The organism is Spirosoma oryzae (genome assembly GCF_003002825.1).
Classification (GTDB): Bacteria; Bacteroidota; Bacteroidia; order Cytophagales; family Spirosomataceae; genus Spirosoma; species Spirosoma oryzae.
In genome coordinates this window covers 1-57671 of record NZ_PVTE01000030.1, presented here as the reverse complement: position 1 = coordinate 57671, position 57671 = coordinate 1, and the positions used below count along the sequence as shown (strand labels likewise).

Here is a 57671-nt window from a genome sequence, read left to right as displayed (position 1 = left end):
AATCCATGCTCAGCATGGCCAGAATCTTGTCGAACTTAACATCCTGCGCACCGACTTTGCTGGCCAGTACGTCGAGTACTTCGCCTTCAATCCGGCGAACGTCCGTCTGCCGCTGACTCAATACCGCCAGAGCAGCTGGTACCGGGGTCTGGGCGAAGTTCAGTTCACCGAAGTCTTTCGTCCGTTGTTCAGGCGAACGGCTGGAGATGGGATCATCCTTGCCGTCGAGCGCCAGCGATGGGTATTTCGCATTCGAATACTTCGACAGACCGGCCGTGTAATCGTCGAGTTGCTTTTTCAGTTTGTATGCCTCTCCGTTGTGGTTGGGACCAACCATCATCTGCGCGACTTTCTCTTCTTCGCTCAGGTTCCGGATATTACCGGCTTCGTCGGTACCACCGCCCGCTTCGTTAACGATCCGTTCTTTCAGCGCATCCATCTGCGCGATTACATCGGCTGTTTGCTTACGAACTTCCTCAGCCTGTTTAACAATGGCGAGATCGGTAGCGCGGTTACCGGATTTCTCAACAGTAGCGCGGATGTTATCAACAGTTGACTGGTTGACTTTGCTGGCCGCAGCGGTTGACTGCTCCAGGCTGTTATTTAACAAGACGAACTTATCCAGAATGGCCGAGGTGACCTGAAGGGCCAACAGCGCGGTCAGTACCAGATACATCATCCCGATCATCTTCTGACGGGGTGTCTCTTTTGTGCCTGCCATGAATTGTAGCTAGGTTATACTATTTTGGAGTTGTGGAATTGTGCAGTTGCCGAGTTATAGAGACGCAGCGTTGTAAAGTTGCCATCCGGCAGCGCACGTAACGCGCCAGCAACTTTACAACCCTACGACTCCCTAACTTTCCAACTCATTTACATGGCTTGGCTACCGCGCATAGCCGTCAGCATGCTGCCGTAGACATTGTTCAGCGATGCCAGGTTACCCGTCAGTTTCGCCATTTCACCTTTGAATTGCTGCGCATCCCGGCTTGCATCGGCCATGTTCTCCATAGCACTCGTCATGCTACCGTAGAAGGCGTTCATCGCTTTCAGGTGCTTATTTGTATCCTGCAACTCCAGTTCGTATACCGCGTTCAGGGCACCCATATTTTTCGTAACACGCTGGAACTGGTCGCGGTAATCTTTAGCGTCGGTCGTGGCGTCGGCCATCGAGTTCATCGCCGTGATTGCTGTCCCGTACGACTTGTTCATCTCGCTGATCGAGCTAGATGCCGATTTCACATTACGGGCGTAATCATTGGTAGCCACTGTCGCGTCCGTCAAGTCAGACAGTTTCGATACCGTATCGTTCAGGCTGCGGAAACCCGTTCCTAAGCGCTCGAATACGTCGGGCGTAACTTTGGCCTGGGCCAGCATCTGATCCATGTTGCCAGTCAGACCGTTGGTTTGTGGGGCGGGCTTGCGGGCTTCACCTTTGTAGTCGTCGGCCAATTCGGGGTAAACACGCTCCCAGGCATAACCCGATGCGTCCGAAGCGACGGGAAACAGAAAGCTTTGCAAGGCGTACAAACCAAAGATCACAGCCTCTGTAATCAGACCGGCTGTCAGCAGCCAGCCTAACGACGAGATGTGCTGAATTTTGGCCATTGCTCCAAGTACCACAACGGCGGCACCGGCGCTATAAATAGTTGGTACTAAACGATCCCAGAAGAAATTGGTGGACTTTGCAGATGCCATGGTAACGGTTTATTGAGTTGTTTATCTTTTGTCTGATACTCAAACGCTGAACGACAGATGGTTCGTGTGCTATCTGCCGTTCAGCGCTATGTGCTTTTTCTGCTTATGCTTTCGTCTGCTTAGACGCCTTTTTGCTACTCTTGCTCGACCGGCTGCCACTTGCCCGGCCACCACGTGCCGATGCCGTACGGCCTTCAAGGTTATCCATTACGCAACGGAATCCGATATACGAGCGCTTCTGATCTTCGTACTCGTAGGAACGCGTACCCGTTTCCAGATAATACGCAATATCTTTCCAGGAACCACCCCGGACTACTTTGCGTGGCTCGTCGGCGTTTTGGTTGTCGGGGTTCATATCCCACACCACTGCATTCGAGTTATCAGCGTAGGCGTCACGGCACCATTCGGCGACGTTACCAGCCATGTTGTACAGGTTGTAATCGTTTGGGTTGTAGGCGTTTGCCGGTGCCGTGTACGGATAACCATCGGCGTCGAAGTTACCGCGCTGTGGTTTGAAATTGGCCAGGTAGCAACCTTTACCGTTGGCTACGTATGGGTTACCCCAAGGGTATTTAGCACCGTTTTTACCGCCACGGGCGGCCCACTCCCACTCTGCTTCCGAGGGAAGCCGGAAACGGGGCGAACTGAATTGGCCTTCTTTCGCCTGATGATCGTTCAGCAGGTTGGTGCGCCACTGACTGAAGTGCTGCGCTGCTTTCCAGCTCACACCCACTACCGGGTACGTGTCAAAGGCAGGGTGCGAGAAGTAGTATTCCAGCATCGGATCGCCGTTGTGGTACGTAAAGTCGTTTTTCCATACCGTTGTATCCGGATAATACTTGGCCATGATTTCCTCCTCGCCTAACGTCGACACGGAGTCAGCCAACAATGCATTCACATATTGCCGGTACTTATGATTCGATATTTCTGCGTCGTCCATATAGAACGAACTGATCGTTACCTGACGGTTCATGTTGATCTGGGTCGCAGCCACATCTTCGTCGGCCTGCCCCATAATGAACGATCCCGATGGGACCAGTACCATGCCGTAGGGCGTATTCTGGCGATAGCCTTTACGTGCAGTAGCTGTTATCTCACCATTGGTGACGCCTACTTCGCCCCCTTTGCCACCCTTGCCGCCAAACTTTGATTTGACGAAGCCACAACTCTGCATAACCAGAATCACGGCCACTACCATCACCCCCCGGGTTGCGTTGACTGTAAAGCTGCTGTACTTGTTCATTTATCGGTTATCTTTTACCTTGCTGTGCGAGACCAGTCTAAAAACGAAAATCCGTTTGGTTATTGTATGCTGCCGTACGAATGCCCATTATTTCTTTAATGTGGCTTAAGTAAATTGTAAGTGACGCCACTACGACACTGACAGCCCGGTCATCCTCAAAAATACGTCGCTAACGGCATTCTGCCTAACAACAATATTGCCAAACTGTTGGGATACTCCGCTACTACGCCTGTACAATCCTGTTATATAATGGATTAATACCGGAAACGGGGCGTTCGTACGATCGGCTTTTTACGAGCGTCCGGCGCTGGCAGTGCATACCCCAGAATGAGTTCATGCGATGTCAGACTCCGGGCTTGCGTACTTACCAGTACCAAATCCAGTGAATAGCCAAATCGAGCCCGACCGAAGTTGATCCCCCCAGTAAACAGAGCGGACTCCTGGAGCCGGTACCCTACCCCCGCCCAGAACCGATTCGCGTATGTACCGACGACGTTCAGCGTAGCCTGTGAGTCACGGATACCGCCCAGGGTACTGTACTGAATCAGAATAGATGGCTGAATATCGATATCGTAGCCAACGCCCAGCCGGTAACCCGCCGTCAGGTAAGCATTCGGGTTTAAAGGCAGCGTAGACGTAGCCGTACCAAGGGTATACTCTGCCCGATTGAGGTGGTTCATACTTACCCCTACCCAGTAATCGGTCGTGTTATAATACACACCGGCAGCAAAGTCAGGACGCGCCTGCGTTACACGGCCGGACGGCACAAGTGGATCGGGTACTTCCGGTCGAAACAGGCCGAAGTCAAATCCTTTATTAAACAACCCGGCCTGGATACCCAGTGCCAGTGTTCCACTTTTCAAGGGCAAACGGTACGCATACGACGCCTGTACCGACTGGTTGATGTTCGGACCAGCTTTGTCATTCAATACATAAATACCGATTCCGCTCTTGATTCCGGCCAGGGGCATGTTGAATGACAGCACCTGTGAATTTTGAACGGCCTCATCATTACTCCCGATTGATTGATAACCGAGGTACTGCGTACGCTGTGTCAGTTGAATCCGTGATACGCCTTCCGACCCAGCTGCGGCCGGGTTGTAGTATAGCGGATTGTACATGTACATACTCAACTGCGGTTCCTGCTGCGCCAGCGTCGGGCCGGCCCCGGCGAGTAGTAACAGAAAAGTAAGGCGGTAAACTGTGCGAATCATAGACTGTTCAGGCAAATCAGGTCAGGCGGGGCCGGCACTCGACCGAAACCCTTAGTAATCAGAATACTCAGTTACGACTTCGGTTGTTGCGCGCTAAAGACCGTTGCAGTATACAAATAAACGCCCGGGACACCACTTTATTGAGCCAAAAACAACGGCAGACGGACAGAAAATGAGTTACTGAACCCATATCCTATCCGTCTGCCGGCTAAACATAGTGTAAGCGGTTATCAGCCGTTTACTTTCTTGATGTACAGCTCCAGCGCGCCGGTCATCGACGGCGCATTGGGTAGTGGTGCTTCTATATCGAGGTGCAGACCGGCGTCGACGATGGCTTTCGCCGTCGTGGGGCCGAAGGCGGCCAGACGTGTACCGTTTTGTTCGAAGTTAGGGAAGTTGGCCAACAGCGACGCAATACCGGATGGGCTGAAAAACGCGATGATGTCGAACTGATGAATATCGATATCCGACAGATCGGTAGCGACGGTTTCGTAGATAACTGCTTCGGTGAAATGCAGCCCGCTGGTATCCATGAATTCGGGAATATCGTTTCGCCGGATATTGGAGCACGGGAACAGAAACTTCTCGTTCTTGTGCTTTTTGATCAGATCGAACAACTCAGCGGCCGTTTTGGTACCGGTGAATATTTTCCGTTTCCGGATGACGATGTACTTCTGTAGGTAGTTGGCTGTCTGCTCCGAGATGCAGAAATACTTCATGTCGGCTGGCACTTCAACCCGCCCTTCCTGGCACAGGCGGAAAAAGTGATCGATGGCATTACGGCTGGTGAAAATAACGGCCGTATGATCCAGAATATTAACTTTTTGCTTGCGAAAGTCCTTATACGAGATGCCCTGTATCTGAATAAACGGGCGGAATTCGACCTGAATATTGTATTTAGAGGCTAGATCAAAGTAAGGAGACTTTTCGTCTGCAGGTCGCGATTGAGATACTAGCAACCGGTTAACTTTCGTCTCTCGATTTTGGGTTTGTGCGGTATTGGTCTCGTTCATTGAGTCTGGTACGCTCGGTTCGTCAAATGGCTGTCTTCGCGCCGTCGGAGCAAGTCCTTTACGTTTGTCATGACAGCGCGATTACTGCTGCCGGCTCATCAGAGAATGAAGCGCAATCCGATGATGAGCGGTATCAGTTCGACGATGCAAAGGTACGAAAATAAATAAAGATTCTTGATAGACTCACTCGCCCGGATCACCACATAGAGCAAGGCTACCCGTGCTGTATAAAAGCCGATTAGGGGAAACAGCAGCGCGTTTTCCGACCAAACCGTTTGATCAATATTATAGGATATGACCAGCAGTACCAGCGTCATCGACGTGAAGAACAGCAGCGACGACTGAAGTATCTTAAAGAAATGGACATTAGCGATTTCGTGGAGTTTGTACAGCCCACTAATCACGTCAATCAAGGCATATTTACCGATCAGCGCCCCGAATGCCAGCACCGTCAGTACTACGTATTCTGTGCCGACACCGCCCCACTGCGTCAGGTTAGGCAATAACAAGCGGGCCGAAAAAACGTCGACACGGTGGCTCTGGGCGAGCATAATCAGGTAGCTCGTGAGCAAACTCAGCCCCAGCGTAAACAGCAGATTCACACTGCTTAGTGGCCTGCCGATCAGAAATGACTCCTCCTGCGCCCGAACGGACAGCAGATCACGCGGGCTGAAAAACCGTTCGAACGCCCGGTTGTGAAACGAAAACAGAAACGCGAAGAACGCCAGTATGATCAGTAGGCCTACACCCAGCAGGTTGGTGTAGACCGATACAGGTCGGGGCCGCACACTGAGATTGTCGTCGCGCAGTACGATGGTTTTCTGCGCAGCCGAACGCGGATAGGCAATGTACAGCTGCTTACCCGCAACACCCGGTGACCCGTATACGGTTAGAAAAATTTCGGGACGGCGGTAGGCTCGGAACAGACTGTCGATGTCGAGTATCAGCCATGTACCAGCTCGTAAATTACGCCGAAGTGCGGCATTGATGAAGAGGTAGCCATCGTCTTTCGTAGTCAGCAACAGCTTGTAATGCCGGTTACTTTCCAAATCGACATAAGCACTGAGTGCCGTTTGCGTGGCATGGAGTTCAGGAATGTAAGGAACGTACGCCTGCGTAGCGGCATCGAACACCTGAAAATCGTCCTGAAACGAGTGAACCGGATAATATTGTCCGCCCGGTCCGATCCCTTCGTTGCGGGGCTGGGCAGTGGTAGAATGAGTGAATGAAAGAATGAGTGAATGCGTGAATAGGACAAAAAGCAAAAGATCGAATCGCCGAAAAATGGCCCGTTCTTTTGCGTTGTGTCGTAATCGCTCATTCACCCATTCACTCATTCACGCATTAATTTTTGCCTAGTGCCTTCAGCATCGTGTCGCCGATGAGAGCGGGGGATTCAACAACGTGAATACCGCACTCGCGCATGATGGCCATTTTAGCCGCGGCAGTATCGTCAGCGCCACCGACAATTGCACCGGCGTGGCCCATCCGACGACCTTTCGGCGCTGTCTGCCCGGCGATAAAGCCAACGACCGGCTTGCGGTTACCGTCGGCTTTGATCCAGCGGGCGGCTTCGGCTTCCATGCCCCCACCGATTTCGCCGATCATGACGATGGCTTCGGTTTCCGGATCGTTCATCAGCAGTTCAACGGCCTGTTTGGTCGTCGTACCGATGATTGGGTCACCCCCGATACCGATAGCGGTGCTTTGGCCCAGACCTGCTTTCGTCAGCTGATCGACCGCTTCGTAGGTCAGCGTACCTGACTTGGAAACGATACCAATCGTACCTTTCTTGAAAATGAAGCCGGGCATGATACCCACCTTGCATTCTTCAGCGGTCATTACGCCGGGGCAGTTCGGGCCGATCAGTTTTACGTCTTTATTGATGTCAGACAGGTAGTGCTTCACCGCAACCATGTCTGCGGTTGGAATACCTTCCGTAATGCAGATAATGACTTTGATGCCTGCATCAGCGGCTTCCATGATGGCGTCGGCGGCAAACGCGGGTGGAACAAAAATGATCGACGTATCCGCACTCGCTTCTTCAACGGCCTGACGGACCGTGTTGAAAACAGGGCGATCGAGGTGGGTTTGGCCACCTTTACCGGGCGTTACGCCACCAACCACGTTGGTACCGTATTCGATCATCTGCTGGGCGTGAAAGCTGCCTTCCGAACCAGTGAAACCCTGGACGATTACTTTGGAGTCTTTGTTAACTAAAACACTCATGACTGGTTATTAAATCGTTGGCGATGCAGTTAGGGCCGGCGACATACCCTGTCATAATCCTGCGTAGCCAGCCAGAAAATAAGCATGGCGACGATTCCTGACAGCGTAGTCGTCTCCGAAAAAGTTGGGCAAAAGTAGCCGAATCTTGCTAAATTTCGTGATGATTTTTTCGCACATCCTCTCCAGTTCGATACTGGCTGGTACTGGCTTCGGCGTGTTCTGGCGCTTTTTTCAGCAGGTACCCTTCTTCAATCGGCTGCTGTGGGGATTCTTCTTCCTGACAGTTTCGCTGGGGGCTGTCATCGGCGTCTTTCATTACACGGGCTCGGAATCACTCGAACCGCTGCATCGCTCGATGCGCATACTGGCAGATAGTCTGGGCATTTTCTGCGCCGTCGTCGCTACCTGGGGGCTACTCAACCGGATCACCTATAGTCAGCGCGGTTTTCTGCTGACGGTTGTTCCAGGCGTTGCCCTATTCGTCGTACTGCTGTTACCCGAAGTACAGGTGTTTACGCCGATCGTCCCCTCGCTGGGTATTCTTCTGCTGATGCTGATAGCAGTGCATGCGCTGTTGCAACGCAACAAACGAGGGCTCTGGGTTGTGCTGGCAGCCATGATGATGGGGCTGGCCACAAAAGCGCCCGCCTTCACCAACGTCATGAGCCCAATCGATTTCGATCACTACGCCAACGCCCTGGCCCTCTGGTTTTTTGGCAAGTCAGCCCAGCCCCGGTAACCGGTCGGTCAATGCCCTGAGCGCAGCGCAAACCATATCGGTGTACAATCGGTTTCCAAACCATCCTATTGCGACACAACGTTATGAACACGGCTCAACTCATGCACGATCCGGTACAAACGGCCAAGGCGGCCAGGCTTTTGTACGTCAGCGATACAATTCCAGGCATTAACCGTAGAAAGGCGGGCGACCATTTCACGTATACCGACGCCAAAGGTGAACCCATCGACGATGAAGATACGCTACGTCGTATTCGGAGTATGGCGCTTCCCCCCGCCTGGGAACGGGTCTGGATCAGCCCGAAATCAAACAGTCATTTACAGGCTACTGGCATCGATACGAAGAATCGGAAGCAGTATCGATACCACACAGCCTGGAACGCCATTCGCAGCGAAACAAAGTTTTTCCGAATGACATCCTTTGGCGAAGCACTGCCTAAACTTAGGGCTCGTCTGGCGAAAGATCTGAAACAGCGCACGTTGAATCGAGACAAAGTGATTGCCATCGCGCTCAGCGTAATGGAACAGACGCTGATTCGCGTCGGTAACGCAGCTTACGAAAAAGAGTACGGATCGTACGGGCTGACGACGTTAAAAGACCGGCACGTCAAAGCCGACGGCGGTGAGGTCCGGTTCAGTTTCAAGGGTAAGAAGGGCATCTTTCACGACATCACGCTGCACGACCCACGCCTGGCGAAGCTGGTGAAAGACTGTCGCGACATTCCCGGCAAAGAACTGTTTCAATACTTCGACGCGGAGGGCAACCGGCATCCCATCGACTCCGGGATGGTCAATGACTATTTGCAGGAAACGATGGGCGACGAATTCTCAGCCAAGGATTTCCGTACCTGGGCGGGTACCGTCAACGCGTTGCGCCTGCTGGTCGAGCTGGAGCCTTGTGAGAGCGAGAAAGAACTGAAGAAAAATGTCAACACAATTCTTGATGAGGTATCGCACAAGCTCGGCAACACCCGCACGGTTTGCCGGAAGCACTACGTCCACCCGCAAATTCTGGAAGCCTACGAATGCCGTGATCTGAACCCGTACATCAAGAATAAAGGCCGCTATCGGCAGACGAGCCCTAACGGACTCGATGGTGTGGAGAAACTACTGCTGAAGTTTCTGAATGATCAGGTAAAGCGCACCGTCAAGAAAGCGGCCCGAACAAAAGCAGTAGCCTAAGTATCCCGCACGGTCATACACCACTTGGTTTGCCCACAGTGTCGACAGACAGGCGCGTCGACGGGTTGGTCGAAACGCTCGACGTGACCGCAGGTATAACAGGCATACGTACCGGGCGTGGTAAGTCGCTCGGTACGCGCATCCAGCAGTCTGGGCATGATTGACAGACCATCGAGCACGGCCCCCTCTTTGAACGGAAAGACGCTGATCTGCCCGTTTGGTTCGAGAATCGTTGTCTGGACCTGTCCCAACTGCCGGATGCCCTGTACGCGCAAGTCAGCAAACAGTTCCTCGCGGGTAATGTCTTCGCTTTTCAGATTATCGATCAGCACACGCCCGTCTTCGACAATGTAAACGGGTGTTCCTTCCAGCACGTTTCGTACTTTTCCGTAATGATCGCTGATGTACGTAACCAGTTTATAGCAGGCCATCATGACTACGAAGACGACTACGGCACTGCTCAATGGCACGTCGTCGTAGAACATCGGATCGCCAGCCGCTGAGCCCAGCCCGATGACCAGCACCAGTTCGTAAATCGATAGCTGCCGGACTTCGCGCTTACCCGAAACGGTGAGCGCCGTCAGCAGAATGATAAACATAAACACCGTACGGAAAGCAACTTCCCCCAGAAACGTCCAGGGTAGTTCCTTGATCAGAATACGGTGCCAGTCGAAAACCTCAATAGGCTGCTGCATAGTCGGCCTTATGAACGGTTTTCCGGTGCGTTATCCTTTCTGACTTTTATGCTGCGCTTGAGTGCCCATTCTTCCGCGCGGGCGGTGGCGATAGCAATCGCTTTGGCATCGTCGTTTCCTTCGGCCAGCAACGCATTGGCAATGTCGATGGCCTTATTGCGAACCGGGGCCATGAAGTATTTCAGCGAGTCGGGATAGTCCGTTCGAGTGTAGGGCATGATCGAGAACCAGTTGGTTACTACTACTAACCAACTAATTCACCGTGTGTTTTCCGTCGCGCGGTGGACTACTGAACCAGCGCCTGCGAAATGGTACTGCTAAGCCGTAACAATTCGATTTCGGCGGCTTTGGCGTTGAATTCGGCGTCGATCAGCCGGGTTTGCGCGTCGATCAGCGTACGCTGCACATCGCGAAATTCGACGAAAGTCGAGTTACCGATCCGGTAGCGGTCGTACGCAATATCGACGTTCTGATTGGCCAATTGATTGTTCAGCACTTCCAGATTCAACAGTTTCAGACTATTGCGGTACAACTGGTACGTTTGCGTCAGGGCCGTTTGTAATTGCAGCCGCTGATTACTTTCCTGATCGCGGGCAATAAGCGTGTTCACCTTCGCATTCTGGATCTGCCGCTTCAGGTTAAAGCCGTTGAAAATGGGAATGGTAGCCGTCAGCAAATACGTCACCGCGCTTGTCCGCCCGGTGCGAATACCGAAGCCGCCCTGGTTATCAACAAACTGGTAGTTATAGCCTGTCTGCGCGGTCACCAACGGCAGTTGCTGAGCGTTCGCCAGTCGAATGCCGATGTCCGCGATCGTTCGGTTCAGCACCGCCGTGGCCAGCAAGGGGTTGTTACCAGCCATTGATTCCTCCAGTGCCTGAAACTGGAGATTCGTATTGACCAGAATCGTATCCCGAATCGCAAATTCCGTCTGCGGGTCGCGCACGAGCAGCGTATTCAGCGTAACCTTGGCATCACGGAGAAACTGCTCCTGCTGAATGACGGCGGCACTGTCGGCATTATAATCGACCTGAGCACTCAGAAAATCGACTTTCGAGCGCGTGCCCACCTCATACGTTGCCCGTGCCAGGTCGAGCCGTTCGCGGGATACGTCGAGCGCCTGACTAAAGGCAATCAGCCGCTGTAGCTGCCGGATTACGTCGTAATAGGTCGTCGCGACACTGGCTAATGTCGCTTCGGCATTGGCGCGGGTCGTTACGCTGGCCAGATTCAGCAACTGCTGCAACTGACTGTATGTAGCAGATCGGGCATACCCGTTGAACACGGTGTAGTTGAGGTTGACGCCCAGGTTTGTCGTGCGGTTGAAGATACCATTGACTTGCTGCGGGGGCCGTAACCCATCGAGATAGGTCTGGTAAAAGCTTTGCAGTCCACCGTTGGAGTTCAGGTTACCCGTCAGACTGGGCAGATAGCCGGCGTTGCCCCGCGTAAAATTGTTACGGGCAATCTGCTCCTGCGACCGGTTGATGCGAATCTGGTAGTTCGTTTCAATTGCCTGACTGGCTGCCTGCGCCAGCGTAATCGGATCGCCGATTTGCGGAATTGTCGCTACCGTAAAGGCCCGCTGACGGGCGCGTTGAACAGCATTGTCAGCATTGGTAATTTTTTGAGCAACGAGTGCGGTGGGGAGGAGTAGGAGAAAAACGCAACTGCCGAGTTTCATTGACGGAGAGTTAAAACTAGCTTTAACCTCAAAAATACGAGATTATCAGATTGCCGGGCGGTTTATTGCTTTCGCGTATCTTGCCTTTTTTACCCGTCAACACAGCATGAAACACGTTGTCGCTCGCTTTCTACCCCTCTGCGCCTATTGGCTGCTAGCCTGTAGCAGTCAAAAATCGGCGGATCTGCTCGTCACCAACGCCCACGTTTATACCGCCGATTCGGCATTTTCGACGGCCGATGCCTTCGTCGTGAACGACGGCACGTTTCTGGCCGTGGGAAAAGCCGACGAGCTTCGGAAACAATACGACGCCGACAGCACAGTCGATCTGGGCGGAGCCCCCGTCTATCCGGGCTTCTACGACCCGCACAGCCACTTTCTGGGCCTGGGACAAGTACTCGATCAGGCCGACCTGGTCGGGGCCGATTCGTACGACGACGTGATTGCCCGGCTCAAAAACTTCTATAAGCAACATCCGCAGGTGCTATGGCTTACGGGGCGCGGCTGGGATCAGAATGACTGGGCAGACAAGCAATTCCCCACCAAAGAAAAACTGGATGCCGCTTTCCCGAACATACCCGTTGCGCTGATGCGGGTCGATGGGCACGCGTTGCTGGTCAACTCGAAAGCGTTACGGCTGGCACAGATTACCGCCGGTTCGCGGCTGGCCGGTGGTGAAGTAGTGTTACAGAATGGGCAACCGTCCGGCGTGCTGGTCGACAATGCCATGCAGCTGGTTCGGCGGGTACTCCCCCAGCCTACCCTCGCCGACAAAGCCCGGATGCTGAAAGCTGCCGAGCGCGTTTGCGTAGCGCTGGGTCTGACCACGATTTCCGACGCGGGCATCAGCCCCGCTGAAATCGACCTGATCGACAGTCTGCATAAAGCGGGGCAGTTGAAAATTCGGGACTACGCCATGGTCAGCCTGGGCGAGCCGAATCTAAACCTGTATCTCAAAAAAGGCCCGTTCCAAACCGACCGACTGACGGTGAAGTCGTTTAAACTGTATGCCGATGGTGCGCTGGGATCGCGCGGAGCCTGCCTGCGAAAACCCTATACCGATCGGCCACAAACGGGCGGCTTTCTGTTGTTGGCCCCCGATGAACTGGCACGCGTAACGGCCCTGCTGTATAAATCCGGCTTTCAGGCCAACACTCACTGCATCGGCGACTCGGCCAACCACCTGATGCTCGACCTGTACGGCAAGTTGTTGAAAGGCAAAAACGACCGTCGCTGGCGCATCGAGCACGCGCAGGTCGTTTCGCCGGAAGACGTGGCCAAGTTTGGCCGGTACGCCATCATCCCCTCCGTTCAGCCTACCCACGCGACCTCTGATATGTACTGGGCCGCCGACCGGCTTGGCCCCATCCGTGTGAAAGGGGCTTATGCGTTCAACGACCTGATGAAGCAGATGGGGGTCATCGCGTTCGGCAGCGACTTCCCAGTCGAAGCGCCCAACCCGCTCTTTGGTTTTCACGCAGCCGTGGCCCGACAGGATGCCAAGAATTTCCCGGCTGCCGGTTACCAGATGGAGAATGCCGTCGATCGCCGGTCTGCTTTACTGGCAATGACCCGCTGGGCAGCTTATGCCTGTTTTGAAGAGCAGTTGCGTGGCAGCATTGCCCCCGGCAAACAAGCGGATTTCGTCGTGCTTGACCGTGACATTATGACCGTTCCCAACGAACAGCTGCGCGGTACGCAAGTCCGGCAGACGTGGATTAATGGCGAAAAAGTTTTTGGTTCTGGTCAGAACTAGCCCGTACCTAGCCGTAGCCTAGTTAATCCCGGCAGGTTCCCGGTCACTTTATGATAAGGGGGGAAATAGCCTTATTTTGCGCGCTGTTTCTTCGCTGACCACTCATGTTTACTGCTATACCCACTCACGATGACCAGGCAACACCACTCTCCAGTCGGTCTCGTAAGTCCAGGATACCGTCATCTATTATCCTGCTGGTACTCATCGCGCTGGCGTTTGGCCTGCGCGTCTATAAGTCAGGCGTTCACGGTATTTATCTGGATGAGAAGTTAACGCTGGTCTGCACGCAGGGCGTTGTGTATGAAGGGTCCAATCAGCACGACGTATTTTTCACACCCGGTAAGACTTACTTTACGCCGGCCGAGTTTTGGAAGCCCAAAACGCTGAACGATTACAACGAAGCCATCATCCGGAGTGACATCAGCAATAGCCCCGCTTACACGGCTATGTTGTCGGCTTGGATCGACGTATTTGGCATCAGTGATTTTTCGATTCGCTTCCCATCCGTCCTGTTCAGCACCCTCATCGTACTGCTGATTTACGGGCTGGTCAGGCGCTACATGCAGTCGGAATCCATTGCGCTATTGTGCGCGTTTCTGGCAGCAATCGAGCCGTTTTTTATTGCCTACAGCCACATGGCCCGCAGCTACTGCACGACCATTTTCATGTCGCTGCTGGCTACCTATCTCTTCCTACGCATCCTTGACCGGCGGTCAGAAGGCAAACAACCCATCGGTTTGTACATCGGCTACGGGCTGACTTTTGCCTTGACCATGCTAGGTCATTATCTGGGGGCGCTGGTTTTTTTCTGTCATGGCCTGTACATGCTCCTTTACGTCCGCGACTGGCGTACGTATGCCGGGCTGGGCGTCACCGGTGTCACCGCCTTCGTCGCTATCCTACCCTGGTTTATCGTCGGTGGGGGCAAGTACATATTCATGACGATGGCGTACCAGGCTCAGTTTTACAAGCATCTGGCCGACACGAACCCGACTAACAACGGGTTTGGGCTTATTCTACCCGCCACGCTGATCAACGTATTCCGCCGAATGGAACTGATCGTGGCTGACCTGTTCATGCTGTCCAACGGCGTAACTGGCGGGGCGCTTGGTTTTCGTAATCTGGTCATTGCAACGGCACTGGGGCTACTCGCAACTGGCCTGGTCTATCGGTTCAGCCGACAGGAAACGACACCCTTGTGGGTGAAAGTAGCGCTCCCGCTGTTGCTGGTTGTGGCCTATTTTGTTTCCCCTATTCACTCGCTACGACTCATCGTGGCCGCTGCCTTGCCGCTTCTGCTGTTCATGGCCTACCGGGCGATTAAATCGTTCGATCAGTCGTCCATACATCGTTTTGTGGTATTGATGGGCTTGCTGACAATCGTCCCTACGCTGTTTATCGTCGTTATGGCGTTTCGCAATGGGCACACCTACGGCATCACCCAGCGCTACACCAGTTTCTCGTTTCCGTATGCCATTGTGCTGGTGGGTATAACCATCTGGCAAGTTTTCCACGAGCCGGCTTACATACGCTGGACACTGAGTGCCGTCTTACTGATTCAGCTTGGATACATAGCTAAACTACTGGATCAGATTTATGAAGACCATGCCCCCAAATACACGTATTTCGGTCGGTATCGTGAAAGCAATCCGTACATGCGGGCTGCTGAACAGATCAATCGGTTGTACATGCCCGGTGATACGATACTCTACCCATCGCCCCGCAACACGCCCCGCGACGAGGTAGAGAAAACATTCTCGAACTACTCTGTCGCCGACGCCCAGCTTACTAACCTGTACCTGCCTCACAAGGCGACCTACATACAGCGCATGGACACGACACAAACTGACCGTATTCTGCTGAAGAAAGGTAACACAGGCCGTCTTATCACCCTATTCGATTTCGAGGGGACTACGTACCGGTACTAGCTCGTAAACGGCTGTTGTCCGGTCGTTTCGGCAATGACCGGGCAACAGCCGTTCACAGCTTCTTTTTCGTTGGCTGTAGTAACCTGGGCTTACGACGCTGATCGGTACAGTCAATCAGTTCGGCAATTCGTTTCTGCCGCGTTTCGCTACGCTTTGCCGCCGAAATCCAGATCAGAATCGCTCGCTTATCCGAACGGCACAGGTTCGTGAAGAAATCACTGGCAACGGGCCGTTTGGCGAGTTCGGACGCCAGGTCGGGCGGAATAATCTGTGCTTCGGCTTCGTCCAGTAGTTCCCACGAACCGTTTTCTTTAGCTCGTTCAACGCTGGCAATACCAGCCGGCATCATCAAGCCGGCATGGGTTAGCCGCACAAGACGCTCTTTGTTGACTTTCGACCAGCCACTTTTGGCTTTGCGCGGACAGAAAAACTGCATGAACGTATCGGCATCGACGGGTTTGGCCGTACTATCAATCCAGCCAAAACACAGGGCTTCCTCCACCGCTTCGTCGTAGGTTATGCCCGGCAAGCCTGACTTTTTCTTTGCATACAGCAACCAGACAGACGGCTGCTTATCGTGGTGTTCCGCCAGCCAGTCGCGCCATTGCTGACGATTTTTTGGGAAGAACGTGTTGGTTTCCGGCTTCATCCAAATGCTCGTTATTAGGTGGCGTTCTTTCCTACCAGTAACCCACAATTTTATCAGCCCCTGCTGCTACTCCACAGTCAGCAGGCGGTATGGCTGGCGGTTGAAGGTCACGACATCCCCGATTCGTTTACCGACCAGCAGGGCTGCAATCGGCGACGCCGGCGACACGGCGAAGTAATCGACACCAGCATGGGTCAGCTTACCGGCGCTGATGCTGATGAAGAAACGGCCCCGGTCGGTACTGACCAGGCTACCCGGCTGCACCGTCTCGTACGCTTTATCGATGTTGATTCGGGCCAGTTCCTGCTGTAGCTTCAGTGCTTCGGCTAGCAGCTGCGCATGGCGGTCCCGTTCGATCTGCGCCATTGCCCGGCCAGTTTCATATTTATCACCCGCACTACTTTTCGACTCTTCGTTGGCCGACGCCTGTGCCGCTTCCATGGCCTGCCGGGCCGTATCGATGCGTTGTTGTACGTAGGTCTGGCAAGCGGTAAGCAGGGCCTGCCGGATAGGTTGTTCGGACTGTATACTCACAGATTTTTCTTTTTCAGTTCACTCACAGCGTAACGTGCGGCACGGGCCGTGAGCGCCATGAATGTGATCGACGGGTTTTGAGTTCCGGTCGAAGTCATTGCCGCCCCATCCGTGACAAACACGTTTTTCACGCTGTGTAATTGATTGTGTGCATTGAGCAGCGATGTTTTCGGATCGCGGCCCATGCGCGCCCCCCCCATCTCGTGAATGTCGAGACCGGGGTTGCGGTGATCGTCGTAGGGTCGGATATTACGGCAACCCGATTTCTCCAGCATCTCGCTACCCTGGGTCAGAAAATCGCGCATCGACTCCAGATCGTTATTGTCGTAATCAATCGACGTGACCAGTTGAGGAATACCCCAGGTATCCTTTTTATCGGTGCTGAGCCGGACGTGGTTTTCTTTTTTAGGAATCGTTTCGCCCTGCATCATCATCGACACATGCCATGCGCCGGGATCACTCAGGTCATCTTTGAAAGCTGCTCCGAACCCTTCCTGACTAGTGCCCCGCTGCCAGCCGCCCCGCGCTGCACTGAAGGCCACCATGTAGCCGCGCAGAAACCGGGATGCCGGGCCGCTCGTTTCCTGCCGACTCACGTTGCGGAAGTTGGGCATAAAGGCCGAAGTCGGTCGGCGGCCGTAGTAGTAGCCGTCAGGAAAGCCGGCAAAATCGGCGACGATATTACCCCGGTAGTTATGAAAAGCAACGTATTGGCCCAGTACACCGCTGTCGTTACCCAATCCGGTCGGGAATCGGCGAGACGTTGAGTTGAGCAGAATCAGGTTGGTATTCAGACAGGCTGCATTGACAAAGATAATCTTGGCGAAATACTCGGTCATCTGCTTCGTATGGGCATCGACGACGCGTACGCCCGTCGCCCGTTGTGTCGTATCGTCGTAAATGATCGAGTGAACGACCGAATCCGGGCGCAATGTCAGCTTACCGGTTTTTGCCGCCCACGGCAGTGTGCTGGAATTGCTGCTGAAATAACCACCATACGGACAGCCCCGATAGCACAGATGCCGCGCCTGACACTGTGCCCGCCCTTGATCATAATGGATCTGCTTCGGCTCGGTTAGGTGCGCACAACGACCAACGATGACGTACCTATCTTTATAATGCTGCGCCACCCGCTGCTGAATCTGTTTCTCGACGCAGTTCAGTTCCCACGGTTTCAGAAACTCGCCGTCAGGAAGCGTCTCCAGCCCGTCGCGATTACCACTGATACCCACAAATTTTTCGACATGGCTATACCAGGGCGCGATGTCGTCGTACCGAATCGGCCAGTCGACAGCAGCACCATCACGGGCGTTGGCTTCGAAATCGAACCGACTCCAGCGCTGCGTCTGTCGCGCCCAGATCAGCGATTTCCCCCCTACCTGATACCCCCGAATCCAGTCGAACGGCTTTTCCTGCACGTATGGATGCTCGGCGTCTTTCACGAAGAACTGCTGCGTGGCTTCATCCAGTGCGTAGCATTTCGTGGCGACCGGGTTCTCCCGATCAAACGCTTCCGGCATACGGTTGCGGTGGGCAAAATCCCACGGATTGAGCGTTGCGGTAGGGTAATCGGTGATGTGGCGTACGTCGCGCCCGCGTTCCAGCACCAGCGTCCGCAAACCTTGCTCACAAAGTTCTTTGGCCGCCCAGCCCCCGCTTATGCCCGAACCAATCACAATGGCATCGTAGGTCTGGTTTGCTGTTGCATCGCCGGTTATCGTCATCGTGTGCAGTTTTTGGTGTCCTGTTTCGGTTGTCGCAATAGACAAATATATCGAAAACGAACCGGTCAGCCGTAAAACCAGCCAGTTGTAGCGGACTGATTGTTCATTTTACGGCGATAGACGATGTTGCATCGCTACCTTAGGTAACCGCGCTGACTACCAAAATAAATCAACCAGACAAACTATACCATGAAACGATTCGAGTACCGCACCCTTGATGTATCCGCCAACCGTGGCTTCTGGGGTGGCAAAGTAGACATACAGGAACTGACCGACGAGCTGAACCGACTGGGCCGGGAAGGTTGGGAGATTGCATCGTCAGTCGACCTGAACTGGGGGAACGGTTCATCGCGCAACGTGCTTATCATGCTGAAACGAGAACTATCATGACACTGGACGACGCCCAACGCACCGTCGACGACTGGATCAAAACCGTCGGCGTTCGGTATTTCAACGAACTGACTAATATGGCCATGCTGACCGAAGAGGTTGGCGAGGTAGCCCGCATCATCGCCCGACGTTACGGCGAGCAGTCGGAAAAGGAGTCCGACAAGGCCAAAGACCTCGGCGACGAGATGGCCGACGTTCTCTGGGTCTTGCTCTGCCTCGCCAATCAGACGGGTATCAACCTGACCGATGCGTTCCAGCGTAACCTCGACAAAAAAAACAGCCGCGACGCCACCCGCCACCTGAACAACGAGAAGCTAAAGTAAATGCGTAGCCTGCCGGTTGCGTATCCTGGATCGGGTGGGCGCACCAGCGACCAAAAAACTGCCGATATGGGCAACTGCTCCCTAAACATTATGCAGCTTGGGCGTTATGTACGCTGGCTCTCTGCATCCGGGTATCTGTCAGGGTGGTTGTTTATAGCGGCAGCATTTGGGGCTGTGTTGTGCTCATTTATAGTTGGCAGACAATCAGCGGATGGGAGTTACTAATGGACGGCGGTGATAATTACTGACAGACTACACCACTGCACCGGCAACTTGGTGGTCCGGGAATCGGCAAGCCACCTTTTGCACGTATGTGGCCGAAGCGAAAATGCGATGTACTACGAGTTCATCAGATTCACTGATACACGAACTGAATTGTCCCAAAAATGGAAAGCAACAGTTTTACAAACTCAACTACGCTCTATTTTTCTAGACGTTGATATGTGAGACGGCAATTTGATACTGGGTAAGCCACAGCAAAAGGTATAATTAGAAGTTTAGGGATCTCCTCAGGAAATGGGCATTTGGCATACACTAAATTCGTAAACTTGCCTGCTACCAACGCCATCTATGTTGGGCCCATCCATCATGAGCTTATACAATGTCAAATGCCAGTACCTGATTGAATCAGACTCGCTATCAGTGGAGGATATTTCTACCATTTTGGGGCTCACGGCGGACCATGCCTTTAACAAAGGGGATCTTTACACGTCCAGGAGCCCATACAATCCCTACCCAAACGAAACCGACCAACGCACAAATACCCGTTGGTCGGTTTCCACAAACCAACTTAGTCAGCACACCCCCAACCTCCACCCCCACCTTGACCAGTTTGATAAACTCTTTCGTGGAAAAATAGACCGGCTCCAAATGCTTAAACTCAAGCACCAATGTAGTCGAACGATATGGGTCTGGGTTGAAACCAATGAGCCGCTTTCGGTTGCCTATTACTCGGCCCGGGAACTGGCATTTATCCTGTCAATTGCTGATGAGTTAGTCAGTCAATCAAAGGTGACGATGACTAGCCTCGATTGAACGACGACTCACGAGAACAATGAGTTCTTGACTGAAGCGTTTCTGTCGCCATAACTATCCTGTAACGCCCGTAGTCTACACGCATTGGTAGAAATATGGTAATTCACGTAAACTGGCCTACGCGCGGCCCGGATTCATGTACATAAACACCAGTCTGCCGTTTTGAATGAAATTAGTAAATGGGTACCAAAGTCTAATATGGGAAGTGCCGCTGACCAGCCAGCTCGGCTATGCCTATGTGCAGACCATCAATCCTAATGAGTTAGGGCACGTATCGCCTTCCTTTTTAGTGAAAATTCTCGATTATCGTTCCGACTTACCAATAAAGAAATTTGATCCTGCTTTTTTCGGACAACTTGACCTGCTGACTAGTCACTTGTTAGCCATGGGTACGCCACCGCAACGCACAGGCGACATCCGCTGGAAACCTTTAGGCTACTTGCCCCTGACTGCCTTTGACTATGTACTGCCTGAATCGAAGGGGTATATTCATGAATCCGACGAGCCGTTTTCCTATGAAGTTGTTTCTCAGGATGCAACCTGGCGGGTATTCTGGGGCGGTGCCTTGTCAGACTATTATCCGGCGTACGCTACCTACGAACAAGTTAAGCATCTGGGTTGGCTAACCCATTTCAACATAGCCTTTCTTCACCATCGGATCACGATGGAGTGGATGCGTAAGCTTGGGTTGGCTTACCAAGAATACCAAACCAACCAGTGGGATGCCGAGTTTTTGATGACCCAAAAGTACCAAATCAAGACAACCGTTTTGTTTTCAGCCGTACCCCCCGCCATCCGTGGCAAAGCCATTGAGACTTTTCTATAGGCAGTAGCCATACCAGTTCATAGTAATTTTAGGCTACCACTGCGTATTTGCATGAGTAGCGTATCATTGACGATCGCTTCGGCGATCAGCCGGGGAGATGGCGGAAAAAGAAGCGTACTCACCTGATGATTCTTTGACGAAACGTGAATGACGAATTTACACTCAAGAAAATAGACGGTTCGGTCTGGATCAACGGCCGCGCCTATCCGATTCCCGTCGAGTTTGACTTTACACCGTCAGCATTTGCGGATCGTACCACCGTCCGCCTGGCTCCCTTCGATTCGAAACCACTGCTGGACAACAGTAACACCAACGATTTTGGGGCACACCTGAATCTATCTTTTTATACCACAGGTCCTACCGCATCTATACGCAAGCAGCGTTTTATCGAACGCTTGGGCGAACTGTGGGGGTTATACCGATATGACATTTCCCGGCACCCTGATCTGACCGGGAGCTTCGGCTACGATATACGGTTTGAAAGTCGCTCGTATCAAAAATTCGACTACGGCCAGCTACGCGTGAGGTCATACGACACCAGGGTACTCCTGGCAGAAAGTCAGGATGGTGATCCGCGTTGCAAAACACTAGTTTGTTTGGGCCATAAAGATGGCGATATGAGAGGGCCCAGCTCAGGTATTGTTTACGGAATGGCTCATATAGAGGCTGATCAGACCATATACAATTTATTTCGGCAGAAGGCGATTTAATGCCTCAACTCTACACCCTGTACGTTTACGGCGAATTGGAATGTTGTATTTTTATGAACGCATCAGTCAACGAAGAATCCTGGTATTTGGTCTGTCAATAGGAGCGGGTAAACCCGTTCATGTTACCGATACAACCCGTAAATATTGATAATGGAACGATTAAGCATCAACGAGCAGGAAACCATTGTGCTGGACCTACTTAATCCTTATTTCCAAGATTTCGGTTTTAAAAGACAATTGCACCAAGGCATGAGTAGCTGTTTTATCGCTAAAACTGACTTTGGCGTAGCCTTTGTTATGTTTCATTTTATCAGTGCAGGACAAACTTGTTTTAGTCTCGGCCTATCTTATGCTGACATTGAAAAATTTATGGTCAGTATAGGCAACCCACAGGTTGATTTTTCTAATAGAATTCTTAATGATGACTACTCTGGTTGTACCGTGTACGACTCGCAGCAAACGGTGAGTTACGAACACAGTAAACAGTCAACATCGACCACTAAAGGGGCCGAGCGATTTGCGCAAATTGTCATCGATTATATGGAAACGCGTGGTTGGGCTTTTCTTGAGCGATATAGCCGATTACCTAATATACTGAATGAACTAAATACACTTCACGCAACGGGTCAATACTGGCGTAAGCTGTTGGGCGGACAAGCTGACCATTTCCTGCGAGGTTTACGAATTGCTAACTTGTGCAACGATCCACAAATACTGGCAAAAGTAACTTACGTAGATAATATCTTTTATGATCCCCAGTATAATCTACACAACTGGCTTCCTTATTATGAAAAATTCAAAAAGGAGAATAACTTTATCTAGTGTTATTAGCCCGTCCAGGCTAATAACACTAGATAAAGTTATTGATTATACGTTTGTTGACTTACTCATTATCCAATGAATTAGATGGGTAGTAATATAGGTATCATAATCAGAGCAAATTTACTTTTTATTGTTGCGATCGTACTATGTACTTTTTTGCCAGTTATCCTTATAGGATTGGGCTCGATTGTAATTGAAAACTACGCCAGCTTCTTAACTTTCTGCCAGAACTCAGTCAGCGTTATACTAATTTTACTATACACATTGCCAATCTGGGCTGGCATGGGCATACTTAGCTTTCTAATAGATTTATTTCTCATTCCGCTGCAACTACGTTTTAATCGGTTTATGGCCACGGAATGGTTTATTTTGATGCTTGTTCCTATCTGGCCCCTGGTTGATAATTTTAGCCTTGAGTTTCCTAGCCGATGGGTTGGCTACATTTACTTTATCCTAATCGCATTTCCCGTTCTTTATCTAAAAAATAGATACCTAATCAAAAGAGGTGTGATTACCGATTATGTTGCCTAGAAGCACCTTTATCAACTACCTATAAAAATACGATGTCCTGTTGGGCTGAATAAAATAGATTTCAATTATAGGTATCACTACTTTTTCGAACACAATATGAACCTTCATTCTCTACATGGCAACAGGCAAGTCCGGCCGTTTTATGAGGAGAATTTTAGTAAGCTCAACTGCATTTTTTCCTTACTTCTCCAATTAGGGTGCTATTATCATTAACTCGTTGCATGAAATTCATTTTTAAACATTGGGAATACACTGTTATCTCGGGTTTCGCTATTTATTATCTGGTCTGGTTAGTCAATGCACAAATTAAAGATGCCAGAATCCCTAAAAACAAAGAAGTCGTGGCCATGCCACCGCCTGAAATTTTGGTCAATAAGGAGGTGAATTTGACCCAGCCAGGAAGCTATCCCTACGCCAGCCGAACAGACTCCTACGGCATCAACCACATTGATCGCTCCGATAGTAGCGCTATTATGACCCTGATTGCGGATCATTTCTGCCGGTCTGTCGATACGATTGCGCTCGAAAAATACGAGCTGTATACGGCCAATTACTATGCCTACGGTGCCGACTTTAATAACAGCTTATACCACTTCCACAACCCGGAGAGCCCACTTCACTATGAAGCCGCCGGACCAGAAGCGTTTGTCTGTCAGATCACATATGTGGGTGGGCAGCTGGATTCAATAAGGTGGTACCCTGATGGCCAGGAAGACAAGTATATCATGACGGCCAGAGATAGCGATTGGCGGTTAGCGGGCATGCCCTATCGACCGATTACGCCAGTTCTGGAAGCGCTATTCGGGCAATGCAAAACCAAGTCTGGCAGAAAATTGAGACGACGAGTGCAGTAAATCGATACAGTCGCAGCTAGTAAGTACACTTGATCTAGTCAATCACCACCATTACCGTGTTTGCTCATGAGATTTGCCTTCTATTGGTTCGAACATCAGGAGATGATCAACGCTTCACCGTCCTTCAAAAAAGAAGCAAAACGAGTGCTGACTCCACTTTTCGAGCAAACCCTTTATTCGTATTTTGATCCAGACGTACTGGAATTGCAGGGAGAAGGGCTTCCTACGTTGCAAACAGATGGTCAAACACTGGTCTGGAACGAGATCCAGATCAAGCTGAGCGCCATCAGTGGTCTACTATTCACCTTTGGCTTATCATACCGTCACCGACAGGGACTCGTCATCCACCCTTACCAGCCAGTGGAGAAGGGAAGTTTACTATTTGAGCTACTAGATTTCCCTTCTCCAGACCAGTTATTGACTATTCAGGATTCCTGGTCTGAAGTCATCAAGGATACGACCTCACCCCTATTGATCAACCCTGGTTTTCGGTTTGCGTTTCGCGAAAAACGCACCTGTATGCCCCCCGATGTACGTCTACGCATCCAGACCTCGACTGAGGGGAGGCTAGTAGAAGGCATACTGGGTGACGCGATGGAGGAATGGAACAAAAAAAGTGAATTATCAACATCCGAATATGGTGGCTTAATTCACAACTTATGGCTAGAAAAAGTCGTAAACGACGAGCTAGTAATCGCTATTGATCTGGGCTCCTCTTCGTCGGCTGGGCTGCTTTATCTGCTTCAAGCCTTAGAAAAATCAGATCTAGTCATTCGTAAAGTCAGTCTCCTATAACGATCGCTAGTCTCAATGAAAGCGACACAGATGGCTTCCCGTTTTTTACTATCGCTACGCCTATTATCTTCCGGACAAAAAATGTTGGCTGAGTGAAAACGCAATACGAAGTTTCCGCTATTTGGATTAGTTGGCTCGTGTTAGGTATTTATCTAGTTGCCTTACGTTTCTTGATAAAGGATCCTCTTGATGAATACAGTTTATTGTTGACTATTACCAAGAGCGATGGCGTGATGATCTGCTCTGCGATAACTGTGGTGAAGCTGACCGAACTGATCCGACTGAAACTGTTCAATCCGATCAGCCGCTTCATGCTCATTCTCGTTATCTACGTAGTGATCTATGGCTTGAGAGCGGGCCCGTATATGATTGCTTCTTTTTTTCAACCGATGGCCAGAAATGTACTGGCTCAGTTCTTTCTTTTGTTTCTGCTGATTGAACTCTGCTTACATTATATTGGGCTGAATCTGGCGAGAAAGCGCAGATAAGTCATCTAATTTATAGGGTAGCGCTTTGTTAAAAGTCCTGTCAGTCTGTCATGCACCAACACGTCTTAAAAGGGTTAAGAACGTGTTTGGGAATTATCTTTTGCAATTTAAATAATTCGTTGCAGCATGATCTGAATGTTAGCTAAGTACAGCCAGCAAACCGAAGATGATACCGCAACGGCGGACCGTGGTGTATTCATAGTCTTTGACAACCCGCCGGAAGTAATTCGTCCAGGCAATGCTCCGCTCCACTACCCACCGCTTGGCCACTGGTACAAAGCCCAGAGCGGATGGAGGACGGGAGGCTTTTTCAAACTCAAGACTCCATTTAGCTAACTCTTGGGCAAAAACACCATTGTAAGATTGATCACCATACACTTTCTCCAAACGTTCTCCAACGAGCCATAGTAATTCACTAACTAGCGATATGGCCGAAGGGCCATCCGCTCGATTTGCGGAATGAACATCGGCCATCCATAGCCGCCCCTGGGTATCAACGACAAACTGCCTCTTGCGGCCGTTGACGCGTTTGTTAGCATCTATACCTCGATTCTCCCAAATCATAGGAGCTAACTTAATGCTCTGTGAATCAATACAGAGTGCTGATGGGTATGCCGCTCTTCCGACCCGCTTCCGGTCAAGTTGGTTCAAGGCAAGATTAATTTGCTGAAAAGTACCATCCCGCTTCCAACGCCTGAAATAGTAATATACGGTTTGCCAGTTAGGCCATTCATCAGGCAGGTTGCGCCACTGGCACCCTGTACGTAATAGCCATAAGATACTGTTGACAATCCGCCGTAAATCATGAGTTCGTTGCCGGTCAAGTCGTAAAAAAGGAGAAATTGCATCCCACTGGGCGTCGGTCAGTGGTTTCCATTGTTTAGTCATTGCTTTGCATCTTGGTCGATACAAAAATGGCTCGACGCTCAGCCTTTACCAATCTCCAAACACGTTCTAAATCCATACAATCGTGAGTTTCCTTTCTACACTACTGAATTAATTCAGCAAATCGCTGTTGATTTCACTATCCCAATTGAAACGTTAGACCAATCGGTTGACAGCCTTTATTTGATTGACTATTTCTTGATAGCGAATGTATCGATTATTGATGAACGGTTTGTTAAAGAACATATTCTAAAACTCATCGCTTGTGTGGGTGAAGTTTACCGGGCAAACCGGGAAGGAAACTGGCTAATGATCTTGGATGAAGACCAGGAAACGTGGGAGCCTAAGCTTCAGGGGAAAAGTGGCCAGGTTCACTCATCATTCATTGGCTATATATACAGCACATTAATGGAAGATGATTATCCCAGCATTCGATCGTGCTATTTGTTTTCAGATAATAACTCGACCATCTAAACCAATACAACCGTTTACTTTAGTCATTTTACGTCTGCTTTTCTTAATACGTTACCATAATTCATGGTAAGGATTGCGCTTAAATCGTTTGGAGCAAGTACTTTTTTTGATTGGCAGAATAGGACTTGATCTTTTGACCTATCCGCTAACCTTCCCGGCTTATGCCAGTTTATGCCTGTGAATACTTTTGTCTCCAGATCGCTGGGAGCCGTATTGATCACACAATCTCCCACTTCGCCAACGCGCAATAAAGCGCATAAATAATTCGGGTAAAAGTAGGTAATAAGAATATCGTAATCTATTGTTTTCCACCGGCCTTCTTCGCTACCGCGCGCATCTTTAATGGTATAGGTACCGTCACCCCGTAGGCGAATGTAAACTTGTGATGTGGAATCCGTTTCAGACAGAACCCGGCCATTTTTGTAATGCAGGTAGTAGTCGCCCTGGTCGTCCGAGTGGTTACTAAGAGCACATGCCGTTAGAAGATAGACGAGTAAACAACAGCACGGTAGCGTTTTCAGCATAAAGAATAGGCGTGGTTAATTATGCCCTGGTAGGATGAGCAGATTCAAGCCTACCAAAATTACTTACAAGCTAGGTATCGAACGAGATGGTTGATCGATATAGCGGCTGATCTTATTTAGCTTTTTCACATAGTGAATATTCTAAGAAAAACCTCTTTATGAAATTTCTATACATCGTTGATGCTACATTACGTATTGTCGAAGTAGCCAGCAGGCACAGTGACCGACTACAGGCCTGGAATCAATTACTGGAAAGAAACCAGAGCGCGTTAGATAGCCGACAACCACTGAGTGTCGTCAACGTTACCACACCCGAACTAACCCAAAAAGTGGAGACAACTTTACGGGAGCAACTAGCGATTGACGCTTCGCTTCCACCGGATCATTCAGAATGGAAAGGCCGCTTCCGGAAAGAGGACGCGTTTATAGACAAGGAGGTGTTTGGCCGAACATACAGTTTACACAATATGGGTCGCGATAATACGCTTCTATTTCTCATTAATATCTACCAGTTTCTGCTTCAAAGCGATGGAGCAGCTTTGTTTGAAATTACTGGCTCTACGCACAAAAAGTTAAGAGAAGTCCTACGAACTTAATTGTATTTTCCTGTGTACCAAAATGCTAAGTCCTTCAGGGTAATAGCTAGCCCCTGAGCGGGAATGAAGCGATAGAAACGCTAATCTTGTCTTGGAGTTTATTTACAAGTCTTCAGCGAGATTGACTAGCATTTAACTAAATAGGTGTTTGTTACCTACCGACCCAGTAAACGTTCAGTTGTACGTTGAACTGATGAATATTTTGATATATCTCACAAAAGGCTCTTTTTCTATAGCTGTATACGAATTAACATCCCTCAAACAGATCAGCCCCGGCCCTTCCAGATTTGATCTGATAAGGCCGGGGCTGAAATAGTCGCTAAGAAAGGCTTACTTCTGGAACGAGCCGAATATATGATCCCAGAATGGCGACGACACACCGTAGTTGCTATCCGGATTCTTGTAGTGGTGTACGCTGTGGTTGATCCAGAGTTGCTTGAAGAAATTCTTCGGTGGCGGGTAGGCATGCACGATGAAGTGCGCCGACAGGTAACCGGTGTACCCTACCAGAAAACCAGGAAAGAACGCGTAGGCCGCTTCGCCCATCAGCAGAAAAAACATGCCGAAGAAAAACGCAGCGACGAAGATTGCCAGTGCGGGGGGCATAGCCAGCCGGGTTTTGTCTTTCGGATATTCGTGGTGTACGCCGTGGAAGGTGTACTGAATCTTAGCCCGCTTCGGCGTTGTCGGTGCGATGTGGTACAGGTACCGATGCAGGATGTACTCGAACAGGGTAAAGCCAAACAGGCCCGTTACAAACAGAGCCGCGATCTTGGTGGCCCCCATATCGGTGTAGTTGAACGCGTACCAGCACAGAAACGCCGACAGCACCAGCCACATCGTGACCGGAACCATAATATGCGTCCGTGAGAGCGCTTCCAGGATGGGGTTATCAAACAATTTTTTGGTACCGGTATTCTTCGGCCGGGTCTTGCCATGACCTGCCAATGTCTCCAGGTCGTCAATACGTGCTGCCATAATTCACAACGGAAAAGTAATGGGGCAAAAATAATCGTTTATCGGGTCTACTTCGCTAAATAGTACAATAAGTTTACTAAATACGGGTCAGGCTTTGTTCGGCTCCGCGTGGTTGGTCATTTCCTCTTCCATCGCGGCCATTACGTTTTTCGGCAGCTTCGGCCGAATGATTAACCGTAAGTCGTTCTTGTACGTCAGGTAGTTAGTCATCCAGTTGATAAAAATAAACAACCGGTTCTTCACGCCGACGATCGCCATCAGGTGGACGAATAACCATGTCAGCCAGGCAAAAAATCCCTGAAATTTCCAAAAGGGCAGATCGACCACGGCCAGCCCCCGGCCGATCGTCGCCATGCTGCCCAGGTCTTTATACGTAAACTCTTCCAGCTGCTCGTTTCGTACGAGATGACGCAGATTTTTGGCGAGCTGTTTCCCCTGCTGGATGGCGGGCTGCGCAACCTGCGGGTGCCCGTTTGGCCACTTGTCTTCGACCATTAACGCCACGTCGCCAATCGCAAACACGTCGGGAACATCCTTGACCCGGCTGTAGCGATCGACCAGCACACGCCCCCCGCGCCCGAGTACCTCACTCGGCAGCCCCGCCAGCACACTGGCTTTTACGCCCGCTGCCCAGATCAGGTTGTTGGTCCGTAAGGTGGTGCCGTCGTTGATGGTTACGATACGGCCGTCGAAGTCCTGCACGCGGGTGTTTAGCCGAACGTGTACGCCCAGATCCTGCAAGTATTTCAGGGCGTGCTGCTGTGATTCGGGCGACATAGGCCCGAGCAGTTCCCCACCCGATTCGATCAGGTGAATGTCCATCATCCGAAAATCCAGCTCAGGATAGTCGCGGGGCAGCACCGTCCGGCGCATCTCCGCCAGTGTGCCGCAAAGTTCGACGCCTGTAGGCCCGCCCCCAACGACCACGACATCCATAAATCCTTCTTTCTCGTCCAGCGTTTCGACGCTCAGCGCATCCTCGAAGTTTTGCAACATCCGGTTCCGCAACGCGATGGCCTCACCGATCGATTTCATCGGCATGGCATTATTGATGATATTCTGCTGGTTGAAAAAGTTGCTGTCGGCCCCCGTCGCCATCACCAGATAGTCGTACTCGATCGGACCGAGTTCGGTATCAATCGCTTTATCAGCCGGCCGGACACCAGTAACGTTGGTAACCCGAATGTGCAGGTTTTTCCTGTCACCGAAAGCAGCCCGCAGGGGAAACAGAATGGAATTGGCTTCCAGACCAGCCGTCGCTACCTGGTAGTACAGCGGCTGAAATTCGTGGAAGTTATTCTTGTTGATAAGAACAATCTGAAACTCCGGCATGCCAACCAGTTTGCGGGCCAGTTTCAGGCCGCCAAAGCCGGCACCTACGATTACAACCCGCTTCAGGTCTGTCTTCGGTATGTTTGGATTCATCGTATCAGTCGAGTTTTCGGTATACAGTTTTCGGTCGTCTGTGCGTATTAACCGACAATCTACGCGGTTTCACCTACCGTAAACTGAAAACCGACGCGTCGGACCGCCGTATACCGAGAATATTTACACCTTAGCTGTCGACTCCTGCAACACGCGCTCGTAATACGCTTCGTACAAGGGTAATATCTTCGACAGTTCAAACTCCTGCGCCCTGGCCAACGCATTCGCCTGGAACGTCGGCAGATTGGCGTCGTCGAGTACGTGTAGTGCATTCTTGACCATGTCATCGACGTCACCGACGGGGCTCAAAAAGCCGGAAACACCCTGCACATTCAATTCGGGCAAACCACCAGCGTTCGACGAAATAACGGGCACTTCGCAGGCCATGGCTTCCAGTGCTGCCAATCCGAAACTTTCGTTTTCCGATGGCATCAGGAATAGATCAGCGACCGACAGAACTTCCTCAACCGCGTCGAGCTTGCCCAGGAAACGCACCTGATCGTAGATGCCCAGATCCCGCACCAGCCGCTCGATACGCGCCCGCTCGGGACCGTCGCCAACCAGCAACAGTTTGGCGGGCATCTTCTGCTGCACATGGTAAAAGACCATGACCGCGTCGTCTATCCGCTTGACCCGCCGGAAGTTCGAGGTATGCACAATCAGCTTTTCACCGTTCGGACAGATGGCCAGCTTGAAATGCTCTTTTTTCTGTCTTTTGAACCGGCTTAGGTCGATAAAGTTTGGAATCACCTCAATATCACGGTGAACGTTGAAATGGGCGTAGGTATCCTGCCGCAGATTTTCCGATACCGACGTCACACCATCCGACTCGTTAATGCTGAACGTAACGACGGGTTCGTAGGAAGCATCCTTACCGACCAGGGTGATGTCCGTACCGTGTAAGGTCGTGACAACCGGTACCGTGCGCCCCTGCGACCGCAGAATCATCTTGGCCATATAAGCCGCCGATGCATGCGGGATGGCGTAATGAACGTGCAGTAGATCGACGTCTTCATTGAGCACGACATTGACCATCTCACTCGTCAGCGCCGACTCGTAGGGGGCGTACTGAAACAGGGGGTAAGTGGGTATATTTACTTCATGGTAGAATACGTTTTCGCTGAAAAAATCAAGGCGAGGAGGTTGCTGGTAGGTGATAAAATGGATCTGATGGCCATTCTTAGCGAGTGCTTTTCCCAACTCGGTAGCCACCACGCCACTGCCCCCAAAGGTCGGGTAGCACACAATACCTATTTTCATGAATAAACGGGCAAATAAGTAAACAGCGACTGACACGTCCGGTACCGGCGCTGATCGGTTGCTACGCTAACAACAAACGGCGGGCAAAAGAATCCCGGACGTCGATTATCATACCATCAACAAAACGGCCTACCGCTCACTAGATGAGCCGTTCATTACTTAGTAGACGGGTAGTCAGCCTGCGCCTTTCTGGACCGGATTCGTTATTTTTGCCGAAAGCCAGTTTGCTTACATGGTCGCGCGTCACCCTATTTCGTTTCCAGCCTTCATACTCGGTTTTCTGCGGCTCGTACGGGTGCAGAACCTGATGATCGTGGTGCTGACGCAGTTTCTGGCGCGCATCTTTCTGGTCGGCCCCCGGCTCGACTGGCGGCAGCTGCTCATCGACCCGACGATCTGGCTCCTCTCCTCCTCGACGGTTTGCATAGCCGCTGCCGGCTACATCATCAACGATTACTTCGACATCAAAATCGATCTGATCAACAAGCCGGAGCGTGTTATCATCGGCCGTTACCTGCGCCGTCGGGTGGCGATGGGAACGCATCAATTGCTCAACCTGATCGGTTGCCTGATCGGCCTGTACCTGAGCAAGTGGGTATTCATGCTCGACGTGTTCTGCGTAGCCTTGCTGTGGTTGTACTCCGCAAAATTGAAACGGCAACCCGCCATCGGCAATATCGTTGTGTCGCTGCTGACGGCCCTGTCGCTGATCGTACTAGCCGTTTACTACCGGCAGAACGCCCATATGCTGCTGATCTACGCCGTTTTCTCCTTCGGCATCTCGCTGATTCGGGAAATCATCAAAGACATGCAGGACATTCGGGGCGATGCGCGGTTCGGCTGCCGGACACTACCGATCGTGTGGGGCCTGCGCCGGACGAAGTACCTGCTTTACGTACTCGTAGCGTCGTTGATTCTGACCATTTTCCTGATTACCGATTCGCTGGCCAATCTGCACCTGAACCTGATTTTTCTACTGCTGCTCGTCCCCATCAGCTGGCTGATCTATCAGCTCGTCCGGGCCGATACGCGCCGGGATTTCGGGTATCTGAGCAACCTGTGTAAACTCATCATGCTACTGGGCGTCGTTAGCATGGTTTGGGCCTAACCTCCGGTTAATCAAAGGCTTGCCGACAAATTGCGCAATTTTGATAGTTTTGATATGGTTAACCAAAACAGGCCATATCGTATGAAACTCCTACTCATCAGTCTGTTACTACTCCAACCCGCTTTCTCGTTTGCCCAGTCGTGTATGGGCTTTACCATCAAGCCGGGCATGACCTACGAACTGTCGACGTTCAACGCCAAAGACAAGCCAACCGGCCGTATCCGCTACCACATCGACAACGCCAAAACGCAGGGTAATAACACCATCATGGACATCACGGCCCAGTTTACCGACGAAGCAGGGCGCAGCAAAACGCCGTATACGATTCATTACACCTGCACCGGTACCGAAATACAGGCCGACCTGTCGGGAGTGATGCAGGGCATGACGGGCATGAACTCGCGAGACATGGAGATGACCGTAAAAACCAACCGGCTAGTCTACCCGGCGAAGCTGTCGGTCGGCGCTAGTCTGAGCGATGGACAGATGGACGTCGACATGGCGAACGGAGGTAACGTTATGATGACGATGAGCATGGCCATGACCAACCGAAAAGTCGACGGACAGGAGTCTATCACCACGCCCGCCGGTACGTTCAACGCCTACAAGATTACGTCCGACGTAGCCTTCGACAACCGGGCAATGGGCATTCCGATCCGGTCGACAATGAAAACCGTCAGCTACCGGACCAACGATCTGCTGTTCGATGTAAAATCAGAGACGTACAACAAAAACGGCAAGCTGATGGGTTACACGCTGCTCAGCAAAATCAACTGACCGACAGGGTCGGACAACAAACCTTTTTTCGTAAGTTCGCAACTTTGTTGCAAAGAAAACGGTTAGCACACTACGTCTCCCAAGACGCGCTGTACGTTCGCTGTCCAATTATGAAGCTCGATTTCCTGACTCGCAAAGCCGATTACGTTGGTATCACTGGTTCGCTGCTGTGCCTGGTTCACTGCGTTGCCACGCCGATGCTGCTGATGAGTTCGCGGCTGTTACAAACCAACGACCATATCCGAGTCGGCTACCTGAGTCTGGATTACGTTTTTATCGCCGTCAATATTGCGGCCGTCTACTTCGCTACCCGCCATTATGCATCGGCAGCGGTACGGCGGTCGCTGTGGGGATTTCTGAGTCTTTTCACCGCGTCTGTCCTGTTGGAAGACGTCAATGACGTTTTCGAATATATCAGCTATGTGGCCTCCGCTGGTCTTATGCTCACCCACCTTGTGAACATCCGACAGCACCGCCTGCAACACGCCCACTGACCGATATAAAGTATTTTCAGTAAAGCCAGCTGTCTGCATCGTCAGGCAGCTGGCTTTGCTATTGTAGGGCATAGTGTCAACAGACGACTTCCACCATCTACGGCAGGTTAGCTAACCGCGTAACCAATTTCTGTGCGTGTTTCCTGGCTTCTCTCACTACATCCTGTTCGGTATAACCGGCATGTAACGAAGTGCCGTGGAAATAGAACGGCTCGATGTAGTTCATCTGCGCAAAGTAGGCCGTCTGTTCCAGGTTTTTGCAGTATTCATAGACCCGGAAATGGTTTTTGCCAAGCGTCGTATAGCTTTCCTGCGGACCGCCGATCGTGAAGCTGGCCATAAAATTTTTACCCTTCAGCTTATCGCCCCCCTGACCGTACGCGAAGCCATAGGTGAATACGACGTCAAACCAGTGCTTCAGGATGGCCGGCATATTGTACCAGTAAAATGGGTACTGAAAGACAACCGTCTGGTGTCTCAGTAAGGCGTTCTGTTCTTCCCGTGCATTGATTCGGTAATCAGGGTAGAGCTGCTGAATATGCCTGATTTCCAGGTTCAGCGCACTGTTTTGCACGTGTTCGACAACTTGTCGGTTGGCCAGCGAACGTTCGTAGGTCGGATGACCCAAAATCAATAAAGCCATTTTTCGTTACGCTTGAACTATAAAGTTTATAGTCGCAAACCTAGCTGCCGGCGCGCTGACCGGCAATACCTATCAAAAGCGATAGGTTGCAGCATATGGCCATCAAAATAGAGTGTCTTAGCAATTACGTACGGGTCCGGGATAAGGTATACCCCTGCACAACCAGTCTGGTGATGGACCTGATCGGGGGCAAATGGAAAGCGTCCATCCTCTATCATTTGCAAGCGTCAGAAAAGCGCTACAACGAACTTCGTAAGGAAATGCCTTCGGTGACGGAAATGACCTTGAGCCTGCAATTGAAGCAACTGGAAAAGGATGGCTTGATAAAGCGGGAAGTGTATGGCGATAAACCACCGATCAAAGTCATCTACAGCCTGACCGATTTTGGCAGACGCTTCATTCCGGTTCTGGATGCCATTACCAACTGCGGCAATCAGATCGTAGTCGATCAGGGGGAATTCGTAGTCATATAGTCCGGCAACACTTGTTCCGCGATTGTCCAATGAGTGCTGATGTAGCGGCCGGTATCGAGGGGAATAAACCGGGTCACTCCGGCTTCGACAGTCGCATTGAGTAGCCGCGATTACAGTTCAGCAAGTACGTTGTGAAGCCCCTGCAACGCCGACACGACACAATCGACGCCTTCACTACTGACCCGGATCGGTGACCGCACGGACCAGCGCTCGCCCAGTAGCGCCGTGCGCAAGCAACGCCCTGATGGTACGACCACCGAGCTTACCCTTGGCCACCGCTACCAGACTAGTCATGTTAACGACAGTGTTAGAGTCCTGGCTGTAACTGTCGGTCAGCACGTTAGTTGGGAGCGAATGCGCGATTGGTGAGGAACGTGTTATCCGTCAGCGTTTTGAGAAAAGCAATAAGCTGTGCCTGTTGGGTAGTAGTCAGGGCGATACCGAGTTTACCGTTCTGTTTCAGCAGCGGATCAAGCGTCGGGCTGTCGGTCACGCCCCCACCGGCATAATGTTTCATCACCTGTTCCAGCGTCAGGAAACGACCATCGTGCATGTATGGAAACGTCCGTTCGACGTTGCGCAGACTGGGTACCCGAAACTTCAGCCGGTCGCTTTCCTGTAGCGTAATCGTGTAGCGCCCCTGATCGTTGATGGCGGAGATGGGCAGGCCGTTATTGCGATAACTCCGGTCGGTAAACAGATCGGTCGCGTGACAGCTAGCGCAGTTTTGCTGGAACAGACTCAGTCCGGCCAGTTCATCGGTTGTCAGGTCGCCCCCGGCTTCCTTACGCACGTATTTGTCGTAGCGGGAATCGGCGGAGACGAGCGTCAGCACAAACTGCGAAATCGCTTTCAGGAACCGGGCAGTCGTGATTGTATCCGAACCGAAAGCCGCCTTGAACATGGGCGGGTATTTGGCACTTTTACGCACCCGGTTCAGCGCGTCGGCAAACGGCAGGTCCATTTCCTCACGACGGGCGATGGGCGACATCGGCAGTTCATCGAGACTGGTGACGCTGCCGTCCCAGAAAAACTCCCGATACCAGGCCATGTTCTGCAAGCTGGGCACGTTGCGCGTCCCGATTCGGTCCTTGACCCCGTGACTCAGCGAGTGATCGGAATGGGCAAAACCCGCAAACTGCTGATGGCAGAAGCCGCAGTTGACGGTGGTATCGACCGACAGGTGATTGTCGTAGAACAGCGTCTTACCCAGGGTGATCCCCTCGGCCGTCAGCGGGTTGCTATCCAGGTTGTAGAGTGGTGACGGGAAGTTAGCCGGTTGCCGAAAAGGAACGGGTGTTGTCTGGTACGTAACCCCGCCCCCCGAACCGGGCGGGTTGGGCGTCGGATCGGGCGTGGGCTCGCCACCGGGCTTGGTCTGACATGCTACTGCCAGCCCAAACAACGCCATGCTAACCGCCAGTCCGATTCGTCCCAGGTGTTTCATTTTGTACAGTTAACAGGTTTTCGGTTTTCAGTTTACGGTGTATACGCTACGGTTAACATTACCGCATGAATCGTGCGACAGCCGCCGTAGACTGTATACTGTAAACGAAACACTCATTTACTTCCCGCCGTGACGCTTTTATAACGGAACATATTGGCGTAATTGTCGGCGATGCTGCCCGACAACGGGGCAAACATGACCGACGAGTTCTGGGCAATGCTTAGTTTGTTCGGCCCGTTGAAGACCTGCAAGGCGTCGGTCTGGAAATCGATGATTGGCGTCAGGCTGCTACCGATTACCAGTTGATCGCTGCCGAATGGCAACGCAACCGACCGTAGGTTGTTGATCGTCTTTTTGCCATCGTAGCCACCGCCAAATCCGCCGATGTGGTATTGAAACAAGTGATTCTGAGCCGCCGGCGCTACGGCAGACGTACCTTCCAGCTTCATAAAGATATAACCCGTATTCCAGTCCCAGTACATGGGGTCATGGTCGGTTGTGCCAGGGTCAAGTACGCCCGTGCGCAGGCTTATGTCGGCCAGACTCCGTGTGCTGTCGACCCCGATCAGAAAGCCGATGCCGGTATACGTACCAACGGGTATGCCCGTCAGCGTGAGCGTTTGCGAAGCCGGACGCTCCTCTTCGACCAGGAAGTAACTTTTGTCCTGTGGCACGATGAAATCGGTACCGTCGGCCCGACGCAGGCGGATATTACTGACGAAGTAATTGAACTTGCTGACGTTAAACAATTCACCCGCTGCGTTCTGATACGTATTGGCGTTCAGCACAAGGTTGTTGCTACCGACGACATTATCGAAGCGCAGTTGCAGCGACCCGGTTTGGGTGGCAGCAACGTCGTTTTGATGACAGGCCAGAAAGCCCCAGACAAACAGGGCAGCGGCTAAAAGTGGAACGAGCAGGGAACGTAGCATGGCGGTTTAGTAATCGGTTTACGGTATACGGTTTAAGGTCTACAGTATTCCGTTTTCGGTTGTAGCTGTGCAGCTTCCCTTACAGCGTATCAATTCGACGTTTGCCCTATCCTGAGGGTTGCCGCCGTAAACCGTATACTGAATACCGATAACCGTGTACCGGACACCGGCTTTAGCCCAGCCGATTCCACTTATACAACAACACCAGCGCGACAATACCCCCACTAACGCCCATCAGAAATAACCAGATCAGCGCACTGGCAGCATCGAGTGGTTTATGTAGTAATTCGTGAATCAGCCCGGCCAGCGCCCCTATACACGACGCGACCATGCCGTAGAAAATAAACTGAATAATCGGCGGCACACGACGAGGCATATGGGAACTGGCTTGGTAGTGTAACGACGAATTATGTGTTCTATTTCGTTAAAAAATACTAAACCAGCTCCCGTTCAACCGGTCTGCCCGTTGGTACTATTTCACATACTGACTGGCCTCGGCGATGCTTTTTTTCATCCGCAGCTGCACCTGATCGATGCTTTTCTTCTGGCTATTGAGATAGTCAAGCGCTTTAGTCTGGTCGAGTTTGCCGAGCGTATCGCCGTTGTACTGCTGCATCCAGTCCATCATGGCGTCGTCGGCAACGGTCAGGCTGTCGATCAGTACCTTTCCGGCCGCTGCACCGGCTGCTTTCTGGCTTACCTGCTTCTTTAATTTGGCAATATCGCCCATCAGGTTCATGCTGCTATCGTGCTGGGCCATAACTGCTTCTTCCAGTTGTTTCACCGGGTCGGTCGTCGTGACTTCATCAGTTTTCGCTTCTTCTTTCTTCGACCCACAGGCGAAGCTGACGGCAACGAGCAAACTCAGGCTGAACAGAAGGTTTCGTGTTGATTGCATAATTGATTACGGAGTTTAAAGACAGTGTGCGTATAGCCTGGCAAACGTGTGGCCGGGCTACACCCATCCAGCCCTCACAAAGATAGGCTACCGGGGCTGTAGCTGAACAAATCAACTGCATTCGCGATATTTACCGTGATTAACGTACTCGTTCAATGGATCACGATCGTCAAGACCAGCATGGACACGCCGGACATAGCCATGCCGGACATAACCACGGTCCGGTAACCCTAACGAGCGTCAACCGAGCCCTGATTATCGGTGCCGTGCTCAACACGCTGTATGTCGTGGTCGAGTTTGGCATGGGCGTGTATTACAACTCCGTGGCACTTATGGCCGACGCGGGGCACAACCTCAGCGACGTTGCCGGGCTATTGCTCTCGCTGCTGGCCTTCCGGCTGGCTAAAGTTCGCAACACGCCCACCTTTACGTATGGCTACCGAAAAAGCACGGTACTGGCTTCGCTGACCAACGCGGTTGTCCTGCTGATCACCGTCGGCGTGATTCTGTGGGAAAGTATACAACGGTTTCGCTCTCCGGAGCCGGTAGCGGGTACGCAGGTAGCCTGGATTGCCGGTGCCGGTATACTGGTCAATACGATTTCGGCGCTGCTCTTCTTCCGAAATAAAGACCATGACCTGAACGTCAAAGGCGCTTACCTGCACCTGATGGCCGATGCGCTGGTGTCGCTGGGCGTGGTTATCGCCGGCATAACGATCAGCTACACGGGCTGGACCTGGCTCGATCCGATCATTGGGCTGGTTGTTGGCATCGTCATACTGGCGTCGACCTGGCGGTTGCTGTTCGACAGTCTGCGGCTTTCGCTCGATGGTATTCCCTCCGGCCTGGACTTGAACGCGCTGGTTGCCGACATACGAACCGTTCCGGGTGTTCAGGATGTCCATCATGTGCATGTCTGGGCGATGAGTACCACCGAAAACGCGCTGACGGCTCACCTTGTACTGGCCCCCGGCCTGTCGCCGACTGATGAACAACGACTGAAAACGGACGTGCGACATCGGCTGGAACATCGCAACGTCGGGCACGCGACCCTCGAAACAGAACTGGCGACCGATAACTGCGGCACCGACAATTGCGTAACGCCTACTGTCCATCACCATTGAACAAACCCGTTGCAACCGTTCGTACAAAGCCAGACTACAATCAATACTAACATATGTCTATATATTAATTTTGCATGAACCGATATTTACCGAACGATGCAATTTTCGCCGTTCGAATTCTGTTGGATTATAGCAGTAGATAGTTGGATTACAGTATAGCAATTAACCCATGGAAGCGACTACCCTCGTCCCCGCCGAAAAGCAACGTTACCAGAAACATTTGAACTTACCCGAACTAGGAACGGCCGGGCAGCTTCGCCTTAAAAATGCCCGCGTACTGGTTGTTGGTGCCGGTGGACTGGGGTGCCCGGTATTGCTTTACCTGACGGCGGCCGGTGTTGGTACGATTGGCGTTATCGACCCCGATGTTGTCGACCTGAGCAATTTGCAGCGGCAGGTACTGTACACGACCGATGAGGTCGGCAAACCCAAGGCGAAAATCGCCGTTGCCCACCTGAACCGACTCAATCCCGACATAACCTTCGATACGTACACCTCGGCCCTCGATACCGGTAATGCCCGGACGGTCATTCAGGAATACGATATCATTGTCGATTGTACGGACAATTTCAAAGTTCGCTACCTGGTCAACGACGTGTGCGTGGCCTTGGGAAAGCCCTTCGTGTACGGAGCGATTCACCGGTTTGAAGGGCAGGTGGCGGTATTAAATGCCGACCTGGGCAATGGGCAGCGCGGGCCGACGTACCGGTGCCTGTTTCCGGAATATCCCAGCGATATCGAGATTCCAAACTGCAACGACACGGGCGTACTGGGGGTGCTGCCCGGTGTCATCGGCACCTATCAGGCCAACGAAGTCATCAAACTGATTGCCGGTATCGGGCAACCGCTGACGCAGCAGCTACTGATGATCGACCTGCTCAGCATGGAACAGCAAAAGATTCGGACTAAACGCCGGACCGATGCCGACGAACTGGCGCGACAGGGACTAACCACCGGCAATAAAGTGTCGGCAGCAGCCGCCGGTCCCCAGAAAATGTCGGTGCAGGAACTGGCCGAACGACTCGACAGAAACGATTCGATCTTCCTGCTCGACGTGCGCGAGCGGCCCGAATACGACCTGTGCCATCTCGACGGAGCGACGCTGATTCCCGTCAGCATGATCCCGAACAACCGTAAACGCATTCCAACTGACCGGCCGGTTGTCGTGTATTGCCATCACGGTATGCGTTCGGCGAATGTGGTCCAGTACCTCTACGCGCAGGAAGGCTTAACCAATCTGTATAACCTCGACGGGGGGATCAACGCCTGGGCACGCGATATCGAACCCGAGATGGCGGTTTATTAACCAACGGTACGAAACGGGCGGCTGCGAACGGCACTACCTACCTAAGTCGGCGACGAAGGTGGTTATTGCTTTTCGCAGCCGCCGTTTTATGAATTCCCTGTACCTTTGCCGCGTCGCTGAAGGGTCACTCAACGATTTCTTACGCTGAATTATGTTTCTCACCATGCTAAAGTCCAAGCTTCACCGGGTGCGCGTCACGCAGGCGGAGCTTAATTACGTCGGTAGTATCACCATTGATGAAGACCTCATGGATGCCGCCGGATTGCTTGAAAATGAGCAGGTTCACATCGTCAACAACAACAACGGGGAACGGCTCATCACCTACGTCATCAAAGGCGAACGCGGGTCGGGAATCATCTGCCTCAACGGGGCTGCAGCCCGCCGGGCGCAGGTTGGCGACATTATCATCATCATCGCCTACACGATGCTTTCCGGCGAGGAAGCCCGCACGCACAAACCGATCGTTGTTTTCCCCGACGAGAACAACCGGCTGGTAAACGGATAGCCGCAAACGGTTGGTACCAACGTAGAAGGTTACCAACCGTTTTTCTTTACACCCACTTCCCTGGTTTATGAATCTGAAAAATATTGTCAAATACGCACTGTCGCTGGCTATCGCGGGCGGGCTGTTGTGGTTCACCTTTCAGCAAAGTCACATCGACGCGGCTGACTTGTGGAGCAAGATCAAAGCAGCCGATTACCGCTGGGTGCTGGTCTCGGCCGTACTAACCATTGTCGCCCACTGGAGCCGCGCCGAACGCTGGCGCACCCTGCTGGAACCGGTTGTGGCCAAGACGCCTTCTTCGCTCGACGCTACCGCCAGCGTGCTGACGGGTTATCTGGCAAACCTGGCCCTGCCCCGCGCCGGTGAAGTAGCCCGTTGCGGCACCCTGTACCGACTGACTAGCCGTACGGGTGAGCCTGTGCCGGTGAACGTTAGCTTTGGGACCGTCGTGGCTGAGCGGTTGTTCGATCTGCTGATGCTGGTACTCCTACTGGGCGCAACGTTTGTTCTCGAATTCGACCGGCTCAGCCAGTTCTTCATGGAGTTTCTGGGTGGCAAGCTACCCAAAGGTACCAGTGGAGCGGGGGTGCTGTTACTGGCGGCCGTGGTGCTGGTCGGCATAGGTCTGCTGGGCTGGTTCCTGTTTAACCGATACCGTACGGCGCTGGGTAAACACCCGGTTTATCAGAAAGTGGCGGCTTTCCTCAACGGCCTGCTCGACGGACTGATGAGCGTGCGGAAACTCCGTCGGCCGGGCGCGTTTGTGTTTCATACGCTGCTGATCTGGACGATGTACTACCTGATGTCGTACACGCTGTTCTTCGCCTTACCGGCTACGGCCAACCTGGGGCCGCTGGCGGGCCTGACGATTCTCGTTGTCGGTACACTGGGCATGGCAGCCCCTACCCCCGGCGGTATTGGCTCGTTTCACCTGCTGGTAGGGCAAGTCGCGCTGTTGTACGGACTGACCAGTCAGGATGGGCAGATTCTGGCCACGTTTATTCACGGTGTGTCGACGCTGATGATTATTCTGCTGGGTATAAGCAGTATTCTGTATATACTGACCCGGCAAAGCAGCCGCATGGCCCAGACCGACGACGTACTCACCGACCCTAACGCTATCCGACTGGAGAAATAAGCTTCGGCTAAGTTTGCTATGACTGAATCAAAGATCGTAACCCGCGAACAGGCTGTTGAACAGGCAAACGCGTGGCGTGCCGCCGGTGAGTCCATTGTCTTCACAAATGGCTGTTTCGACATTGTCCACCTCGGCCACATCGACTACCTCGAAAAAGCCCGGAATCTGGGGCAACGCATGATCCTGGGGTTAAACACCGACGCATCGGTCAGCCGAATCAAAGGCCCGCTGCGCCCGGTCGTGAACGAGTACGCCCGTGCCCGACTGATGGCGGCCCTCGCGTTTGTCGACGCCGTTACGCTGTTCGACGAACCCACCCCGTTGGCCCTGATCGAAGCCGTCCAGCCCGACATTCTGGTCAAAGGCGACGACTATTCGATTAGCTCGATCGTTGGCGCTGATTTTGTACTAGACAATGGTGGTCGTGTTGAAACGGTGGCGCTGGTACCGGGCTACTCGACAACGTCGCTGATTGCACGAATCAAAGAAAGTTTTTAGCCACCGTCGGTAAACAGTTCACAAGGCGGACGGTTAGTTTTAGAGAAGCTGCTGATAATGCGTCCGTTTTTAATCTATTCGAAAGATAGAATTAAGCCGCACAATCGTTAGATTTACTGTGTCGACATACGCAATATCAGTCAGTTCATCGACTCGTTGCGAACCAAACAACATTACTTCTGACCTATGCTATTGCTCATTAACATCCGCCTGGTTCAGCTGACGTTGCTTTTAGTACTGCTTGCCGTCCCCATCAGTGGCCGATCGTCTATCGACCGTACCGGTGACCGGATTCTCGGGCGGTGGCTGTTTCCGACGAAGGGGTCAAGCGTAGACGTGTTTCGGATTGGTGATCGCTATTTTGCCCGCGTGGCCGAAGTCGATCATGCCGGACAGAAAAATTACGGACTCGCAAAAGACAAAATTCTGATCAGTAACCTCGCTTTCGACGGACAAAACTGGTCGGAAGGCGAATTGATACATCCCAAAACCGGTACGCATCTGGACGTTGAATTAACGATGAGTAATCCGCAGGCACTGACCGTCACGATCTATAAGGGCATCAAATTTTTGCATAAACGATTTGTTATGACGCGGGCGGTATAGGCCCGTTTCCTCACTGAAAGCCCGCTTCTAACCAAAAGGAAGCGGGCTTTTTCATGCGTGTCGAATGGGTGCGCTGCTGGATAAACGGTAACCTCTTTGGGACACTTTGGCTCTTTTTCTTGTTTAGTTAGAGAAGACAATGCAAGTTCGCATCATTAAAACTCGATTAAACCCCTATGATTTCCCCCTGGCTTCTGATGATTCTTATTTTCGGTGTCAGCGCGTTTGTTAGCTGGCGACTGAAAAGTAAGTTCAACGAATATTCCCAGATTGCGCTGAGCAATGGTCTCAGCGGTGCAGAGGTCGCGCAGCATATGCTGAACGAAAATGGCATTTACGACGTGCGCGTGCTATCGACGGAGGGCATGCTGACTGACCATTACAACCCACAGGACAAAACGGTCAACCTAAGCAGCGATGTCTATTACGGCCGAAGTGTTGCCGCAGCGGCTGTCGCGGCCCACGAGTGCGGGCACGCTGTGCAGCACCAGAAAGCCTACGCGCCACTGAAGCTGCGCTCGGCGCTGGTACCGGCCCTGTCGGTGGCCTCACAGTACATGCAATGGATTATCCTGGCAGGGATCTTCCTGCTTAACACGACGCCCATTCCACTGGCCATTGGTGTTGGCCTATTTGCCCTGACAACGCTTTTTAGCTTTATCACCCTACCAGTAGAGTTCGACGCCAGCCGCCGGGCACTGGCCTGGATTCAAAGCCACAACGTGGTAACGGAACGCGAATATGGCTTTGCGAAGGATGCACTTTGGTGGGCTGCCATGACCTACGTCGTAGCGGCTCTCGGCTCATTGGCTACGTTGCTCTACTACGCCAGCCTGCTCTCTGGTGGTCGTCGTAGCGATTAGTCGCATAGCTAACACGATCAGACACAAAAATCCCCCAGCCATTTCGATTGGGGGATTTTTTATTGTTACAAGACAGCCCTAAACGATTTTTGAACCCTTTTAGAGCTACGCAAATCGGAGTCCTACGTACTGCGCCACCACGTAGCCCGACTCGACCATCTCTTTCGAAGGAGCCGACCGGTCGATCAGCATGCCCGCTACCGCGACCGCCAGCGCAATGACCAGCGCAGGCCAGAACCCGACGATGGTAAAGCTATCCATAAAGCTGTCGATCAGCTTAAGCATGATGGCCGTTACAACCAGTCGGACGAGCCCCGTCAGCAGGAAGAAGGTGACAAGGTTCAGGGGGAAACGAATAATCCAGCCAACGAAAAAATTAAGGACGGCCAGTAGGAAGGCGATGAGCAGTGCTGTGCCAAAGCTTTTCACGTCGACTTGTGGCATAATGTACGCCAGCCCGAAAATTACGGCGGCATCCAGCAAAAGATGGAGTATAAAATTCATACGTGTAGGGGATTGGTTTTCAGGACAACCGTTTCGCTAAACCGATGGTTTATCCACCATACGCATCTCAACGTTCTATGCATCGGCTTTTGATTCTCGTCGTTATCACCCTGATGGCCTGCGGGCGGGGTTCTTCGCAGCAACAATCGGCAACAGAAACCCGCGCCGACACGGTTTATCAATACCAGGATGCGAGCCGGGACGGCACGGGTAAAGTATATAAAGGGCGGGAGATTGCGCAGGTGATGGGGCACCTTGGCGCGTCGTGGCTCGAACGGCCCGAACGCGAACAGGAAGAACGAACAGACTTGCTGCTGAAGGCACTGGCACTGAAACCAACCGACGTCGTCGCCGACATCGGTGCCGGAACGGGCTTTTTTACGTTTCTGATGGCACCCAAGGTACCACAGGGTAAGGTGTTGGCCGTCGATATTCAGCCCGAAATGATCGATTATCTGAACGAGGGACGAGCTAAGCGCAAGGCTTCCAACGTGCAGCCAATCCTGGGTACGGAAAGCGATCCCAAATTACCCGCCAACAGTATCGATCTGGCCATCATGATCGACGCGTATCACGAATTTTCGTACCCCCGCGAGATGATGCAGCACATTGCCAACGCCCTGAAACCGGGGGGCCGGGTTGCCTTGGTCGAATACAGAGCCGAAGATCCCAACGTACCGATCAAACCGCTGCACAAGTTGAGTGTCGCGCAGGCATCGAAAGAACTGAAAGCTGTCGGCTTGCGCCTGCTCAACACTGACAAACGGCTACCGCAGCAGCACATTCTATTCTTTGGGAAGTAAGGCCAGCCAGAATTAATTAATTGACACGAATTGATTGGCACATATACGCGCTGGCCACTTGTACTTTTTCGGTAGCTAGTTCCCCAATTTTTTCCAACAGTAGCGATTGCCGAACTGTGAACGGTTTGTTACATCGTACTTCACTAGCAACAGGCAGATTGCCCTTCACACTGGCTGGGTCGATCAACACCGAGAATGGCTCGCTGCGGATTGCTCTCGTAATAGGCAATACTATATAATCGTTATCCAGGTCATTTGATGTCTTGTTGCTGATAATTAACACAGGCCGCTTTTTGTGCTTATCTATTTTGTCCGTAAGCGGATAGTATGCCCAAACAATATCACCCTGAGCATACGCGTAGTCAGCCATTGGCGTGTTGTTTAGCGTACAATTCGTCCCAGTAGTCTTCCTCAGGAGCGTCCCAGAGTTCAGCTAGCGACGGGCTTGAGAAAGCTACCCATTCGCTATTCGTATACCCATTTTCTTTGTCGTTGTCAATAAGTGCTTTGAATGCCTTCTGTGCATCTTCTGGCAACTGTTTGTACACGACAAAGAGTGAACGTGCGGTGTAGTCTGCGGCTTCCATAGTAGTCAATGCATTTGCGACAAGTCAATTTACACAGAAATGGCTCTTATTGTGCCAGTTTGCTATGTCGGAAGCCGTAGGAGAAGTAGATGCCTAGACCGATAACCAGCCAGATGACGAAAATCAGCCAGTTGCTCGCGCCCAGCTCGGTCATCAGGTACAGGTTTGTCAGGATGCCGATAACAGGGAGCAGTGAGAAATTACGCTGATAGCCCAGTACGGCCAGCACGGCCCATGCGATCCAGAATACGCCTAGTAGTGGCTTTGCTTCCAGTGTTTCCAACAGATGATGGCTGTTCAGCAACGACTCGGTCAACACGATTAGCAGCACCAGGCCGATAATGTATTTTCCGTTGACGTATGGCACTTTGAATTTCGACTGGCGGGATAGCCCTTTCGCGTCGAGAAACAGGATGCCCGCGCAGACCAGGATGAACGCGAAGAACGTTCCGACACTGGTCAGGTCGACGAAGAATTTCAGGTCCATAAACATCGACGGCACCGCGACCAGAATACCGGTGATGATCGTCGCGAACGACGGTGTTTTGAATTTCGGGTGAATCGTTGCGAAGCGTTTCCAGAGTAGTCCGTCACGGCTCATCGTCATCCAGATGCGTGGCTGCCCCAGTTGATACACAAGCAAGGCACTGGTAATGGCAACCACGGCGCTAACCGAAATAACACCCGCTACAAAGTCAAGTTGTACTTTCTGGAACACGTACGCCAGCGGATCGCTGACGCCAAGCTCTTTGTAATTCACCATACCCGTCAGCACCAGCGTAATCAGCACGTACAGCACCGTACAGATGCCGAGACAGTACAGCATGGCGCGGGGCAGATCACGCTGGGGATTTTTACATTCTTCGGCCGTGGTCGAAATCGAATCGAAGCCGATGAAGGCGAAAAACACGGAAGCCACCCCACTTAGTACGCCCGAAATACCGTTCGGCGCGAACGGCGACCAGTTAGCGGGTTTGACGTAAAAGGCCCCCACGGCGATCACCAGGCCAATCACGGCTAACTTCAGAATCACCAGAATGTTACTGGCCGTTCTCGACTCTTTGATGCCGATGTAGACCAGCGCCGTAATCAGCACCGTAACAGCCCCGGCAGGCAGGTTCGCAATCAGCTTCAATCCGCCAACCGATGGGGCAGCGGTATAAGCATCGGCCAGGACGCGCGTGTTGTCGGGCAGTGTTGTCAACGGCCTACCGGCCTGCGTTAGCTGCTGTACCTGCTCGTAGGCGCGAGCGGCTGAGCCGTAGTCGATGGCGAAATATTTGGGAAATAGGATACCGAAACCCGCCAGCATCGATGTGAAATACTCCGACCAGGAAATGGCCACGACCATGTTGCTGACCGCGTATTCGAGGATGAGCGCCCAACCGATCACCCAGGCAAAAATCTCCCCGAAGGCCACGTACGCATAGGTGTAGGCACTACCGCTGACCGGCACGGTACTGGCAAACTGGGCGTAACTCAGGGCAGTGAACACACAGGCAATGGCGGTGAAGACAAACAGCAGCGACACCGCCGGTCCTCCGTTGTAGCTGGCCAGTCCGATGGTACTGAAAATCCCGGCTCCGATGATAGCGGCAATCCCGAACGAGGTCAGGTCGCGGACGCCGAGCGTTTTGACCATGTCGCCCGCGTCGCTCTTGTTAGCGTCTATCAGTATTTGGGAAACGGTTTTTTTTCGAAAAAGAGACATATAGATACTGGGCCGAAACCGGCTTATTTCATCTTAAACCGCTAAAAATAGAGATACTTTCCGGTTTTTTGTACGTTGTAATACTAAAAGCACATCGTATGTCAATCCGGGTTCTGGACCTGAGCAAAGAGTATGTACAGGCCGGGCGGCAGCCGCAGCGGGCCGTCGACGCCATTTCGTTTGCAGCCCAGCCCGGCGAAATCGTTGGCTTTCTGGGGCCGAACGGGGCCGGCAAATCGACAACGATGAAGATCGCCACGGGTTACCTTTCCCCCACAACCGGCACCATCGAAGTCAACGGCTTCGACGTTCGTGCGCAATCGATGGACGTTCGCCGGAGCGTCGGGTACCTGCCGGAACACAACCCCCTGTATCTCGACCTGTACGTGAACGAATACCTCCGCTTTGCCGGATCGCTGCACGGCCTGTCGGGTGGTGCGCTAAGCCATCAAATCCGCGATATCATCGACCGGGTGGGGCTGGGACGCGAGCAGCACAAACGCATCGGTCAACTGTCGAAAGGGTATCGGCAACGCGTCGGACTGGCGCAGGCCATGCTGCATAACCCACCCGTACTGATTCTGGACGAACCGACGACCGGTCTCGATCCGAATCAGCTGACCGAAATTCGGCAGGTCATCCGCGAAGCCGGGCGCGATAAAACCGTGCTTTTCTCGACCCACATCATGCAGGAAGTCGAAGCGCTCTGCGACCGGGTCGTCATCATCAACCGGGGGCGGATCGTAGCCGATAGTCCACTGAATCAGTTACGGGCGACTACCGGTAGCGGAGATATGTCGGTTGTCGTCGTCGCCGAGTTTGAGCAGGCGCTTCCCGACCCTGACGTACTGCGGCTACCCGACGTGTTGGCGGTCGACACGTTGGGCAACGGGCAGTATCGCCTGACAGCATCCGCCGGTACCGATCTGCGCTCGGCGGTGTTCCGGCTGGCTGCCGATCAGAACCTGACGCTGGTCGGGCTCCGGCAGCAGGAAAATTCACTGGAAGGCATTTTCCGTTCACTTACGCAGTAGCCTGGATCGGCCACCGTGGCGCGGACCGGTCCAGGCTATACAGCATAGAAACGCCCGAAATCTTGCGAGACTTCGGGCGTTTCAACTGTAAACCGAAAACCGTAAACGGACAACCTATTTCACCGTCGCCATCAGTGGGTACTGATCGAAGATCGAGCGGACGATACCTTTAAAGTAGTTGTTCTTGAAATTCTGATTGCGCATCATCTTCGACGCATAGCCTTTCCAGATTACCTGATATGATTCTGCGTCGATCAGCGAGATCATCAGCGTGCCCTCATCGAGATTGTAGTCGATGCGTTTGTAGGTTGCATCATCGTCTTCACGTACGACCCAATCCTTGATGACTGGCTGCTGATAGCCGCGAAACCGCAGATCGGACCGGAAGATATTGTAGGAAATCAGCAGGTTCGGACTCCGGTTGCTGACGCGGTAGCCGCGCGCTTCCATCTGATGGCGGATGGCGTCCTGTATGTCGGAGCAAAGTAGCGTTGAATCGACAAATTCGCACTCCAGGAAATTAAACGATTCGTAGTTTTTAAAATGACCCTCGTAGCTGTAATCGTGTTCAACAAATAAGCGGCTTGGCGAACAACTGGTCACGGCCACAACGGCTAGCATAAACAAAAATCCAACGCAGGCTTTCATACTAAGTGCTGTAAAGGTTTTAATCAATCATTCTTTGGGTTACGCGTACTAAAAAACAATACTGACTTAATTCAAAAATACCGGTAAATGTTTGACAAACAACCGAATGGATTTTTATTTCTACTATACGTCAACACGGACTGAATACGCCCGTGTTTTCTGTTGATTTAACGGTCCTGACCGGTTATTCGACCCCGGTATAAAACGCAATCGCCCGGCGCATGTCAGTCGCCGTCACCGGTACGTCATACGCACAGTGCCCCGGCCCATCGAGCAGCGCCATCCGTACCTGATTGCCCCGATTTTTCTTGTCCTGTAAGGTCAGCGTCAGGATCGGTTCGATGTCGGCAGGTAGTATGCGTACCTGTCCATATACGGCGAACAGGTATTCTTCGATTTGACTCAGCAGTGACTCGTCAATCATTTTTTTCTGGCAGGCGATGTATGCTTCCGTTATCATCCCGACGGCAATTGCTTCGCCGTGCAGCAGCCGCCCGCGTTTATCGGTACCGTTCAGGAAGTACGTTTCGACGGCATGCCCTAGCGTATGACCGAAGTTGAGCGTTTTGCGGACGTTTTTCTCGCGCGGGTCTTCCGTTACGATTTTCTCCTTCACAGCAACCGAGTGCTTAATCAGCGCCGGCCAGTTCTGTTCGTCAAGATCCCGCACCCGGACGGTATCCCACATCGACGCATCGGCGATCAAACAATGTTTTATGATTTCGGCGAAGCCTGAGCGCAGTTCGCGTTCGGGCAACGTTTTCAGAAAGGCAGGATCGATCAGTACGGCATCGGGTAATTGAAAAACGCCGATATGATTTTTAAGCCCCTGAAAGTCAATACCAAGCTTACCCCCTACGCTGGCATCGACCTGCGCCAGCAGGGTAGTTGGTAATTGCGCAAACGCGATCCCCCGCTTGTAGGTAGCCGCGCAGAACCCACCCATATCGCCGATAACGCCCCCCCCCAGGTTGAGCACCAGGGCGTGCCGATCGGTATTGGCACGGGTTAGGGCGTGCCAGATTTGCTCGCAGGTGGTCAGATTCTTTTGCTCCTCCCCCGCTTTGATGCGAATGACCGTATGCTTCGGCAGCAGCGGTTTCAGCAGTGGGTAGCAGTGCCGGTACGTGTGATTATCGGCGATGAGCGTAATGGCTGAATAATCAGCGGATTCTAGGAAAGTTGGCAGGCTTTCCGCCAGCGAAGCGATCGATACTAAAGACATGCCGTAAAAATAAACCGCAATCCGGCGATTGCCAGCCTGGTAACGAATTTCTGTTTGCAGTAGTGCTTTACACTCATTACTACATAGGTATAACCAGAAACTGGCTCAGATTTTGCTTTTCGGCTAGTTAAGCTTTTTGCGTGTATAGTTACTTTTTTGCTTACACATGTACTCTTTACTGAACAAGTACTACTCCGCAGCTGGCAAAACCGCCTACTTTTCGTAACGATTAGAACGTGACTACACTCTACACATCTTCACACATCAAAAGCAAACAGTTTCGCCCTCGATTATCAAGGTTAGTATGCTTGTTTGCTTTTTTATTGTTAAGTCTGTTTACAGCGACCCAATCGTTCTGTCGAAACGCAAAGCTGACTCCCAGCAGGGTTAATACCGAAGTTACCAATCGGCTCGCCAGTCAGTTGCCCGTACCCACCAGCCTGACAATCAGTGGACAACCGAATCCGGGCGGAACAAAAGCCGTTACGGTTCCTCCCAATAGCTTTACGGGTACCGACGCGGATGGCACCGTCAACGCCATTCGGTATACTGCTTTCCCAAGCAATGTCACTTCACTGACCATTGGCACTACGCCCTACACCGCGACCAGTTTCCCATCCGGTGGCGTGTCGGCTGTAGTAGGTACAACGGTGCGAATAGACCCTGTCGACGGAACGGTGACGGTAAACTTCCCATTCCATGTCATCGATAATACCTCCGATGAAAGCACGGTCACGGCCACACTGGGTGTACCCTTTCTGGTCGTAACCGATTTCTGTAACTCGCAGGTGCTTTTCTTCAACGAAGACTTCGGGGCCGGAACCGGTTATGGGCCACCCCTCTCAACGTCGGTCGTACCTGGCTACACATATCGGAGCACTGATCCGATTAACGACGGGCAATACGGCATTGTCAATAACCCCGACCAGGGCGACGATTTTGGTGGCGTTAACAATGTATGGCTACATGGCCCCGACCATACAGGCAACCCTAATGGACGCATGCTGGTTATCAACGGGTCGAACCCGAACCAGATCGCTTATACGCAACCTGTCTCGGGCCTGGTCATCGGCCGCTTCTACTCGCTGCGTACCTACATCGCCAACATCTTCAACGAGGCCGTGCTGGGCACCGGCGAAATCAAACCAAACCTGATCCTGCGTGTCAGCGATGCCAACAACAACGTGCTGGCATCGGTCTCGACCGGCAATATCCCGGCGCCAAGCACACTGACCTGGTTACCCCAGTCGATGAGTTTTACAGCCAGCACCAACTCGGTCAAGTTTGAACTGGTCAGTAATGCGCCCGCAGGAAATGGTAATGATTTCGCCCTGGACGATATCCAGTTCTTCGAGGTTATCCAGCCCGTCCTCAGCACCACCGCCGTTACCTCGGCCTGCCCCGCCACCAGCGTTAGTCTAGCGGCAATCACCGTCTCCAACCAGCCCGCGTCGACCACCCTGACCTGGCATTCCAGCGCCACGGCCACCGCAGCAAACCGCATTACCGACGTCTCCGCCCTGCGCTCGGGCACTTATTACGCGGCCTTCTACGACGGCACCTGCTTCACCAAGGCATCGCCCGTGGTGGTGGTGATTGTTCCCTGCGCCAGCTCTGATGCGGGCCTCACCGTCAGCTCGGCCGTCAGCAGCACGGTCGTAGCCAACGTTGCGGCCAACGACCTGGTCAACGGTCAGTCCGCCACCCTGGGCAATGGCGGCAACGCCACGGTGGCTCAGGTAGGTACTTACCCCACCGGCGTCACGCTTGATCCCAACACGGGCTCGTTGTCGGTGGCGGCAGGCACGGCACCGGGTAGCTACACGGTCACGTATCAACTCTGCGACAAGCTTACCCCCGTCAACTGTACGACGGCCACGGCCACCTTCAGCGTAACGTCATTAACCATAGCAGGTTCGGTTTATAACGACGCTAACGGCTTGACGGATAGCCAGATCAATGGCACGGCGTACACTGCCGGCGGTCTTTTTGCCATCCTGACCAACGCAGCTTCGACCTCCGTACTGGCCAATGCACCTGTGAGCACTGGCGGGAGTTACAGCTTCACCGTCGTAAATGCAGGAACGTACTCGGTGCGATTGAGTACCACCTCAGCCGTAGTCGGCACCACGCCCCCCACAGCGTCGGCCCCAACAGGCTACACCTTTACGGGTGAAGGTACTGGTACCACAAGTGACGGAACACCAAACGGTATCACCCCCGTCACGCTAACGGGCACTACCAGCCAGACAGCCATCAATTTCGGTCTGAACCAGCTACCGGTTCCAACAAGCCTGACCCTGTCAGCTCAGGCCAACTCCGGCGGTTCTCTTGCTTTCAGTATTCCCCCCAGTAGCTTTACCGGGACCGACGCCGACGGGACGATTTCTGCCATTCGGTACACGGCCTTTCCAACAAACGTTACGTCACTGACGATTGGTACGACAGCGTATACGTCAAGCACCTTTCCGGCTAATGGTGTTACGGTAGCGCCAGGTACGGCTGTACGCATTGACCCTAACGACGGAAAAGTAACGGCGGGTATTCCTTTTCACGTTATTGACAATGCCGGAATCGAAAGCACGACTACGGCAACGCTGGGGGTTCCTTTCCTGCTGGTAACCGATTTCTGTAACTCGCAGGTGCTTTTCTTCAACGAAGACTTCGGGGCCGGAACTGGCTTTGGCCTACCCCTCCCTGCCGGCGTTACGAATTACAATTACTCCAATACCGACCCGACCAATGATGGCTCCTACGCTATCGTTAACAATCCTGACCAGGCTGACGATTTCGCAACGGCTAACGTATGGTTACACGGTCCCGACCATACAGGCAACCCCAATGGACGCATGCTGGTTATCAATGGGTCGAACCCGAACCAGGTCGCTTACTCTGAACCCGTCTCGGGCCTGGTCATCGGCCGCTTCTACTCGCTGCGTACCTACGTCGCCAACATCTTCAACGAGGCCGTGCTGGGCACCGGCGAAATCAAACCAAACCTGATCCTACGTGTCAGCGATGCCAACAACAACGTGCTGGCATCGGTCTCGACCGGTGACATTGCCCCAGCAACGACACTGACCTGGTTACCCCAGTCGATGAGCTTTACAGCCAGCACCAACTCGGTCCGCTTCGAACTGGTCAGCAATGCCCCCGCAGGTAGAGGCAACGATTATGCCCTGGACGACATCCAGTTCTTCGAGGTTATCCAGCCCGTCCTCAGCACCACCGCCGTTACCTCGACCTGCCCCGCCACCAGCGTCAGTCTGGCGACAATTACCGTCTCCAACCAGCCCGCGTCGACCACCCTGACTTGGCATTCCAGCGCCACGGCCACCGCAGCAAACCGCATTACCGACGTCTCCGCCCTGCGCTCGGGCACTTATTACGCGGCCTTCTACGACGGCACCTGCTTCACCAAGGCATCGCCCGTGGTGGTGGTGATCGTCCCCTGCGCCAGCCCCGATGCGGGCCTCACCGTCAGCTCGGCCATCAGCAGCACGGTCGTAGCCAACGTTGCGGCCAACGACCTGGTCAACGGTCAGTCCGCCACCCTGGGCAATGGCGGCAACGCCACGGTGGCTCAGGTAGGTACTTACCCCACCGGCGTCACGCTTGATCCCAACACGGGCTCGCTGTCGGTAGCGGCAGGCACGGCCCCGGGTTCATATACGGTTACTTACCAGCTCTGCGACAAGCTTACCCCCGTCAACTGTACGACGGCCATCGCCACTTTCGCAGTCACACCAGTAATCTCTGGTACAGTTTACAACGATGGAAACGGCTTAACGGATAGCCAGATCAATGGCACGGCGTACACTGCCGGCGGTCTTTTTGCCATCCTGACCAATGCAGCTTCGACCTCTGTACTGGCCAGCGTACCAGTCAGTAGCAACGGCGTTTACAGCTTCACCGGTCTGAGTGCCGGGACGTATTCAGTGCGTCTGAGTACCACCTCGGCAGTAGTCGGCTCCACGCCCCCCGCCGTATCGGTACCCACGGGCTACACGACCACAGGTGAAGGTATCGGCACAACGAGCGATGGAACGCCAGACGGTATTACACCCGTTACCCTGACCAACACCGCCAGTCAGACGGCAGTCAATTTCGGCCTGAACCAACTACCGGTTCCGACATCGGCCACGCTGGTTTCTCAGGTTAATCCCGGTGGACTCACCAGCGTGACCATTCCCCCGGCCAGCTTCACGGGTACCGACGCTGATGGCACTGTCGCAGCCATTCGCTACACGGCTTTCCCGACGAATGCCAATAGCATCACGATAGGCAATACTGTTTATGTACTTAGCCTCGGCGTTGGTATTCCAGTAGGAGCTGTCGTCTTCCCCGCTGGTGGCGTAACAGCCACCACTGGAACAGCCGTAAGCGTTGACCCAGTCGATGGGAACGTAACTGTAGCGATTCCGTTCCGGGTTATCGACAATGCGGGGGTAGAAAGTACTACCGCCACCACCGGTAGTATATCCGTACCGTTTACGGGGCTGGTCGTATCGGGTACGGTACTCAACGACGGCAATGGGCTAACCGATAACACAATCAATGGCACAGGTACCAATGCAGGTGGCCTGTTCGTCAATCTGGTGAATGGCTCCGGCAACGTGGTTGCGTCTCAGGCGGTACCAGCAACCGGTGTATATAGCTTTACCGGTGTCGCAGCCGGTACCTACAGCGTTCAACTCAGCACCTCCGCCGTGGCTGCCGGTAACCCGGCACCAGCGGTAAGCGTACCTACCGGCTGGACGTTTACCGGCGAAGGTACGACTCCGGCTGGTGATGGTACGCCCAATGGTATCACCCCCGTAACCGTGACAACGGCCAGTTCGACCAGTGTAAACTTCGGTCTCGATCAGCTTCCCGTACCAACGTCAGCTGCGCTGACGGCACAAGCCAACCCCGGCGGTACCAACGCGATCAGTGTACCACCCGCGAGCTTCACCGGTACGGATGCTGATGGCTCCGTCACGGCAATTCGATTCACCACATTCCCAACGAATGTCGCTTCGCTGACGATCGGCACTACGGCTTATACATCTACCTCCTTCCCTGCTGGCGGAGTAACCGCCCTGACGGGTAGTACCGTACTCATCGACCCTATCGACGGACCAGTGACAGTAAGCATTCCCTTCCGTGCCATCGACAATGCACGGCAGGAGAGTACGGCTACCGGTTCGATTAGCGTTCCCTTCACGTCTGTAGTAACGGCATCGCCCGACGCGGGCACCGCTAGTGCGGGCACGGGTGGTACGCCAGTGGCTAACGTAGCCGCCAACGATGTGGTCAACGGACAACCCGCTACCCTGGGCAATGGTGGTAACGCTACCGTCGCTCAGGTGGGCACCTACCCCCCGGGCATCAGTCTCAACCCCGCGAATGGCTCGCTCCTCATCGCGGCAGGCACGGCACCGGGCAGCTACACCGTCGCTTATCAACTCTGCGATCGGCTCAGCACACCGACCTGCTCCACGGCCGTCGTTAGCCTCACCGTCACCGCTTCCTCGGTAGCCAACCCTGACGCAGGCACTGTTAGCGCAGGCACCGGTGGCACACCAGTAGCCAACGTCACGGCTAACGATGTGGTCAATGGCCAACCCGCTACCCTAGGTACCAACGGCAACGCCACGGTCGCGCAGGTAGGCAACTACCCCACCGGTATCAGTCTCAACCCCGCCACGGGCAGCGTGTCCGTAGCCGCTGGTACACCGCCGGGCAGCTATACCGTCGCCTACCAGCTCTGTGACAAGCTCACCCCGGTGACCTGCACCACCGGCGTGGTCAGCTTCACCGTCACCCCGGCCGTCACGGCATCGCCCGACGCGGGTACCGCTAGTGCGGGCACGGGTGGCACGCCAGTGGCTAACGTAGCCGCTAACGATGTAGTCAATGGTCAGCCCGCCACACTGGGCAATGGTGGTAACGCGACCGTTGCCCAGGTGGGCACCTACCCCACCGGCATCAGTCTCAACCCCGCCACGGGTAGTGTGTCCGTAGCCGCTGGCACACCGCCGGGCAGCTATACCGTCGCCTACCAGCTCTGTGACAAGCTCACCCCGGTGACCTGCACCACCGGCGTGGTCAGCTTCACCGTCACCCCGGCCGTCACGGCATCGCCCGACGCGGGTACCGCTAGTGCGGGCACGGGTGGCACGCCAGTGGCTAACGTAGCCGCTAACGATGTAGTCAATGGTCAGCCCGCCACACTGGGCAATGGTGGTAACGCGACCGTTGCCCAGGTGGGTACCTACCCCACCGGCATCAGTCTCAACCCCGCCACGGGCAGCGTGTCCGTCGCTGCTGGTACCGCCCCTGGCTCCTACACGCTGGCCTACCAGCTCTGCGACAAGCTCACCCCAGTGACTTGCACCACCGGCGTGGTCAGCTTCACCGTCACCCCGGCTGTCACGGCATCGCCTGACGCAGGTACCGCTAGTGCGGGCACGGGTGGTACACCAGTCGCTAACGTAGCCGCTAACGATGTAGTCAACGGACAACCCGCTACCCTGGGTACCAACGGCAATGCGACCGTTGCTCAGGTGGGCACCTACCCCACCGGCATCAGTCTCAACCCCAACACGGGCAGCGTGTCCGTCGCTGCTGGTACCGCCCCTGGCTCCTACACGCTGGCCTACCAGCTCTGCGACAAGCTCACCCCAGTGACTTGCACCACCGGCGTGGTCAGCTTCACCGTCACCCCGGCTGTCACGGCATCGCCTGACGCAGGTACCGCTAGTGCGGGCACGGGTGGTACACCAGTCGCTAACGTAGCCGCTAACGATGTAGTCAACGGACAACCCGCTACCCTGGGTACCAACGGCAATGCGACCGTTGCTCAGGTGGGCACCTACCCCACCGGCATCAGTCTCAACCCCGCCACGGGCAGCGTGTCCGTCGCTGCTGGTACCGCCCCTGGCTCCTACACGCTGGCCTACCAGCTCTGCGACAAGCTCACCCCGGTGACGTGTACCACCGCCATCGTTAGTCTGACAGTTACCGCGTCTTCGGTAGCCAACCCTGACGCAGGCACCGCTAGTGCAGGTACGGGTGGCACGCCAGTGGCTAACGTAGCCGCTAACGATGTGGTCAATGGTCAGCCCGCCACACTGGGCAATGGTGGTAACGCGACCGTTGCCCA

The 57671-nt window shown here is 53.0% G+C and carries 58 protein-coding genes and 1 pseudogene (1 of these 59 running past the window's edge); 29 read left to right on the top strand and 30 right to left on the bottom strand.

Annotated elements, in window-relative coordinates:
• The 7 genes from porM to sucD form a co-directional block, all read right to left on the bottom strand.
• Positions 1-721 carry the beginning of a type IX secretion system motor protein PorM/GldM gene (porM, locus tag CLV58_RS24070; protein WP_106140389.1) on the bottom strand. It extends 869 nt beyond the left edge of the window, so the window shows 721 of its 1590 coding nt (coding positions 1-721); the start codon lies at positions 719-721; the stop codon falls past the left edge of the window.
• 149 nt (positions 722-870) lie between these two features.
• Positions 871-1695, bottom strand: coding sequence for a type IX secretion system motor protein PorL/GldL (gene porL, locus CLV58_RS24065; protein ID WP_106140388.1), 825 nt, complete (start codon positions 1693-1695; stop codon positions 871-873).
• A 103-nt stretch (positions 1696-1798) separates the two neighbouring features.
• Entirely contained in the window at positions 1799-2938 is a 1140-nt protein-coding gene (gene porK, locus CLV58_RS24060; RefSeq protein WP_106140387.1) for a T9SS ring complex lipoprotein PorK/GldK, read from the bottom strand.
• A 254-nt stretch (positions 2939-3192) separates the two neighbouring features.
• Complete coding sequence (locus tag CLV58_RS24055; protein WP_106140386.1) at positions 3193-4152, bottom strand: PorP/SprF family type IX secretion system membrane protein; 960 nt, start codon at positions 4150-4152, stop codon at positions 3193-3195.
• Positions 4153-4382: 230 nt separating this feature from the next.
• Positions 4383-5165, bottom strand: coding sequence for a uroporphyrinogen-III synthase (locus tag CLV58_RS24050; RefSeq protein WP_106140385.1), 783 nt, complete (start codon positions 5163-5165; stop codon positions 4383-4385).
• Between the two features lie 98 nt (positions 5166-5263).
• Positions 5264-6430, bottom strand: coding sequence for a DUF4271 domain-containing protein (locus CLV58_RS24045; protein WP_245882444.1), 1167 nt, complete (start codon positions 6428-6430; stop codon positions 5264-5266).
• A gap of 79 nt (positions 6431-6509) precedes the next feature.
• Positions 6510-7394, bottom strand: a complete 885-nt coding sequence (gene sucD, locus CLV58_RS24040) for a succinate--CoA ligase subunit alpha (protein WP_106140383.1) — start codon at positions 7392-7394, stop codon at positions 6510-6512.
• A gap of 160 nt (positions 7395-7554) precedes the next feature.
• Between sucD and CLV58_RS24035 the strand changes: the two genes are divergently transcribed.
• Positions 7555-8133, top strand: coding sequence for a DUF6962 family protein (locus tag CLV58_RS24035; RefSeq protein ID WP_106140382.1), 579 nt, complete (start codon positions 7555-7557; stop codon positions 8131-8133).
• A gap of 83 nt (positions 8134-8216) precedes the next feature.
• A complete protein-coding gene (locus tag CLV58_RS24030) occupies positions 8217-9314 on the top strand; it encodes a DNA topoisomerase IB (protein ID WP_106140381.1) in 1098 nt (365 codons plus the stop codon).
• Here the strand turns inward: CLV58_RS24030 and CLV58_RS24025 are convergent.
• From CLV58_RS24025 to CLV58_RS24015, 3 genes are all read right to left on the bottom strand, one after another.
• A complete protein-coding gene (locus CLV58_RS24025; protein WP_106140380.1) occupies positions 9311-10009 on the bottom strand; it encodes a YetF domain-containing protein in 699 nt (232 codons plus the stop codon). The genes CLV58_RS24030 and CLV58_RS24025 overlap by 4 nt on opposite strands.
• An 8-nt stretch (positions 10010-10017) precedes the next feature.
• A complete protein-coding gene (locus CLV58_RS24020) occupies positions 10018-10227 on the bottom strand; it encodes a DUF2188 domain-containing protein (protein ID WP_106140379.1) in 210 nt (69 codons plus the stop codon).
• A 68-nt stretch (positions 10228-10295) separates the two neighbouring features.
• Complete coding sequence (locus CLV58_RS24015; RefSeq protein WP_106140378.1) at positions 10296-11693, bottom strand: TolC family protein; 1398 nt, start codon at positions 11691-11693, stop codon at positions 10296-10298.
• Positions 11694-11799: 106 nt separating this feature from the next.
• Here CLV58_RS24015 and CLV58_RS24010 point away from each other — a divergent pair, with 106 nt between their 5' ends.
• Positions 11800-13449 carry an amidohydrolase gene (locus CLV58_RS24010; RefSeq protein ID WP_106140377.1) on the top strand — a complete coding sequence of 550 codons (1650 nt, stop codon included), beginning with the start codon at positions 11800-11802 and terminating at the stop codon, positions 13447-13449.
• A 104-nt stretch (positions 13450-13553) separates the two neighbouring features.
• Positions 13554-15377 carry a glycosyltransferase family 39 protein gene (locus CLV58_RS24005; protein WP_106140376.1) on the top strand — a complete coding sequence of 608 codons (1824 nt, stop codon included), beginning with the start codon at positions 13554-13556 and terminating at the stop codon, positions 15375-15377.
• A gap of 52 nt (positions 15378-15429) precedes the next feature.
• Here the strand turns inward: CLV58_RS24005 and CLV58_RS24000 are convergent, their stop codons facing one another.
• From CLV58_RS24000 to CLV58_RS23990, 3 genes are all read right to left on the bottom strand, one after another.
• The gene (locus CLV58_RS24000; RefSeq protein ID WP_106140375.1) at positions 15430-16026 is read right to left on the bottom strand and encodes a YdeI/OmpD-associated family protein; all 597 of its coding nucleotides are present in this window, start codon (positions 16024-16026) and stop codon (positions 15430-15432) included.
• A gap of 66 nt (positions 16027-16092) precedes the next feature.
• Positions 16093-16554 carry a 3-oxoacyl-ACP synthase gene (locus CLV58_RS23995; protein WP_106140397.1) on the bottom strand — a complete coding sequence of 154 codons (462 nt, stop codon included), beginning with the start codon at positions 16552-16554 and terminating at the stop codon, positions 16093-16095.
• Positions 16555-16556: 2 nt separating this feature from the next.
• Complete coding sequence (locus CLV58_RS23990; protein WP_106140374.1) at positions 16557-18284, bottom strand: GMC oxidoreductase; 1728 nt, start codon at positions 18282-18284, stop codon at positions 16557-16559.
• Between the two features lie 189 nt (positions 18285-18473).
• On the opposite strand from CLV58_RS23990, the gene CLV58_RS23985 reads away from it, so the two are divergent.
• From CLV58_RS23985 to CLV58_RS23940, 9 genes are all read left to right on the top strand, one after another.
• Positions 18474-18674, top strand: a complete 201-nt coding sequence (locus tag CLV58_RS23985) for a DUF4177 domain-containing protein (protein ID WP_106140373.1) — start codon at positions 18474-18476, stop codon at positions 18672-18674.
• Positions 18671-18997 carry a nucleotide pyrophosphohydrolase gene (locus CLV58_RS23980; protein WP_106140372.1) on the top strand — a complete coding sequence of 109 codons (327 nt, stop codon included), beginning with the start codon at positions 18671-18673 and terminating at the stop codon, positions 18995-18997. Before CLV58_RS23985 ends, CLV58_RS23980 begins: the two co-directional genes overlap by 4 nt.
• Positions 18998-19567: 570 nt before the next feature.
• Entirely contained in the window at positions 19568-20032 is a 465-nt protein-coding gene (locus CLV58_RS29255) for a DUF4279 domain-containing protein (protein WP_106140371.1), read from the top strand.
• Positions 20033-20198: 166 nt separating this feature from the next.
• The gene (locus tag CLV58_RS23970) at positions 20199-20858 is read left to right on the top strand and encodes a hypothetical protein (protein ID WP_106140370.1); all 660 of its coding nucleotides are present in this window, start codon (positions 20199-20201) and stop codon (positions 20856-20858) included.
• A 143-nt stretch (positions 20859-21001) separates the two neighbouring features.
• Positions 21002-21568, top strand: a complete 567-nt coding sequence (locus tag CLV58_RS23965) for a hypothetical protein (protein WP_106140369.1) — start codon at positions 21002-21004, stop codon at positions 21566-21568.
• A 150-nt stretch (positions 21569-21718) separates the two neighbouring features.
• Complete coding sequence (locus CLV58_RS23960; protein ID WP_106140368.1) at positions 21719-22390, top strand: hypothetical protein; 672 nt, start codon at positions 21719-21721, stop codon at positions 22388-22390.
• A gap of 752 nt (positions 22391-23142) precedes the next feature.
• A complete protein-coding gene (locus CLV58_RS23950; protein WP_106140366.1) occupies positions 23143-23775 on the top strand; it encodes a hypothetical protein in 633 nt (210 codons plus the stop codon).
• Positions 23776-23841: 66 nt separating this feature from the next.
• Positions 23842-24570 (top strand): hypothetical protein, encoded by a 729-nt coding sequence (locus CLV58_RS23945; protein WP_106140365.1) that lies wholly within the window; start codon positions 23842-23844, stop codon positions 24568-24570.
• Between the two features lie 92 nt (positions 24571-24662).
• Positions 24663-25058 carry a hypothetical protein gene (locus CLV58_RS23940; RefSeq protein WP_106140364.1) on the top strand — a complete coding sequence of 132 codons (396 nt, stop codon included), beginning with the start codon at positions 24663-24665 and terminating at the stop codon, positions 25056-25058.
• Positions 25059-25196: 138 nt separating this feature from the next.
• Here the strand turns inward: CLV58_RS23940 and CLV58_RS23935 are convergent, their stop codons facing one another.
• Positions 25197-25946 (bottom strand): IS5 family transposase, encoded by a 750-nt coding sequence (locus CLV58_RS23935; protein ID WP_245882443.1) that lies wholly within the window; start codon positions 25944-25946, stop codon positions 25197-25199.
• Here CLV58_RS23935 and CLV58_RS28175 point away from each other — a divergent pair.
• On the top strand, positions 25935-26417 hold the full coding sequence (locus CLV58_RS28175; RefSeq protein WP_146141526.1) for a hypothetical protein: 483 nt from the start codon (positions 25935-25937) through the stop codon (positions 26415-26417). The genes CLV58_RS23935 and CLV58_RS28175 overlap by 12 nt on opposite strands.
• A 23-nt stretch (positions 26418-26440) precedes the next feature.
• Here the strand turns inward: CLV58_RS28175 and CLV58_RS23925 are convergent, their stop codons facing one another.
• A complete protein-coding gene (locus tag CLV58_RS23925) occupies positions 26441-26941 on the bottom strand; it encodes a hypothetical protein (RefSeq protein ID WP_106140362.1) in 501 nt (166 codons plus the stop codon).
• Positions 26942-27099: 158 nt separating this feature from the next.
• Here CLV58_RS23925 and CLV58_RS23920 point away from each other — a divergent pair, with 158 nt between their 5' ends.
• The gene (locus CLV58_RS23920; RefSeq protein WP_106140361.1) at positions 27100-27537 is read left to right on the top strand and encodes a hypothetical protein; all 438 of its coding nucleotides are present in this window, start codon (positions 27100-27102) and stop codon (positions 27535-27537) included.
• 330 nt (positions 27538-27867) lie between these two features.
• Here the strand turns inward: CLV58_RS23920 and CLV58_RS23915 are convergent, their stop codons facing one another.
• The 3 genes from CLV58_RS23915 to bshA form a co-directional block, all read right to left on the bottom strand.
• Positions 27868-28515: a sterol desaturase family protein gene (locus CLV58_RS23915; RefSeq protein ID WP_106140360.1), complete on the bottom strand. Its 648-nt coding sequence runs from the start codon at positions 28513-28515 to the stop codon at positions 27868-27870.
• Between the two features lie 87 nt (positions 28516-28602).
• A complete protein-coding gene (locus tag CLV58_RS23910; protein WP_106140359.1) occupies positions 28603-29940 on the bottom strand; it encodes an NAD(P)/FAD-dependent oxidoreductase in 1338 nt (445 codons plus the stop codon).
• 123 nt (positions 29941-30063) lie between these two features.
• Positions 30064-31200 carry an N-acetyl-alpha-D-glucosaminyl L-malate synthase BshA gene (gene bshA, locus CLV58_RS23905; RefSeq protein ID WP_106140358.1) on the bottom strand — a complete coding sequence of 379 codons (1137 nt, stop codon included), beginning with the start codon at positions 31198-31200 and terminating at the stop codon, positions 30064-30066.
• A 232-nt stretch (positions 31201-31432) separates the two neighbouring features.
• On the opposite strand from bshA, the gene CLV58_RS23900 reads away from it, so the two are divergent.
• The 3 genes from CLV58_RS23900 (at position 31433) to CLV58_RS23890 (ending at position 33579) form a co-directional block, all read left to right on the top strand.
• Positions 31433-32308, top strand: a complete 876-nt coding sequence (locus tag CLV58_RS23900; protein WP_106140357.1) for a geranylgeranylglycerol-phosphate geranylgeranyltransferase — start codon at positions 31433-31435, stop codon at positions 32306-32308.
• Between the two features lie 81 nt (positions 32309-32389).
• Positions 32390-33085, top strand: a complete 696-nt coding sequence (locus CLV58_RS23895) for a TapB family protein (RefSeq protein WP_106140356.1) — start codon at positions 32390-32392, stop codon at positions 33083-33085.
• A gap of 110 nt (positions 33086-33195) precedes the next feature.
• Positions 33196-33579 (top strand): MerC domain-containing protein, encoded by a 384-nt coding sequence (locus tag CLV58_RS23890; RefSeq protein ID WP_106140355.1) that lies wholly within the window; start codon positions 33196-33198, stop codon positions 33577-33579.
• 97 nt (positions 33580-33676) lie between these two features.
• Here CLV58_RS23890 and CLV58_RS23885 read toward each other — a convergent pair whose 3' ends face one another.
• Complete coding sequence (locus CLV58_RS23885) at positions 33677-34222, bottom strand: NAD(P)H-dependent oxidoreductase (protein ID WP_106140354.1); 546 nt, start codon at positions 34220-34222, stop codon at positions 33677-33679.
• Positions 34223-34317: 95 nt separating this feature from the next.
• Here CLV58_RS23885 and CLV58_RS23880 point away from each other — a divergent pair, with 95 nt between their 5' ends.
• Positions 34318-34695: a winged helix-turn-helix transcriptional regulator gene (locus CLV58_RS23880; protein ID WP_106140353.1), complete on the top strand. Its 378-nt coding sequence runs from the start codon at positions 34318-34320 to the stop codon at positions 34693-34695.
• A 110-nt stretch (positions 34696-34805) separates the two neighbouring features.
• Here CLV58_RS23880 and CLV58_RS29030 read toward each other — a convergent pair whose 3' ends face one another.
• The 5 genes from CLV58_RS29030 to CLV58_RS23860 all read right to left on the bottom strand — a co-directional run bounded on the left by CLV58_RS29030 (position 34806) and on the right by CLV58_RS23860 (position 37972).
• Positions 34806-34928 (bottom strand): hypothetical protein, encoded by a 123-nt coding sequence (locus tag CLV58_RS29030; protein ID WP_281257946.1) that lies wholly within the window; start codon positions 34926-34928, stop codon positions 34806-34808.
• A 107-nt stretch (positions 34929-35035) separates the two neighbouring features.
• Positions 35036-36142, bottom strand: coding sequence for a cytochrome-c peroxidase (locus CLV58_RS23875; RefSeq protein ID WP_106140352.1), 1107 nt, complete (start codon positions 36140-36142; stop codon positions 35036-35038).
• Positions 36143-36255: 113 nt separating this feature from the next.
• Positions 36256-37074 carry an MbnP family protein gene (locus CLV58_RS23870; protein ID WP_106140351.1) on the bottom strand — a complete coding sequence of 273 codons (819 nt, stop codon included), beginning with the start codon at positions 37072-37074 and terminating at the stop codon, positions 36256-36258.
• A gap of 172 nt (positions 37075-37246) precedes the next feature.
• Complete coding sequence (locus CLV58_RS23865) at positions 37247-37450, bottom strand: hypothetical protein (protein ID WP_146141525.1); 204 nt, start codon at positions 37448-37450, stop codon at positions 37247-37249.
• 96 nt (positions 37451-37546) lie between these two features.
• Positions 37547-37972, bottom strand: a complete 426-nt coding sequence (locus tag CLV58_RS23860) for a hypothetical protein (RefSeq protein ID WP_106140349.1) — start codon at positions 37970-37972, stop codon at positions 37547-37549.
• A gap of 155 nt (positions 37973-38127) precedes the next feature.
• Between CLV58_RS23860 and CLV58_RS23855 the strand changes: the two genes are divergently transcribed.
• The 7 genes from CLV58_RS23855 to CLV58_RS23825 all read left to right on the top strand — a co-directional run bounded on the left by CLV58_RS23855 (position 38128) and on the right by CLV58_RS23825 (position 44012).
• The gene (locus CLV58_RS23855) at positions 38128-39096 is read left to right on the top strand and encodes a cation diffusion facilitator family transporter (protein ID WP_106140348.1); all 969 of its coding nucleotides are present in this window, start codon (positions 38128-38130) and stop codon (positions 39094-39096) included.
• Between the two features lie 169 nt (positions 39097-39265).
• Positions 39266-40402, top strand: a complete 1137-nt coding sequence (moeB, locus tag CLV58_RS23850) for a molybdopterin-synthase adenylyltransferase MoeB (RefSeq protein WP_106140347.1) — start codon at positions 39266-39268, stop codon at positions 40400-40402.
• Between the two features lie 151 nt (positions 40403-40553).
• Complete coding sequence (gene panD / locus CLV58_RS23845; protein WP_106140346.1) at positions 40554-40907, top strand: aspartate 1-decarboxylase; 354 nt, start codon at positions 40554-40556, stop codon at positions 40905-40907.
• Between the two features lie 67 nt (positions 40908-40974).
• A complete protein-coding gene (locus CLV58_RS23840) occupies positions 40975-42045 on the top strand; it encodes a lysylphosphatidylglycerol synthase transmembrane domain-containing protein (RefSeq protein ID WP_106140345.1) in 1071 nt (356 codons plus the stop codon).
• A gap of 18 nt (positions 42046-42063) precedes the next feature.
• Entirely contained in the window at positions 42064-42543 is a 480-nt protein-coding gene (gene rfaE2 / locus CLV58_RS23835; RefSeq protein WP_106140344.1) for a D-glycero-beta-D-manno-heptose 1-phosphate adenylyltransferase, read from the top strand.
• Between the two features lie 186 nt (positions 42544-42729).
• On the top strand, positions 42730-43149 hold the full coding sequence (locus tag CLV58_RS23830) for a DUF2147 domain-containing protein (RefSeq protein ID WP_106140343.1): 420 nt from the start codon (positions 42730-42732) through the stop codon (positions 43147-43149).
• Positions 43150-43346: 197 nt separating this feature from the next.
• Positions 43347-44012 carry a zinc metallopeptidase gene (locus CLV58_RS23825; RefSeq protein WP_106140396.1) on the top strand — a complete coding sequence of 222 codons (666 nt, stop codon included), beginning with the start codon at positions 43347-43349 and terminating at the stop codon, positions 44010-44012.
• Positions 44013-44117: 105 nt separating this feature from the next.
• On the opposite strand, the gene CLV58_RS23820 is transcribed toward CLV58_RS23825, so the two are convergent.
• Positions 44118-44516, bottom strand: a complete 399-nt coding sequence (locus tag CLV58_RS23820) for a phage holin family protein (RefSeq protein WP_106140342.1) — start codon at positions 44514-44516, stop codon at positions 44118-44120.
• A gap of 77 nt (positions 44517-44593) precedes the next feature.
• On the opposite strand from CLV58_RS23820, the gene CLV58_RS23815 reads away from it, so the two are divergent.
• Positions 44594-45319 (top strand): class I SAM-dependent methyltransferase, encoded by a 726-nt coding sequence (locus tag CLV58_RS23815; RefSeq protein ID WP_106140341.1) that lies wholly within the window; start codon positions 44594-44596, stop codon positions 45317-45319.
• Between the two features lie 16 nt (positions 45320-45335).
• On the opposite strand, the gene CLV58_RS23810 is transcribed toward CLV58_RS23815, so the two are convergent.
• From CLV58_RS23810 to CLV58_RS23800, 3 genes are read right to left on the bottom strand one after another with little or no spacing between them, the layout of a single operon-like run.
• Entirely contained in the window at positions 45336-45689 is a 354-nt protein-coding gene (locus CLV58_RS23810; RefSeq protein WP_106140340.1) for a type II toxin-antitoxin system PemK/MazF family toxin, read from the bottom strand.
• Positions 45682-45906, bottom strand: coding sequence for a hypothetical protein (locus tag CLV58_RS23805; RefSeq protein WP_106140339.1), 225 nt, complete (start codon positions 45904-45906; stop codon positions 45682-45684). Before CLV58_RS23805 ends, CLV58_RS23810 begins: the two co-directional genes overlap by 8 nt.
• Before the next feature lie 46 nt (positions 45907-45952).
• Positions 45953-47617, bottom strand: a complete 1665-nt coding sequence (locus CLV58_RS23800) for an amino acid permease (RefSeq protein WP_106140338.1) — start codon at positions 47615-47617, stop codon at positions 45953-45955.
• Positions 47618-47715: 98 nt separating this feature from the next.
• Between CLV58_RS23800 and gldA the strand changes: the two genes are divergently transcribed.
• On the top strand, positions 47716-48651 hold the full coding sequence (gldA, locus tag CLV58_RS23795; protein ID WP_106140337.1) for a gliding motility-associated ABC transporter ATP-binding subunit GldA: 936 nt from the start codon (positions 47716-47718) through the stop codon (positions 48649-48651).
• 114 nt (positions 48652-48765) lie between these two features.
• On the opposite strand, the gene CLV58_RS23790 is transcribed toward gldA, so the two are convergent.
• On the bottom strand, positions 48766-49299 hold the full coding sequence (locus CLV58_RS23790; protein ID WP_245882441.1) for a DUF4136 domain-containing protein: 534 nt from the start codon (positions 49297-49299) through the stop codon (positions 48766-48768).
• A 184-nt stretch (positions 49300-49483) separates the two neighbouring features.
• Entirely contained in the window at positions 49484-50524 is a 1041-nt protein-coding gene (gene aroB / locus CLV58_RS23785; RefSeq protein ID WP_106140336.1) for a 3-dehydroquinate synthase, read from the bottom strand.
• Between the two features lie 422 nt (positions 50525-50946).
• Here aroB and CLV58_RS23780 point away from each other — a divergent pair.
• Positions 50947-57671, top strand: a pseudogene (locus tag CLV58_RS23780) (hypothetical protein); the annotation flags it as partial.

Bases quoted from the DNA above. Each gene is read 5' to 3' on its own strand.
- porL (WP_106140388.1), bottom strand. From the start codon at position 1,695: ATGGCATCTGCAAAGTCCACCAATTTCTTCTGGGATCGTTTAGTACCA.
- porK (WP_106140387.1), bottom strand. From the start codon at position 2,938: ATGAACAAGTACAGCAGCTTTACAGTCAACGCAACCCGGGGGGTGATG.
- CLV58_RS24055 (WP_106140386.1), bottom strand. From the start codon at position 4,152: ATGATTCGCACAGTTTACCGCCTTACTTTTCTGTTACTACTCGCCGGG.
- CLV58_RS24050 (WP_106140385.1), bottom strand. From the start codon at position 5,165: ATGAACGAGACCAATACCGCACAAACCCAAAATCGAGAGACGAAAGTT.
- sucD (WP_106140383.1), bottom strand. From the start codon at position 7,394: ATGAGTGTTTTAGTTAACAAAGACTCCAAAGTAATCGTCCAGGGTTTC.
- CLV58_RS24035 (WP_106140382.1), top strand. From the start codon at position 7,555: ATGATTTTTTCGCACATCCTCTCCAGTTCGATACTGGCTGGTACTGGC.
- CLV58_RS24030 (WP_106140381.1), top strand. From the start codon at position 8,217: ATGAACACGGCTCAACTCATGCACGATCCGGTACAAACGGCCAAGGCG.
- CLV58_RS24025 (WP_106140380.1), bottom strand. From the start codon at position 10,009: ATGCAGCAGCCTATTGAGGTTTTCGACTGGCACCGTATTCTGATCAAG.
- CLV58_RS24020 (WP_106140379.1), bottom strand. From the start codon at position 10,227: ATGCCCTACACTCGAACGGACTATCCCGACTCGCTGAAATACTTCATG.
- CLV58_RS24015 (WP_106140378.1), bottom strand. From the start codon at position 11,693: ATGAAACTCGGCAGTTGCGTTTTTCTCCTACTCCTCCCCACCGCACTC.
- CLV58_RS24010 (WP_106140377.1), top strand. From the start codon at position 11,800: ATGAAACACGTTGTCGCTCGCTTTCTACCCCTCTGCGCCTATTGGCTG.
- CLV58_RS24005 (WP_106140376.1), top strand. From the start codon at position 13,554: ATGTTTACTGCTATACCCACTCACGATGACCAGGCAACACCACTCTCC.
- CLV58_RS24000 (WP_106140375.1), bottom strand. From the start codon at position 16,026: ATGAAGCCGGAAACCAACACGTTCTTCCCAAAAAATCGTCAGCAATGG.
- CLV58_RS23990 (WP_106140374.1), bottom strand. From the start codon at position 18,284: ATGACGATAACCGGCGATGCAACAGCAAACCAGACCTACGATGCCATT.
- CLV58_RS23985 (WP_106140373.1), top strand. From the start codon at position 18,474: ATGAAACGATTCGAGTACCGCACCCTTGATGTATCCGCCAACCGTGGC.
- CLV58_RS23980 (WP_106140372.1), top strand. From the start codon at position 18,671: ATGACACTGGACGACGCCCAACGCACCGTCGACGACTGGATCAAAACC.
- CLV58_RS29255 (WP_106140371.1), top strand. From the start codon at position 19,568: ATGTTGGGCCCATCCATCATGAGCTTATACAATGTCAAATGCCAGTAC.
- CLV58_RS23970 (WP_106140370.1), top strand. From the start codon at position 20,199: ATGAAATTAGTAAATGGGTACCAAAGTCTAATATGGGAAGTGCCGCTG.
- CLV58_RS23960 (WP_106140368.1), top strand. From the start codon at position 21,719: ATGGAACGATTAAGCATCAACGAGCAGGAAACCATTGTGCTGGACCTA.
- CLV58_RS23950 (WP_106140366.1), top strand. From the start codon at position 23,143: ATGAAATTCATTTTTAAACATTGGGAATACACTGTTATCTCGGGTTTC.
- CLV58_RS23945 (WP_106140365.1), top strand. From the start codon at position 23,842: ATGAGATTTGCCTTCTATTGGTTCGAACATCAGGAGATGATCAACGCT.
- CLV58_RS23935 (WP_245882443.1), bottom strand. From the start codon at position 25,946: ATGACTAAACAATGGAAACCACTGACCGACGCCCAGTGGGATGCAATT.
- CLV58_RS23925 (WP_106140362.1), bottom strand. From the start codon at position 26,941: ATGCTGAAAACGCTACCGTGCTGTTGTTTACTCGTCTATCTTCTAACG.
- CLV58_RS23920 (WP_106140361.1), top strand. From the start codon at position 27,100: ATGAAATTTCTATACATCGTTGATGCTACATTACGTATTGTCGAAGTA.
- CLV58_RS23915 (WP_106140360.1), bottom strand. From the start codon at position 28,515: ATGGCAGCACGTATTGACGACCTGGAGACATTGGCAGGTCATGGCAAG.
- CLV58_RS23910 (WP_106140359.1), bottom strand. From the start codon at position 29,940: ATGAATCCAAACATACCGAAGACAGACCTGAAGCGGGTTGTAATCGTA.
- bshA (WP_106140358.1), bottom strand. From the start codon at position 31,200: ATGAAAATAGGTATTGTGTGCTACCCGACCTTTGGGGGCAGTGGCGTG.
- CLV58_RS23900 (WP_106140357.1), top strand. From the start codon at position 31,433: ATGGTCGCGCGTCACCCTATTTCGTTTCCAGCCTTCATACTCGGTTTT.
- CLV58_RS23895 (WP_106140356.1), top strand. From the start codon at position 32,390: ATGAAACTCCTACTCATCAGTCTGTTACTACTCCAACCCGCTTTCTCG.
- CLV58_RS23890 (WP_106140355.1), top strand. From the start codon at position 33,196: ATGAAGCTCGATTTCCTGACTCGCAAAGCCGATTACGTTGGTATCACT.
- CLV58_RS23885 (WP_106140354.1), bottom strand. From the start codon at position 34,222: ATGGCTTTATTGATTTTGGGTCATCCGACCTACGAACGTTCGCTGGCC.
- CLV58_RS23880 (WP_106140353.1), top strand. From the start codon at position 34,318: ATGGCCATCAAAATAGAGTGTCTTAGCAATTACGTACGGGTCCGGGAT.
- CLV58_RS23875 (WP_106140352.1), bottom strand. From the start codon at position 36,142: ATGAAACACCTGGGACGAATCGGACTGGCGGTTAGCATGGCGTTGTTT.
- CLV58_RS23870 (WP_106140351.1), bottom strand. From the start codon at position 37,074: ATGCTACGTTCCCTGCTCGTTCCACTTTTAGCCGCTGCCCTGTTTGTC.
- CLV58_RS23865 (WP_146141525.1), bottom strand. From the start codon at position 37,450: ATGCCTCGTCGTGTGCCGCCGATTATTCAGTTTATTTTCTACGGCATG.
- CLV58_RS23860 (WP_106140349.1), bottom strand. From the start codon at position 37,972: ATGCAATCAACACGAAACCTTCTGTTCAGCCTGAGTTTGCTCGTTGCC.
- CLV58_RS23855 (WP_106140348.1), top strand. From the start codon at position 38,128: ATGGATCACGATCGTCAAGACCAGCATGGACACGCCGGACATAGCCAT.
- moeB (WP_106140347.1), top strand. From the start codon at position 39,266: ATGGAAGCGACTACCCTCGTCCCCGCCGAAAAGCAACGTTACCAGAAA.
- panD (WP_106140346.1), top strand. From the start codon at position 40,554: ATGTTTCTCACCATGCTAAAGTCCAAGCTTCACCGGGTGCGCGTCACG.
- CLV58_RS23840 (WP_106140345.1), top strand. From the start codon at position 40,975: ATGAATCTGAAAAATATTGTCAAATACGCACTGTCGCTGGCTATCGCG.
- rfaE2 (WP_106140344.1), top strand. From the start codon at position 42,064: ATGACTGAATCAAAGATCGTAACCCGCGAACAGGCTGTTGAACAGGCA.
- CLV58_RS23830 (WP_106140343.1), top strand. From the start codon at position 42,730: ATGCTATTGCTCATTAACATCCGCCTGGTTCAGCTGACGTTGCTTTTA.
- CLV58_RS23825 (WP_106140396.1), top strand. From the start codon at position 43,347: ATGATTCTTATTTTCGGTGTCAGCGCGTTTGTTAGCTGGCGACTGAAA.
- CLV58_RS23820 (WP_106140342.1), bottom strand. From the start codon at position 44,516: ATGAATTTTATACTCCATCTTTTGCTGGATGCCGCCGTAATTTTCGGG.
- CLV58_RS23815 (WP_106140341.1), top strand. From the start codon at position 44,594: ATGCATCGGCTTTTGATTCTCGTCGTTATCACCCTGATGGCCTGCGGG.
- CLV58_RS23810 (WP_106140340.1), bottom strand. From the start codon at position 45,689: ATGGCTGACTACGCGTATGCTCAGGGTGATATTGTTTGGGCATACTAT.
- CLV58_RS23805 (WP_106140339.1), bottom strand. From the start codon at position 45,906: ATGGAAGCCGCAGACTACACCGCACGTTCACTCTTTGTCGTGTACAAA.
- CLV58_RS23800 (WP_106140338.1), bottom strand. From the start codon at position 47,617: ATGTCTCTTTTTCGAAAAAAAACCGTTTCCCAAATACTGATAGACGCT.
- gldA (WP_106140337.1), top strand. From the start codon at position 47,716: ATGTCAATCCGGGTTCTGGACCTGAGCAAAGAGTATGTACAGGCCGGG.
- CLV58_RS23790 (WP_245882441.1), bottom strand. From the start codon at position 49,299: ATGAAAGCCTGCGTTGGATTTTTGTTTATGCTAGCCGTTGTGGCCGTG.
- aroB (WP_106140336.1), bottom strand. From the start codon at position 50,524: ATGTCTTTAGTATCGATCGCTTCGCTGGCGGAAAGCCTGCCAACTTTC.